This window comes from Indiicoccus explosivorum, from assembly GCF_002167005.1.
In the GTDB taxonomy this organism is placed as follows: Bacteria; Bacillota; Bacilli; order Bacillales_A; family Planococcaceae; genus Indiicoccus; species Indiicoccus explosivorum.
Window position 1 is genome coordinate 1 of the sequence record NZ_NHTN01000020.1, and the last position, 40,569, is coordinate 40,569.

The following is a 40,569-nucleotide window of genomic DNA, read 5'->3' on the forward strand; positions in this document are numbered from 1 at the left end:
AAGGGGTTTCTCAACACTCTGAAAACACCGGCCCTTTGAAGGGCCGGTGTTTCAGCGTTTTTCGATCAGCTCCAGATGGAAATCTCCGACTGAACCTTCTTCATATAAATTCGTGACGGATGTCGAGTAATTACGGATTTCCGCCCGGAACTGCAAACCGCGCTCCGGCGCTTCCACTTGAAAGTCATTCTGGTACAGCAATACCGTTACGTCATGGTATTCACTGTGTGTCACTTGGAAATCAAAGCGGATCAGTTTCCGATCTCCTGCTGAATCCACTCGCACATTCGATGCGGTGAACGGTTTTTTATTCAGTAAAACGATTTCGTCCAACCTGCTATTCCCCTTTCTCTTATCCTTTCATCGCACCGGCTGTGATGCCGGCGACGAAAAACCGCTGAAGGAACACATACGCGATCACCATCGGCAGCGATGCGATGATGACGCCGGTGAAAAGCATCGGATAGTTGGTGGAATACTGGCCTTGGAACTGCAGAAGCGCCAGCGGAAGTGTGACGTAAGTATCGTCCGTGACGAACAGGAGCGGATAAAGCAGATCGTTCCAGTGGATGACGGACAGGAAGATCGCGGCTGCTGACATGGATGGCAATGACAGCGGGACAACGACACGCGCAAACACTTTCCAATTGCCCGCTCCGTCGATGACGGCCGCTTCGATCAGCTCTTTCGGCAGGGTTTTCATGAATCCGGTCAAGATGAAGACCGCAATCGGAAGCGTCACGGATATATTGACGAGGATCAGCCCGAGGAGGCTGTTTGTCAGGCCGAGATCGAGTACAAGCGAATAGAGCGGAACCATGCTCACTTGGGCAGGCACCATCATTCCGAGAAGGAAGATGGCGAAAATCACGCTGCCGAGCCGGTTGTTCAGCATGGTGATGCCGAATGCGATCATCGCCGAGAACAGCAAAGTGAAAAACACCGAAAATAGCGTGACGATGACGCTGTTCATGAAATAGCCGGCCATGTTCGACTCTTCGAAGAGCGTCACATAGTTTTCAAATTGAAGCCCTTCTTCAGGTACGCCGAGCGGGTTTTGGAATGTCTGCTGAATCGTCTTCATGGATGTCAGGACAACAACAATCAATGGAATGATGATCAGCAGGGCATAAACGATGACTGGGAATCTACGCAGCACACGTTCTCCCTCCCTTCTTACTCTAAAAGAGCAAATTTAGTTATAACTTGTGCCATACCAGTTCAGCTCTTATACGAGCTGAAGAAATCGCTTTAAGCGGACGCTTTCCGAGGGCGGACCACGAGCCGCTTCGGCCGCAAGCGGTTTTGACTGCGACGAGCTTGCGCAGGAGCAAGCGAGCGTTTTCGCAGCGAACGCCATTCAATACGCGATGTGATTTTTTAAGTTCAACTTATATAGCAAAAATGCTCATGTAGAGCTTTTTAGTAAGATACGCGGTCGGACCGCAGCGCTTTGAACTGCAAATACGTAATGATGCCGATGATGATCATAAACAGGACGGAAATGGCCGAAGCGTAGCCGAACTCATAGCTCCGGAACGCCACTTCATATATGTAGGTCGCGATGATTTCCGTCGCGTTATTCGGTCCGCCGCCCGTCATCGCGAATACGAGATCGAACGCCTTGAACGACTGGATCGTCGTATAAGCGACGACGATTGTCGCGGATGGTGCCAGCAGCGGCCACGTAACGCTTTTGAACGTCTGCCACTTGCTCGCGCCTTCGATCCGCGCCACTTCATACAGGTCTTCAGGGATCGACTGCAGTCCAGCCACGAAAATGATCAGCATCTGGCCGGCATGGAACCATACTTGCGTGATGGCCAGGCAGTAAATGGCGATGCTCGCATCTCCCAGCCAGCCGAGTGTATACGCGCCGAGTCCGGCAGATTCCAGGAAACTGTTCAAGATGCCGAATGTGGGATCATAAATGAAAGCCCAAATGAAAGCGACAGAAACGGATGATAAAATGGTCGGAAAAAAATAGAGAGCCCGGAAGAAGACATTCGTTTTTGTGTTCTTTACGAGCAGAATCGCAAACGCGAGCGCGACAAGCGTCTGCAGCACCACGACCGTGAACATGAACTGGAGATTGTTCACGAACACTTTCGCGAAAACCGAATCACCTGTAAAAGCCCGCTCGTAGTTCTCAAAACCGACGTACCGGAAATTTTCGCTCAATCCGTCCCAGTCGGTGAATGAATAAAACAGCGCGCTGGCGGTCGGATAAATGAAAAAAATAAAATAAAGAAGAAAACCCGGGATGAAAAACAAGTACAGTGTTTTTGAAATGCGCATGGATTCCCTCCTTCGTGAAAAATCTGGAAAACAGCATGGGCCGCCACTCCTGACTCCGGGTGGCGGCCATTCTGCCTATTCGGTGACTTCTTCTACCACTTGCTGTGCTTCAGCCGCCGCTTCTTCAGGCGCAGCGCCGCCGAGCACACTTTCAATGGAACTCAGCACGGCGTCTTCCACCTGTGCGTTCGTAATCATGTAACGCGGCTGGAAGCGGGTTTCGCGTTCATCGATCCAGTATGCGGTATTCTGCAGCGCTTCCGATTCGTACTCCACACCTTTCACGGTCAGGTGCTGCCCGGTTTCATTGGCATAAGTGGACGCGACTTCCGGCTGCGAAAGGAAGCTGATGAATTCCTTCGCCGCCTCCTGGTCCTCTGAATTGCTGTTGGCCGCCAGCATGAACGTTGCCGTGTGAATCCCTTCGTAGCGGGCTTCATCTTCCGGCACAGTGATCGGCGCCAGCAGATCCAGCTCCAGGTCCGGATTCAGTTCAAGAAGGGAAGCCATATGGTAGGAGCCTGTCGCCAGCATCGCGGCTTCTCCGCTCGCGACAAGGGCCATGGCGGCATCCTGGTTCGTTCCGAGAGCGTTCTCCTGGAAGAATCCGTTTTCCTGCAAGTACTGGAACTGCTCCAGCGTCTTCACCCACCAGTCATCCGTCAGGGACGCCTCTCCTGCCAGCAGGTCCTCGAAAGCGCCATCCGGTGCATTGTTCATCACCATGGAATTCATGAACTGGTTCGGGCCGATATCCGCTCCGGGAAAAGCGATTGGAATGATCCCATTCTCCTTCAGTGTTTCACCCATCGCGATGAATTCTTCCCAACTTTGAGGAACTTCAAGCCCCAGTTCTTCGAAAATCGCTTTGTTGTAGACCGGCATATTGAAGACAAGCTGGTAAGGGAGCGCCAGCTGGCTTCCGTCCGCCTGTCCGACTTCAATTGCTCCTTCATCGAAATTAGAAACGAACTCCTCGTCCGACAGGTCCGCGAAGAAACCGGCTTCGTTGAGCGCTTCGAACTGCGCACCCGGGAATGAAGCAAAGACGTCACCGGCCGTGCCTTCCTGCAGCATACGCTGGGCGGTCGCCATGTATTGGTCGGAAGGATAGACATTCTGCTCGACATTGATGTCCGGGTGTTCTTCCTCGAACTGCGCGATGAGTTCTTCAAACACTTCCTGGTCTTCCCCGCGCCAATGCATGAAACTCAGATCCACAGCTTCTTCCCCTGCCACTTCCGCTTCATCATCGCCTGCACAGCCGGCGGCGAACAGCGGCATACCGAGAAGACCGGCAGCCAGCACCCATTTCTTTGACATTTTCATTCCCCTCTCTATTTTTACTGCTTTAATTGTAAAGTATTCTGTTTAATATTTCAAAATCCTGTATATCACAGAAAAAACCCGGAAAAGCTGACGCTTTTCCGGGTCTTGCGGTCATTCTGTTTCTTCGACTTCCACGGTCAGCACGAGCTGCCATTCTTCCGATTCCGCCAGTTCGGTGAGACCGATGCGTTCCCCGTGCCCTAAAACAGCTACGTTGCCGTCAATGGCGACAACCATCGCTCTCACGTCTGTGCGGCCGTTCGTGTAAATGTCCCCGATCGACGGGCCATAGCCGGAAGTGCCGCCGATGAGGGCTTCCAGATTTTCGTCTTCCATCATTTGCTGAGCGGTCACGATGGACTTGTCCTGATATACGATATCATTGCTGCCTTCTTCAGCTCCCGGCACCATGACGAGAAATTCCTCCATCCGGACAGAATTCCGCCGCGTCGTCACTACGTGATCGTCTTTCACCTGATCCACTTTTTCAAATTCATTCAGCGAATAGTGGTCCAAGTATTCCGGAGCCGGTTTCGTGATCAGGATGTAGCCGTTCTCCCGGGGAGGCACATCGCTGCGCAGTGTGTAGCGCTTTCCCCAGAAGATGAAGGAATCCATCGGTTTCGGTTTGTACTGTTCGACTTCGACCGCCCGGGCCAGCACCTGCTGCATATCCTTGATGCGGTACATATGCAGTGATTGCTTCAAAAGCGGCTTTACCGAATAAATCTTATGCAATTCGTTGTTGTAATAGACGAATTGCCCTTTTCTTGCCTGCAGCAGTTTCATGAAGATCCTCCATTCTCTTAAATCAAAGTCAGTTTCATCTTAGAGGAAAATTCCCGGGAAGGAAAGTGAAGCAAGCTAAAACTGTTTAAAGGGACCCGCGGAAGGGAAAAATGCATAATGGAAAGATGAACCGCAAAGGAGCTGAGAATGATGAACAGATACGTTGTCGAACCGAACAAAGACGCTTCCCGCTGGATCGTGACACTCGAAGGCGTGGCACCGGATGATTCCTATACATCCAAAGACGGGGCGATCGCAGCGGCGGAAGAACTTGCGAAAGCGAATTCCCCAAGCAAAGTCGTCATTCTGGATGACGACCATAATGAGGTGGAAGAACGGTCTTACTGACGGGTAAAACCGGCGTCAAAAAGGGCTTCCGATGCCGGAAGCCCTTTTCCTGTGTCCACCTTTTTCCTGTCAGCCGCCGATGTACGACATGCCGATTTTTTTGCGGTTTTTCGCTGTCTGTTCCGTCCGTTCATCGGAATAGCGGTCCGTCCGGTTCCCCCAGACACCGCTGATCGCATCCAGCAGTTCCGCATCGTCCGCTCCATTCCGGATCAGTTCACGGATATCGAAGCCGGACGAAGCGAACAGGCACGTATAGAACTTGCCGTCCGACGACAGGCGCGCGCGCGTGCAGGAAGAACAGAACGACTCGGAAACGGATGTAATGAATCCTACTTGGGAGTCCGTCCCTTTGAACCGATAGCGCTTTGCGACTTCGCCATAATAATCCTTATCCACCGGCTCCAAATCGTATGCCGCCTGCAGCCGGTCAAGAATCTCTTTTTTCGTGACGACTTTCTCGAAGCTCCAGCCGTTGTCATTTCCGACATCCATGAATTCGATAAAACGGAGGGTGATCCCCCGCTCTTTAAAATAAGCGGACATCGGCAAAATCTCCGATTCATTGACCCCTTTTTGAACGACCATGTTGATCTTGATTTCGAAACCGATCTTTTGTGCCAGATCGATCTGCTTCAGAATATGGTCCGGTTTGATACCGCGGCCGTTCAATCGTCCGAACAGTTCGGAATCCAGCGCATCCAGGCTGATATTCAACCGGCGCAGACCCGCGTCATACAGCGGCTGCGCATACTGCCCGAGCAGCACGCCGTTCGTCGTCAGCCCGACATCTTCTATCCCCTCAACAGACAAGATTTTAGCGACGAGTTCAGGAAGGCCCCTTCTCATGAGCGGTTCACCGCCGGTCAGCCGGATCTTTTTGACGCCGAGCGATGCGAACAGCTCCGTCAGCCGATGCATTTCCTCGAACGACAGCAGTTCCGACTTCGGAAGGAACGCATAATCGTCCCCGAACACCTCTTTCGGCATACAGTATGAACAGCGGAAATTGCAGCGGTCTGTCACCGAGATCCGCAGATCGCGGATCGGCCGGCCGAGCCGGTCTGTCAGCGCGTGTTCCGTCATGTTTGTCGCCCTCCCTTTCGTTGGTCATCCGGTGTGTTGATGTTGCAGAAAATGGTGCTGTCGGGATGGATTTTCCCGGATCCGATCCATTCCGTATGTGACTGTCCCAAAAATCCCATGACACTGAGCCGGTTTTGCCGCAGCGCTTCGCCGAGCCGGACTTCCACCCGGCCGCTCCAAATGCTGAACAGCGGCAGCGGCTCTTCTTCCGTCCGGACAGCGGACACATCTGCTTCGGGGGAAGCGAATGCAGCCAGGTTCCGGACGGCTCCACCCGTAACATAAGGCATATCGCACGGAAGCACGAAATACCGGTCGTCGCCCGCCGCGCGCATCGCCGAGTGGATTCCGGCCAGCGGTCCGGCCCCCGCGACATCCGCCGCATCCGTTATGATCCGGAGGCGAGCCGGGAAGCGGTCCGTCAGCTCCGGACGGGTCACGATAACCACTTCCCGGCAGACTGCCGAAAGCGCGTCACGTACGTGTTCATAGTAGTACTTCCCTTCCAGTTCGGCGAATGCTTTCGGTGAACCGTAGCGGCGCGACTGTCCTCCAGCAAGAAGAATCCCCGTTATGCCCATCAGCCTCCGCTGACCGGCGGAATGAACGCGGCCGTGTCGCCTTCCCCTAGCACATCGTCAGGAAGCGCATACTCTTCATTGATGGCAACCCGGACAGCACCGTTATCGATGCCGGGATATTTCGATTCCGCCCACTGCATCAGATCAGCGACAGTCTTTCCTGTGAATTCTGCCGTCTCTTCCGCTGTTCCGGTCAATTCCCGAAGCCCTGCAAAATAAAATATCCGAATCATGTCCTTGCTCCCTCAGGTTTTTTCTTTTGGCCGCCGATCCATTCTTCGCCATCTTCCCAAATCTCTTTTTTCCAGATCGGCACCATTTCCTTGATGCGTTCGATGGCGTACTCATTCGCTTCATAAGCGTCGCGCCGGTGCGGCGAAGACACTGCGATGACCACAGCAATATCGCCGATCTGCAGTTCGCCGATCCGATGGGCGATCGCGGCCCGCGTCCCCGGCCACTTTTCTTCGATTTCCTGTCCGATTTCCGCCAGTTTCTTTTCAGCCATCGGCACATAAGCTTCATATGCCAGGTAAAGTGTCCGCACACCGTTCGTCCATTCCCGGACGTGTCCGGTGAAGACCGTAACCGCACCCGCTTCCGGGCGCAATACGTAATCAGCATAAACCTGCGTATCAATCGGATGTGAGACCACTTCAAATGCTTTCATCATGTATCACCTTTCAGCCAGTCAGCGAACCAGGATTCAAGCTGACCGGTATCATTGCGTTCTACTACAGTTCGTCCATCAAGACGGATCGTCCCCTGTCCTGCAACCAGCGCGATTCCTTCCAGTTTTTGCAGTTCCAGCCAATCTTTCCCGGACCGCAGTAATACAATTTTATCATACTTAGCATCTTTATACCCTTCAACAAGCACCAGATCCGGCTGTGAATTCCGGGCAAGTGCGATCAATTCTTCCAGACCGGCGGACGGCTTTCTCATGTGCAGCTGAATGACGCCGTCTCCGAAAGCGACAGAGCTTTCAGCACCTGCTTCAAAAAATCGCGTGCTGTCCGTTTCGGCCGGTGGCATTCCGAGCGGACCGCCGTGTCCATGGTGCTTAATGACCGCAACTGACTTCCCGAGTCGCCCCGCAGCCTGGAGCAGTTTCAGGACAAGGGTCGTCTTTCCGCTGTCTTTGAATCCGACCACTTGCAGAACTTTCACAGCGTCCACCGTTCCGAGCCTTCCTCGACACCGAGGAGCAGCACATCGGCCTCGTCCCCCTCACGGAACCCTCTCGTCCCGCCCGGCAGGACGATGAGCGCGTTGCCTCTCGCAATCGAGGATACCGCATTCGATTTATTGAATCCGGCCGGACGCACTGAAAATCCGTCATAGATGGCGCGGATGAACCGGGTGAACGGGTTCGCTTTCGTGAAATCTTCCGCCAGCACTGCGCGCGTGTGCGGCAAATAGATTTTCTCCGCCCCCATCATTTTCAGGAGAGCCGGACGGGTGAACAGTTCGAATCCTGTGAAGCAGGCGGATGGATTGCCGGACAGCCCAAACAGGTACTTGCCTCTTGCGACGGCGACGGTCGTGACGCTTCCGGGCCGCATCGCGACTTTATTGAACAGCACTTCCGCACCGAGCCGCCGGTAGATTTCCGGCAGAAAATCGAAATCACCGACCGACACCCCGCCCGTCGTAATCAGGCAGTCCGTCTCTTTCGCCGCTTTCCGGACGGCTTCCAGGCTGTTCTCCAAATGATCGGCGGACAGCTCATACATTTTACAGCGGATTCCCATACGGGCGAGCTGGGCGGCAATCATCGGCCCGTTCGAGTTGCGGATTTTGCCTGGGGCGAGCGGCTCATCCACATTGAGCAGTTCCGTTCCTGTCGACAGGATGCCGACAACCGGCCGCGCCGCCACTTCCACTTCCGCATAACCGAACGTGGCGAGGACCGCCACCGTGCCCGGCTGGATGAACGTTCCGGCGGGGACGACTTGTTCACCTTCTTGAAGATCTTCCCCTTTCAGCGAGACATTTTCGAGCGGCTCGAACGGTTTGCGGATCGTGAACGCGCCTGCCTGTTCCGACGTCTGCTCGAACATGACGACCGCGTCCGCTCCTTCCGGCAGCTGAGCGCCTGTCATGAGGCGGACCGCTTCCCCCTGTCCGACCGTCCGCTTTGAAACTTCCCCCGCCCCGATGTGGTCGATGATGCGGAAGGACTTCCGGTTCTCTCCGGAAGCGCCTGCCGAATCCGAGGCGCGGATGGCGAACCCGTCATAAGGCGACCGGTCGAACGGCGGGACCGGGTGGGTCGCCTTAATCGGACGGGCCAAAATCCGTCCCATGCTTTCCCCGAGGGGGACGGTCTCCGTGCCGAGCGGTTTCGCTTCCCGGACCATCCGGGCGACCGCTTCACTGACCGGAATCGGTTTTCTGTGTTCCACCATTGCTATCTGCTCCTTCCGGCGGCGTGCTATACTGGACACAATCACGTGTGAAAGGATGAATCCAGTGTCAGAACTTACCCATTTCAACGAACAGGGCCGCGCAAAAATGGTTGATGTATCCGATAAAGATGAATCCGTCCGGACGGCGCGTGCCCGTTCATCCGTACTGATCAATGAAACGATCTACCGCCAGATCCGTGAAGGCGGCAATAAAAAAGGCGATGTGCTCGCGGTCGCCCAAGTCGCAGGGATCATGGCGGCCAAGAACACTTCCCAAATCATTCCGATGTGCCATCCGCTCGCACTCAGCGGCGTGGACATTGAATTCCAGTGGAACGTCGACGAAGAAGCCGCCCACTATGAGATCATCCTCCATGCCGCCGTCAAAACGAAAGGGCCGACAGGTGTCGAAATGGAGGCGCTAACCGCCGCAGCCGCAGCTGCGCTGACGATCTATGACATGTGCAAAGCTGCCGGCAAAGAGATGGTCATCGGGCCGACGATGCTGCTGGAGAAAACCGGCGGCAAATCCGGGGATTATGTCCGGGGCTGACGGTGTTTCGTCAGTTCCTTTGTGATATGCTCCGCTTCCGGAATGATCAGCTTTTCCATGGCCAGCCGGACGGCGCCGGGCGAGCCGGGCAGCACGAACACCGCTTTGTCGCCGATGGAGCCGCCGAGCGCCCGGCTGAGGATGGCGCGCGTTCCGATCTCTTCATAACTCAGAAAACGGAACAATTCGCCGAACCCGTCCAGCTCTTTGTTTAGCATGGGTCTGACCGCTTCAATCGTTACATCCCGGCGGGCGATTCCCGTACCGCCCGTCGTGATGATGATGTCGACCTCCTCATGCGTCATCCACTCCGCGACCGCTGAGCGGATCGCTTCCGGTTCATCCTTCACGATCACAGATGCGGTGATTTCCATACCCGCTTCCTGTGCAAGTTCCCGCACGAGCGGGCCGCCTTTATCTGTCACTTCCGTCCGCGTGTCGCTGACTGTGAGGACCGCGACACGGATTCCTCCTGCTGTCATCTGCATCTCCTCCGTTCAGCCGAAAAGCTGGTGATAAAGCCGCTGCCCTTCCTTGGCATTTCTGATGCCGTGGATGAGAAGCCGGCCGTTGCCGAATAAAATCATCCGATGGCCCAGGGCGGTCAGTTCTACAAAATAAGGGGTCCGCCGTGTTCTCGCGTCGAGCCGGCTTCCGATCCGCTCCGCATCATCCAATGTGATCGGACGTTTCGGGTCGGGCAGGATCTGGACGGCATCCCGGCCGCATAAAACGGCGGCGCCTTTTTTCTGTTCGCTCAGCGACGGGAACGCCGGTGAATCGCCGCATGTCTCGCATGAGGCGTTCCGGATGCGGGAAATTCCGATATCGAACTGGGACTGATCCCAAAGATTGAAGTGATGCACTTTCTTGCGCATGGCGTCCCGGTTGCCGGTGAGCCACTTCATCGCTTCCGCACACTGGAGTGCCGCTGTCACTTGGACAGCCGGCGCAATGATGCCAGCTGTATCGCATGTTTCATTCACAGCCGGCATCACCGGTAACAGGCAGCGGAAGCAGGCGGATTCCCCCGGAATAAACGGAAAAACGGAGCCCGAGCTGCCGACGCATGCACCATAGATCCAGGGAATGGAATACTTGACGGAAGCATCGCTGATCAGAAGCCGCGTTTCGAAGTTATCGGTCGCGTCCATAATCAAATCGCTGGATTTTGCGAGTTTTTCCGCCATCGCCGCATCGAAGTTATCCATATACGTATGGAGCCGGACATCGGACCGGATCGCCTTCAGCCGTTTTTCGGCCGCAGCCGTCTTCGGCAGCAGTGCTTTGGCATCTTCTTCGGTGAACAGCTGCTGGCGCTGCAGGTTCGACCACTCGACGTAATCCCGGTCGATCAGATGGATTTCCCCGATTCCTGCCCGCACAAGTGTCTCGGCGATGGCGGAACCGAGAGCGCCGCAGCCGACAATGGTCACTGCCGCTTCGCTCAAGCGCTGCTGTCCGTCCCGGCCGAACGGTTTGAATAGTATTTGTCTGGAATAGCGCTCGTTCAAAGTATGCCGCACCTTTCGAATAGATTAAGGGCGGCCGGCGAAACCGGCAGCCCCAGATTCATTCACTTTTTCGCTGAAGAGATGTCGCTGAATGTCCCGACGTATTCCACCGTTTCACCCGTCCCATCTTTTACAGCACTGATGTTCAGCCACTGAAGGTATTCTTCCCCGTTTTTCCTGCGGTTCCATATTTCCCCTTGCCAAACTTCTTTTTCCGTAATCTCTTTCCACATGTCAGCGTAGAAATCTCTCGGCTGCTTGCCGGATTGCAGGATCCGGGGATTCTGACCGATCACTTCATCTTCTTCAAAACCGGTCAATTTTGTGAAAGCCGGATTGACAGCTTTGATTTTCCCCGCCAAATCTGTGACAAGCACTCCTTGACCCATTGAATTGAACACCTCGGAAGCAAGTGAGAGCCGGTCTGAATAGTACAACCATACCACGAGCACGAGACTGGCCAAAGCGACTTGCGACAGGAGCATGAACCCGATGGCATACTGCCCGGTCATCGAATGGATCGCCGCGAGCATGAGCGGCGGGAAGAATCCGCCGAGACCGCCCATCATGGACACGATCCCGTTGGCGATCCCTGCCTGCTTGTTGAAGTAGAACGGCACCAGCTTGAAGATGACCCCGTTGCCGATTCCCGCACTGACCGCAATCGCCAGGACGCCGATCCGGTAAATCGGCAGTTCGGGCGAAAACGCGAGCAGAATCGCGGCGAACGTGTAGATGGTGAATGTTCCGGCCAGCAGGAACAGCGGCTGGAACTTGTCCGCGAGCCAACCCCCGACCGGCCGGAGGAATGTCGCGACCGCGATGAATCCGGCAGTCCGCAGACCGGCATCCACTTTTTCAAGACCGAAATTATCGACGAGAAAGTTCGGCAGGTAGACGGTAAACGCGACGAATGAACCGAACGTAATAAAGTAGAATAGCGAAAAAAGCCAAAGTTTTTCATTTCTGTAGACGCTCTTGATCTGGTTCAGGAGCGGGGCTTTCGTTTTTTGTTCATGACGGTCACCGAAAAAGAAGTTGAGCGCCGCGAAAGCGAGCAGCAGAATCAAGTACAGTTTGACAGTCGCCGACCAGCCGATCTGTGTGGCGATGAGCGGAGCGGAAAATGTCGTAATGGCCGTCCCGATATTCCCTGCTCCATAAATCCCGTTGACAAGTCCATGCTTTTCTTTCGGATAGTATTTCGGCAGGGATGTGACCCCTACGGAAAACACAGCGCCGCCGATTCCGAGGAACAGGCCGCCGATGATCAGATCCGTCATGGATGATGCTTCACTGATGTAGAAGACCGGGAACAGCAGCAGAACGAAGCTTACCAGGAAGATGATCCGCGCGCCGAAAGCGTTCGCCCAATAACCGAGCGGAATCCGGAGCACCGACCCGAGTATGACAGGAACTGCTGTGATGAGCGCCAGGCGCTCGGCCGGAATGCTGATGTCCTCTCGGATGAACGGCATTAAAGCGGAAATGATGACCCACACCATGAACCCGACGACGAGGTTCGCCGTCTGCAGCGGCAGCTGCATTTTCTTGACCATTTTCTTTCACCTTTTTTCCTATAGTGTTGGATTACGATTTCACTTAGCTTACGTCCTTAATTATAGAAAGCAGGAAGGGTTATTCCTATTAGGGGAGTCCCCTTAAGGGAGAGGCGGAAACCCTAAATGGAACACCGTCTGAAATGTGTGCGGCGAAGCTGCTTTTGCGGCTGGTCGCGGGAAGCAGAACAATTGCTATGAAATGTTTAAAACAAAAAAACCGCTTCCCGGAAGAAGCGGCGGCATCAGGTGATGAGTGTATTCAGTTTCTCGAACAGTGCGTCCTGGTCATCGGCACGCATTAGGTTCTCCGCCATCGGGAACAGCACGGTCTCTTCTTTCACGAAATGCACGGTCAGCACTTCGAAAGCTTCTCCCGCATCTTTGACAGCGGAGCGGAGCTGCGGGAGCGATAGCTCACTGAAATCGCCGCGCGTGTGGTGAAGGAAATGGCCGATGTAACCGTCGATTTCCTCATGCTCTTCCTGGATGCCGACGAGCGGCCCCTGTTCGAACCCGATATAGGAACCGAGCAGCGGAAAAAAATGTTCTTCCTCTTTTTCTGTATGATTCTTGAGCGGATCGAGAAAAGCGATGACGAGCCGGCGCAGTTCTTTCAGCAGCCGATGTCCTTCCTCTTCCGTTAAACCTTCGCGCTCGAACTGGAGGACGATGGCGTGCCATTCGTCCATCAGGAACGACAGGTAGCGGTGCTCGTTTTCAAGCACGCGCATGCACGGTTCTTTGAACCGCAGCTGTTCTTTTCCTGCCAAGTGAAACCCCTCCCGTGCCTGTCAGAAATTCAGCAGTTTTTTCTTCAATGCGTATTCCACCAATTCCGGACGGCTCTTCAAATTCAGTTTTTCCATGATTTTCGCCTTATGGGCTTCCACGGTCTTTACTGAAATAAACAGTTTTTCTGCGATTTCTTTATTGCCGTAGCCTTTCGCGACAAGCGGCAGCACTTCGAGTTCCCGCTTGGACAGCACCTCGAACGGGTTTTCATCATTCAGGCGCTGTTCCCCTTTCACGAACTCACGGACGAGTGACGTCGCCATCTTCGGGTGAATATACGTCTCTCCCCGTGAAACCGTCCGGATTGCGGTCAGGAGCTCGTCATCCGGCGCATTTTTCAGGATATAGCCTGAAGCGCCGTTTTTCAGGACATGGAACAAATACTCTTCGTCATCATGCATCGTCAGAATCAGGATTTTTGTGTCCGGAAAATCCTCCTTGATTTTTCCTGTCGCGATCAGTCCGCTTTCGCCCGGCGGCATGCTCAAGTCAAGCAGCAGCACATCCGGTTCGTGCTTGGCGACCATCGCATATGCTTCAATGCCATCCGCCGCTGTCGCAATGACTTCCATGTCCGGCTGGAAATTGAGGATCATCGAAAATCCGCTCCTGACAATGGCATGATCATCCGCAATGACTATTCTCATTTCGCCTTTCCTCCTGTCCGGTCCTGCCCGATCGGAATCGACAGCTGGACAGCCGTCCCTTTTCCGATCTTTGTCTGGACTGTCAAATCGCCGTGCACGAGTTCCGCGCGTTCCCTCATGCCGTGGAGGCCAAGTCCTGTTCCGATCGGATCGTCCCCTTTTTCGAATCCGGCGCCTTTGTCTTCCACTCTCAGCTTCAAAAACTGCGTTTCCACAGTCAGTGTCACTTTCACTGAATCGACCTGTGCATACTTGACCGCATTCAGCACCGCTTCCTGGCAGATCCGATAAACGACGGTTTCTATCTCATTTCCAAACCTTCTCGTCCCGATATCGGATTTGAATTCCACTTCCAGCCCGTAGCTTTGTTCCACCCGTTTGAAATGAGAGCGGAAGGCCGCTTCCAGGCCGAAATCATCCAGTGCTGCCGGACGGAGTTCCACGGATAGATTCCGGATATCATCCAACAGACGGGTCATCGTCGCTTCTGTCTGGCGGACTTTATCGAGGACATCCTGGTCCTGGGTCATATATTTTACGACCCGGAGATCGACGACGGCACTCAGCAGTTCCTGTGCCACGCTGTCATGAAGTTCCCGGGAGATGCGCTTCTGTTCGTTTTCCTGTGCTTCGATGACGTGCTTCATCATCTTGTTTTCATAAAGCCGTTCCTGGGTCTTGAACTGCTTAGTCAAATCACGCAGCATAAAGACCCGGACGCCGTTCTCCGGGTCGATCGTATGGAATGTGGCTGCGTAAGGAAGGACCCCTTTCCCTTCTGTTTCCAAATATACCTGGAACGAAGAGAAGTCTTCCGGATCCGAATTATGACTGAAATAGCAGCTGAGGCACGTCTGCAATTCCGTATCGCTCGTATAGCCTCTGCACGCCTGGCACATCGCCTGGAATTCGCCCTGCCTGAGCTGGGTGACAACATCTTTGTCGATAATCTGTTCCGCGGCGGGGTTCAGCGCAAGCGCTTTACCATTCGCATCGAAAAAGAAGATGGCATCTGTGCTGTTTTCAAACATCTTGATCAGCATATCGACCATTTTGCTTTCCTGCACCGTTCTCACAGAGCCATCAGTTCCTTCCCGTCCAAATTCCCGATGCCCTCTCCTGCTGTCTTCAGCATCATCTGCAGCAGTTCATCCGTTATCTCGTGCTCTTTTCTGCAGCCGCATAAGAGGACGCCGGCTACGCGGCCTTTATTCCATAGGGGGACTGCCGCAACGCTTTGGAGTTTCTCCGACATGATGATCGGGTAGCTGAATAGTCCGTCTTTCTTGATGAATTCCCCTACGCTCGGCAGCAGCAGCGGTTTACCGGTTTTAAAGACAAGGCCCGCAACCCCTCTTCCAGACTGGAGCACAATTCGCTTGAAGCGGTCGTTCAAGTTTCCGGAAGCATACTGCCACTTCAGGACAAACTGCTGCTCTGCTGTCTCAACGAGTGCAATTGCGACTAAATCACAGCCAAGTTTCTCACGCAGCCGATCGGCTTCATTCTGATAGTTGAATTTAATTTCCATCATAATTGTCTCCTATGAATGGAAAAGAAAGCCGGGCCTTCTCTTTCCACTCAGTTCGTTTTATGTCTTCTGTACAAGATATAGCTTCTGCCGACATAATTCAGCGGCACACTCCATACATGAACAAGACGGGTGAACGGCCACATCGCGAAAATCGCAAATCCGGCCAATGCATGAATTTTAAAGGATAACGGCACGGCTGTCATGTAAGACGGATCGGGACTCAGCAGGAACAGTCCGCGGAACCAGATGGAGATTGAATCCCGGTAATCGAATTCCGGCTGTACAGCATTCGTGACGAGAGTTGCATACATCCCCATGAAAACGATCAGCAGCAAAAGCGAATTGACCACCAGGTCAGATGCCGAGCTCAGCTGACGCACGTTTTTCTTCGTAAAGCGGCGGAATGTCAGGATGACCATGCCGGCGAGTGTAATGAACCCGAAGAATCCGCCGATGTAGATCGCGCCGAGGTGATACAAGTGATCGTCCACGCCGATTGCGTTCATCCATTCTTTCGGGATGCCCAATCCGGCGATGTGACCGAAAATGACCGGGATGATTCCGATATGGAACAGCAGGCTGCCGACCATCAGCTGCTTTTTCTCGATGAATTCACTCGACTTGGCAGTCCAGTGGAACTGGTCGGTGCGGTACCGGTAAATATGGCCGACGACGAAAATCGCCAGGCAAAGGTAAGGAAAAATAACCCACAAAAACTGATCAACCATGTTCACGGGATGAAGCCCCCTGTTCTACACATGCTTTGAAAGTCTCGCGCAGCCCTTTGATAAGATGGAAATACGGGCTCTCATTCTTTTCAAGCGTTTGAAGCAAATGATATGTGCCGTCTTCCAGCACAGCGATCAGCAGGCGGAAACTCTCCGGAGCGCGCGGATCGCCGAGCCATTCCGCCGCGTAGATGAATTCGCACATGAGCGGCAGAAAATCGGACAGTTCTTCATCAGGCATTTCCAGCCCGAACATTTCATACAGCACTTTCAGTTTCGCCAGCATCTGACCGCGCTCACGCGCATCTTCGAATTTGAAGTATGTCATATAAAGCGTGGCGTCTTTCTGGAAATCAAAGGTTTCCGTGTACATTTCCTTGATATCCATCAGGCTGTAATCCTGCATGAGCGACCAGTACTTCTGTACATGATCGTATGCAGGATCTCCAGGACTGAAGGATTCCTCAAGGAAAGCCGGATGGAAATCCAGCTTTTCCGGATAAGTCAGCTGATGGGCGAAGAAGCCGAATGAACGCTTATAGCCGTACAGCTTTTCAAGATTAATCACGCCAGATTCCTCCGTAGAAGTTCTCTTCGTAAATCTCTTTTCCGGATTTGCCGGCAGGAACTGCAGGGCCGCAGCCATCGCAGCCGGATCCCATATCTCCCATGACGTCGCCATAGCCTGCTGAACCTTGGGCGCGATACGGATTCATGGTTGTCTCTCTGTGCGATGTCGGGATGACGAAACGGTCTTCGTACTTCGCGATCGCCAGCAGGCGGTACATCTGCTCTGCCTGGTGGGCGGTCATGCCGACACGGTCGAGGCGGCTTTCATCGAATTCTTTTCCGGAAGATAATGCGCGCATATACTGGCGCATCATCGCCATCCGCTGGAGCGCTTCCTTGACCGTTTCCGTATCGCCCGCCGTCAGCATGTTGGCGAGGTACTGGACCGGCGTGCGCATTTCTTCGATCGCCGGGAAGATCATATCCGGGTTCTTGATCGAATCTTTCCCTTCGAAGTAGTTCATGATCGGGCTGAGCGGCGGCACATACCAGACCATCGGCAATGTGCGGTATTCCGGGTGGAGCGGGAACGCCAGCTTATGCTCGATCGCCAGTTTATAAACCGGCGAGTTCTGGGCGGCTTCGATCCAGTCTTCGGAAATGCCGTCCCGTTTCGCCTGCGCGATGACTTCCGGATCGCTCGGATCCATGAAGAGGTCGCACTGTGCGCGGTACAGTTCTTTTTCGTCCGGTGTCGAAGCGGCTTCGAGCACCCGGTCCGCGTCATACAGCAGGACGCCGAGGTAGCGGATCCGTCCTGTGCACGTTTCCGAGCAGACGGTCGGGAGACCCGCTTCCATTCTCGGGAAGCAGAATGTGCATTTCTCCGCTTTGTTCGTCTGCCAGTTGAAGTACACTTTTTTGTACGGGCAGCCGGTCATACAGTAGCGCCAGCCGCGGCATGCTTCCTGGTCGACGAGGACGATGCCGTCCTCATCCCGCTTGTAGAGGGCGCCTGACGGGCACGATGCGACACAGCTCGGGTTGAGGCAGTGCTCGCAAAGGCGCGGCAAGTAGACCATGAAGGACTTTTCGAAGTTGAATTTGATCTCTTCTTCAATTTTCTGGATGTTCGGATCCTGCGGGCCGGTGATGTGCGCGCCCGCCAGGTCATCCTCCCAGTTCGGTCCCCATTCGAGGTCCATTTTCTCGCCGGTGACTTGTGAGATCGGACGCGCCACCGGTGAATGCTCCTGTTCCCCCGCGGAAGTCAGGTGCTCGTAGTTGTACGTCCATGGCTCGTAGTAGTCCTTCATTTCCGGCATATCCGGGTTATAGAAGATTTTTCCGAGCGCCACTTTCGACAGTTTGTTGCCGGATTTCAGTTCCAGCTTGCCTTTGCGCAGCTGCCAGCCGCCCTTGTAGAGCTCCTGGTCCTCCCAGCGCTTCGGATAGCCGATGCCCGGTTTCGTTTCGACGTTATTGAACCAAATGTATTCGGCGCCTTTCCGGTTCGTCCAAGTCGTTTTACAGGTAACGCTGCACGTATGGCAGCCGATACACTTGTCGAGATTCATCACCATTGCAACTTGCGCTTTAATTTTCAAGCCAGTTGACCTCCTTCATTTTCCGGACCGCTACGTATTCGTCCCGCTGGTTTCCGATCGGTCCGTAGTAGTTGAATCCGTAGCTCAGCTGAGCGTAACCGCCGACCATTTGCGTCGGTTTCATGTGGATCCGCGTCGGCGCATTGTGGCTGCCTCCGCGTGTATCCGTGATTTCGGAACCCGGCACGTTCACGTGCTTGTCCTGGGCGTGGTACATGAACATCGTGCCTCTCGGCATCCGGTGGCTGACGACCGCGCGTGCAGCGACGACACCGTTCCGGTTGTACACTTCGAGCCAGTCGTTGTCATTGATGCCGTGCGCATCCGCGTCTTCATTGCTGAGCCAGACGGTCGGACCGCCGCGGAACAGCGTCAGCATGTGCTGGTTGTCCTGGTATGTCGAGTGGATGTTCCATTTGCCGTGCGGCGTCAGGTAGCGGAGCACTAATGAATCCACGCCGCCTTTGACTTCTTTATCCCCGCTGCCGAACACCATCGGCGGCAGTGTCGGTTTGAATACCGGGAGCGCTTCCCCGTACTGCAGGAAGATTTCGTGATCGATATAGAAATGTTGGCGGCCGGTCAGTGTCCGGAACGGCACGAGACGCTCGATGTTCGTTGTGAACGGCGAGTAGCGGCGTCCGGATTTGTTCGATCCGCTGAAGACCGGTGTCGGAATGACTTCACGCGGCTGTGCGGTGATGCTCTGGAATGTGATCTTCTCCGCTGCGCGTTCCGCTGAAATGTCTCTCAGTGGCACGCCCGAATCTTCTTCCGCCGAAATATAGGCTTTCTGGGAGAGCCGTCCGTTCGTCGCGGATGACAGATGCAGCATCGCGTCGGCCACCTGGCGCGCGCTTTGGATTTTCGGCAGTCCGCTTTTAATTGTTTCGTCGTAATAAACCCCGTTGATGCGCTTCAGTTCTTCGTACTCTTCTTTCGCCGAGAAGCTGACGCCGTGAGCGCCGATCTTGCTTACGCTGAGATTCGGACCGAGCGTGACGTACTTGTCGTAGATCTTCGTGTAATCCCGCTCCACGACGCTGAAGTTCGGCATCGTCTTGCCCGGAATCGCTTCGATTTCCCCTTTTGCCCAGTCTTTCACGAGACCCATCGGCTGTGAGATTTCACTCGCCGTGTCATGTGCGAGCGGTGACGTCACCACGTCTTTGTATACGCCCGGCAAGTGCGTCTTCGCCATCTCCGAGAACGTCTCGGAAAGTTTGCGGTAAATGTCCCAGTCCGAACGCGATTCCCACAGCGGGTTGACCGCCGGGTTGAACGGGTGGACGAACGGATGCATATCCGTCGAAGACAAGTCGTGTTTTTCGTACCAAGTCGCTGCCGGAAGGACGATGTCCGCGTAAAGCGGTGTCGATGTCATCCGGAAATCGAGCGCGACCATGAGGTCCAGTTTGCCTTCGACATCTTCCCGCCAGATGATCTCTTCCGGTTTCTGGTTCACGTTCGGCCGCGCCAGAAGCGCATCCGATGCGCCGAGCAGGTGCTTCATGAAATACTCCTGCCCTTTCGCTGAGCTTGAAATGAGGTTCGAACGCCAGATGAAGAGCGAACGCGGGAAGTTCTCCGGTGCGCCCGGATCTTCGATCGCGAACTTTGTTTCGCGTGATTTGATCTGCTCGTAAGCGTGCTGGATGATTTCCTCGTTTGTCTCTTTTCCTTCCTGTTTCGCTTCTTCCGCGAACAGGAGGCTGTTTTTATTGAACTGCGGATATGACGGAAGCCAGCCGAGACGGGCAGCGAGTACGTTGTAATCCGCCGGATGCTGATACTTCACATCGCCGCCGGTCGGCGATTTCAGTGAATCCGTGCCGCCCTCTTCATAACGCCACTGTTCAGTGGCGAAATAGAAGTAGGAAGTCCCGTTCTGGAGACGGGCAGGGCCTTGCCAGTCTTTTGCGAACGCCACTGTCGACCAGCCTTCGATCGGGCGGCATTTTTCCTGGCCGACATAGTGTGCCCAGCCGCCGCCGTTGACGCCCTGCGATGCCGTCAGGATGACGAGGTTCAGGATCGCGCGGTAAATCGTATCGCTGTTGAACCAGTGGTTGATGCCCGCACCCATGATGATCATGGAGCGGCCGTCCGTATCGAGTGAGTTCTGAGCGAATTCACGGGCGATCTGTGTGACGACGGACGCTTTCACGCTCGTCACTTTTTCCTGCCATGCAGGTGTATAGAAAGACGTTTCATCATCGTAGCCTTTCGCGTTGTACGGGCTGTCGGTACGCGCGATGCCGTATTGGCTCAGCATCAGGTCGTAGACCGTCGCTGCGTAGCGCTCTGTGCCGTCCGCGAGTGTCACTTTTGTGGCCGGGATGACCCGTTTGAAGACACCGTTGCCTTCGTTGTCGAAATAAGGGAAGACGATTTCTTTCCATTCTTCGCCGTGGCCTTCGACCGACATCGCCGGTTCCACTCTTGTGCCGTCTTCATTATCGAGAACCAGGTTCCATTTTTTGTCTTTTTCCCAGCGCTGGCCCATCGTGCCGTTCGGTACGATAAATTTACCGGCTGTCTCATCAAAGATGACCGGTTTCCAGTCAGCGTGCTCAGCAGTATCCCCGAAGTCGCTTGCGCGGAGGAAGCGGCCGCCTTTCAGGCTGCCTTCATGCTGATCAAGCAGGATCATAAACGGCATATCCGTGTACTGCTTCGCATAGTCGATGAACATCTGTTCTTTCCGTTTATGGTAGAACTCATCCAGAATGACATGGGTCATCGCTTGTGCGAGTGCCGCGTCCGTTCCAGGGTGCGGCGCAAGCCAGTTGTCGGCGAACTTCACGTTTTCCGCAAGGTCAGGTGCGACAGAAACGACTTTAGTGCCTTTATAGCGAACTTCTGTCATGAAGTGGGCATCCGGTGTACGCGTGAGCGGCACGTTCGAGCCCCACATCATCAAGTATCCGGCGTTGTACCAGTCGGATGATTCCGGAACATCCGTCTGCTCGCCCCAGATTTGCGGGGAAGCCGGCGGAAGATCCGCATACCAGTCATAAAAGCTCAGCATTTCACCGCCGAGGAGGGAAATGAACCGGGCGCCTGAAGCGTAGGAAATCATCGACATCGCCGGGATCGGTGTGAATCCGGCGATACGGTCAGGACCGTATTTGCGGATCGTGTAGATGAGCTGTGCTGAGATCAGGCGGAGCGCCTCGTCCCAGCCGACACGGACATGGCCGCCTTTGCCTCGTGCTTTTTTGTAGAGCCGGGCTTTTTCAGGGTCTTCCACAATGCTCGCCCATGCGTCAACAGGGTTTGCATGTTCTGTGATCGCCGCCTGCCAGAGACGCCACAGCTTGCCGCGCATATATGGATACTTTACGCGAAGCGGGCTGTACTCGTACCAGGAGAACGTCGCACCACGGGGACAGCCGCGCGGTTCGAATTCGGGCATGTCCGGACCGCAGGAAGGATAATCGATCTGCTGGTTTTCCCATGTGATGATCCCGTTTTTCACGAATACTTTCCAGCTGCAGGAACCGGTGCAGTTCACACCGTGCGTTGTCCGGACGACTTTGTCGTGCGACCAGCGCTGACGGTACATGTTCTCCCACTCTCTGCTTTTCTCTTCGAGAATGGACCAGCTGCCGGAATAGCTTTCGACCGGTTTGAAGAAATTGAGGCCGCGTTTATTTTTTCTCGTTGTGGTTTCCATTGCGTTGAAACACTCCTTTTTAGGTAAGAGCACTAGCCGACTTCACAAGTCACCAATTACTGTTTCTTATTATGCAGTCAGCAGCAAAATCTTCCCATTAGGGAATGTCCTATTGAAGCAGGGGAAAACCCTTGTTATTAAGAAAAGTGGAGTGAGCCATGATAGACCGATAGCGGATTGGAGCGGCCGACCCGGAAACCTGTTTCCGGCGGAGGGCGCGAAATCAGCGTACGGTCTGGCGAACGAACTGGACACCGAGAAAAGCTCAGGCGCCCTGCAAGCCCCGACGAGCGCTGGAGGGCCTGCCGGCAAAACCGGACAATAAAAAAAGCCCCCTTCGTTTAAAGGGAAGCTTCGATATTGATCAGATTGAGCCGGCCGCGGTCGACCTGCACGATACGGTGGGCGAGCTTTGCCGCTTCCTGGCGGCTGTGCGTCACGAATATGACCGGCACTTGCCACAGGTTGTGGATGCGCAGCAGTTCCTGCTGGCACCGGCTGCGCGTGTCGTCATCGAGCGCGGAGAACGGTTCATCGAGCAGCAGCAAGTCCGGCTTGGCGGCGAGCGCACGCGCGAGTGCGACCCGCTGCTTTTCGCCGCCGGAAATCTGGTGCGGGTAGCTGTCCAGAAGGCCGCCGATGCCGAGGAGTTCCGTCAGCTCCGCAATGTGCGCCGCGTCAGCTTCTTTGCCTGCGCCGAAGCGGATGTTCCGCCCCGCCGTCATGTGCGGGAACAGCGCGTAGTCCTGGAACAGGTAGCCGACCCGCCGGTCCTGGATTCGAAGCGGCCGCTCGCCTGTCTTATAGAACGTTTTTTCGTTCAGGCGGATCACGCCGCTGTCGGGCTGCGTGATGCCGGCGATGCAGTTCAGCAGCGTCGTCTTTCCTGAACCCGACGGACCGACGACTGCCATGATTTCCATTCCAAGTTCAAGTTCCGCCTGCAGATCGAATTGCTTCAGCCTCTTTCGGAAATCCAGCTCCAGCATTCCCATTACTCCCTTCCGGCACTTGCTGCCTGCCTTTTGCGCCAGTGGTTCAGCCAAGTGATGGCCGCAAGTCCAAGTGCGGAGACGGTGATGACCCAGAATGCCGCCTGTTCCATTTCCCCCGCTTCGTAAGAAAAGTAGATTGCCAGCGGAATCGTTTCCGTCTCGCCCGGTATGTAGCCGGCGATCATCAGCGTCGCGCCGAATTCACCGATCCCCCTCGCAAAGGCGAGTACGATTCCCGCCAAAATACCCGGCCACGCCAAAGGGAACGTGATGGTGCGGAAAATCCGCCATTCGGAGACGCCCATCGTCCGGGCCACGTTCTCCCAGCGCGGATCGACTTTATCGAACGCCGCCGCCGCGCTCTGGTACATGAGCGGCAGCGACACGATGAATGACGCGATAACGGCGCCATACCATGTAAAGACGACTTGGATGCCGAACCAATCTTCAAGCCACGCGCCAAGCGGACCGTTTCGGCCGAACAGGACGATGAGCCCGAATCCGACCACTGTCGGCGGCAGCACGAGCGGCAGCAGGATGAGCGCTTCCGCCGCGCTCTTGCCAAAAAAGTCCCGCCGGTTCATCAGCCGGGCGAGCGCCACGCCGGCAACGAATACCGCGAGCGTCGAAATCGAAGCCACTTTCAGCGACAGGACAAGCGGCGACAGATCAGCCGGCATCAGGAACCGTCACCGGACGCTGGCAGAAATCCGTGCTCTTCCAGGATCCGCTGCCCTTCTTCCCCTGTCAGGAACGACAGGAAGTCCTGCGCTGCTTCCGCCTGATCCGTCCCTCCGATGACAGCGCCCGGATAACGGATCGGCTCCGGACCTTCCGGCAATTCAGCCAGCACAGCTGCCTGATCTGAGGCGAACGCATCCGACGAATAAACGATGCCAAGGTCCGCGTTGCCGCTCTCCGTGTATGTCAGCACTTGCCGGGCATCTTTCGCATAGACGAAACGGTCCTCCAGTCCGTCCCAGATGCCGAGCTCGCTCAGCGCTTCTTTCGTGTACTTTCCGAGCGGCACGCTGCCGGGTTCGCCGACCGCGATGGTGCCGTCGGCCGCGGCTAGAATGTCTTCAGCGGCGCCGGATGCGGACACCTCACTGCCGGCAGCCAGGACGAGGCGGTTTGAAGCGAATGGCACGATTGTCGCTTCATCCGCGAGTCCCGCTTCCGCCAGCAGCTCCATGTCCGCCGCGCTTGCCGACAGGAAAAGGTCCGCCGGCGCCCCCTGCTCGATCTGGCTCCGCAGTTTGCTGGATGAACCGTAGCTGAAGACGAGCTCCGTTCCGGGATGTTCTTCTGTATATGTCCGCTGCACCGCTTCCATCGCTTCCATCAGACTGGAAGCCGCGGAAACGCGCAGCACCTGTTCTTCATGGTTCGCCGCCGCACTGCAAGAAGCGAGCATGGCAGCAGCGCCTGTCAGTAAAAGGATTCTTTTCATCACGTCGTCTTTCCTCTCCTTCTACAGACAAACGTAGAGGAGCCGCTTCCCATTGTCAATAACTTGACCCGGAAGCGGCTCCATTTTGCATTAAATGACTTGACGCGCCCGTTCGAACAGCACGTTGTTTTCAAGATGGATATGCTCGAATGTATCGCCTTCCAGTTCCTGCAGCCGGGCGATGACCAGCCGGTGGGTGCCGCAGGCGTCTTCAGGCGGCTGGAACCCATTCGTGATTGTCCGCAATTCCTTCAGCAGATCGCCCGCCGCTTCGTGCTCACTTTCGAGTTCTTCAAGATGCGGTTTCAGCGCTTCCCGGTTTTCTTCGGTCGGATTCGCGAAGAAGTTATTAATCAGCGGAAACACGTTATTGTCTTCGTCTTCCGTATGGTCAGTGAGTTCGCTCTTCAGCGCCAGGTAAATTTCCCGGACACGGTTGACGTACGGATAGCGTTCGCCGTGCACCCGCGCCAGTTTCGTCACATACGGCGCAAGAAGGGGCAGTTCTTCCCGGATCTTCGAGTGGTACTTGTCCTGAATGTGCAGGATCAGTTCCGCCGGTTCGAACGATGACGGTTTTTTCTGTTCATGCGCGCTCTGCTTATCTGCCACTTCATTCACTTGTACGAGAACAGCTTCTGCATCGAGCCCGCGGCCCGCCGCGGCTTCGCTGAGCGGAATTTTCCCTCCGCAGCAGAAGTCGATCCGCAGATTGCGGAACAGGTCTCCGGTCTGCGGCACATCTCTCACGATATCGGCGACGGTTGTATCCAATGTAAACTGGTTCATCTTATGATTCCTCCAGATATGGGATTTGTCTTGCCACTTACAGTCTATTCCTCCTCTGTCTTCCGACCAATGAGGGACTTCCCTCTTTCTGCCCGGAAAATGACCTATGCAGGGAATTCCCTGCCATCTCCATGTTATACTTTGGGCAAAAGAAAGGATGAGGAATTATGGCAGGATCAGGACCATCTCTGAAACAACTCCACGCCCACCACGCCATCCACGAAGGCGGCCGGTCGGGTGCGATCGATAAAACGGAAGAAGTGAAAGAATTGCTCGCCGCTAAAGAATTCGAAGTGGCGAAACAGGCGGCGGAACATTTAGTCGACTATTGGGAAACACGCATCCTAAGCCATGCGACATCGGAAGAAGAAGGGTTTTACGTGGAAATGGCCGAACAGCATCCGGAACTGAAAGAGTCTGTGGTCCAGCTGACCCGCGACCACGACCTGCTGCGCATCATTGTGGAAGACGTGAAGAAAATCCTTGAACAGGACGGACTGACGGCCGAAGTGCTCCACCGGTTTGATTCGCTGCTCATCATCAACGAAATCCACAGCCGCGATGAAGAACGGATTCTGTTGGAGGAGCCTTCGAAATGACACGACTTACCGCCGGCGATATCGGCCGCAACGATCCATGCCCTTGCGGCAGCGGCAAAAAATATAAAAAATGCTGCGGGAAAGACACGGCTGCCGATCTCGTAAACCAGGAATTGGACAAATCGCTCCGGGCGGTGCTTCAGGACTTTTTCGAAAATCACCCCCGGCCGGACCACCAGAAAGAATTGCTGGCTTTCAAGGACCGCATGGAAGATCTTCTCGTCCCGCTTTACGGCGAAGAAAAAGCGGCTTCCGTCATCGGCGACCTCTTCTTTTTCCATGAGAGGAAAGATGTCTGGAATTCGTTCATTGAAAAACAACTCACGCGGACGGACCGGCGCCAGCTCCGGCAGCTGCTTGAGGGCTGGCTGAATCCGCTGTTCGTTGCCGGAGAAGTTGCCGGCATAGTGAACTACCAGGCAACTGTACGGGACATCCCTTCCAGTGAGGAATACACCGTGCTCGTCAATGAAGCGTTTCCCGCCAGCGAGGGCAGTACAGTACTCGGGTTTTTCGTGAAGGACATCCGCTATGGCGATGATTTCATCATGCCGCTGAACAGTGTGGTCGTCGCGGAAAAGCCGACGGAAGACGCGCTCGACAAACTGCATCGCCTCGCTTCGCGCGGGCGGCAGCGGCTGGACCTGATTGCGGTCTATCAGCTGTTCGGAACCGGATCCCGTTCCCCGGAACAAGCGCCCCCTGATTTTCTTGAGACGGCGGAGACACTGGAACGGGTGCTGGTCGATGCGGACGTAAAAAGCGATGAACTGATGGAGACGTTCTTTCATTATCTGGAGCACGAAGGGAATGTGCCGGAAGCGGCTGTCGCCGGCGCCATGCAGTTCGGCATCGAAAGCGGCCTTCTCCCGCTTGACTGGACGGCGGACGAGACCGCCTCGCGCTTTTCCTCAGCCCCCGAAGACGTGGAACGGTTTGCGGAATCCTTGCGGAAATTCCACGCGGCGCACGTCGCGGACACGGAAAAAGAAGCCGTCTATGCTTTCGAAGTGGGCACCGACCCGAAAGCGGATGAATTCCGCAACTGGCAGCTGCTGATGCATTTGAAGGACTTGTCCATCACGAATGAAAGCGTGCTTCAGCGCCAGATCGACTATTACCGCACCGAACCGTATGAGCCGAAGACAGCGGCCGAGCATGCGCAAAAAATGGCTTATGAAGCGTATCGGGCGGAATCCGAAGAAGCCCGGGCAGAATTGGCAGCTGAAGTTCTCCGGCTCGATGCCGGAAATGCGGATGGCATCCTGCTGGCCGCCGAACAGGAGGCGGCGCCGGATGCCCGCCTTGCAAAACTGCAGGAAGCAGTGACGGCAGCGCATGACGGGTTCGATCCAGAAATGGACGTCGCCTGGCTGTATGTCACGAACCGGCCCTACTTGCGCGCGCTGTTCAATCTCGGCGTCTTTTATTGGGAAAACGGGCAGTTCGAAGAGGCTTTCCGGGAATTTTACCGGATCCTCCAGCTGAATCCAGGCGATCATCAGGGTGCCCGCTACCCGGCCATTTCCTCACTGATTGCGCTCGGCCGGTCCGAGGATGCCGAAAGCCTGATCGGCCATTACGATGAAGCGCACACCGACAATGCGTTCTACGCCTGGTTCCGCTGGGCGATCGAACGGAAGAAAGGCTTTTTTTCCCCTGAGACCCACGAGGCATATCAGGAGGCAGCGGACAAAAATCCGTACATGGAGAAATATGTGAAAACCCGCCGGGAAAGGGACCCGTATCCGAAATCGGCCGCGATCACGCCGCGATCACCTGAAGAGGCGAAGCTGATTTGGACGTACGTGCAGCCTGCCCTCTGACCGGCGTTTCAGCCGCTCTCTTAACGGGTAGCGAAACAGTAACAATGAATGGCCGAAAGGGGCAGTTTCCATGGAAAAAGGGAATAAAGATATCGCTCCTGAAATCGAGGAGCGGGCCGAACAAGAAGACTTGATCGAACCCGAGACAAGCGGGGACGAATCGAAGACGCAGGACGACCACCCTTGCGACGATGAATACGGCCTCGAGAACCAGCAGACAAGCGATATCGAAAAACGGGCGCGCATCCATGCGCGCGGACGCCGCTGACAGGCTTTTTTCAGAACGACCGGTCGCCACAGCGAAAACAGGCAGCTGATGCATCACGCATCGGCTGCCTGTTTCTTTATCCTTATTACGCCGGAACAGCCGCTTTTTTCAGCTGTTCACCGAGCAGAGTCGCCAGCTCGAGCATGCCGTACTTCCCTGCTTTCGCTTCCGCTTCGGCGTTGTAATTCGTGTTCGTATTGACGTCGTACGTATAGATTTTACCAGCCGCATTGCGAATGAATTCGATTCCCGCTACTTGGATATCATTCTGACGGAGGAATTCCTCGTACTTCTCGATGATCGGGTCATCGAACCCTTCAACGACCTGGAATTTCGGTTTTTCCTCCGGCTGCTCGCCTGCCGGGCAGAAAAGGTCTTCGATCCGGCACGCATCCGCCGGGCACAATTCGAAGCCTTCCGATGTATCGACGCGCACTGCATAGACGAACTTGCCGCCGATGAATTCGCAGCGCGTGATATACGGTTCAGGCGCCTGGATATACTCCTGGATGAGCGTGATGCCGTCGACCGAGTCGCCGAACGCCGGGCTGTCCACAAATTCCTCAAGCGCTTCGATCGAATGGAACAGTTGGACGCCGAGCCCTTTCCCTGCGCGGTTGTGCTTTGTGATGAACGACGGGGCACCGAGGCGCTTCGCCGCTTCGACCACTTGCTCCTTGCCGCTCGCCGCGACGGTTTTCGGCGTACGGATGCCGGCTGCGTTCAATGCCATGTACTGATTCACTTTGCTTACTTCGAGACGAAGTGCGCGGCTGCCGTTGAATACGGGCCGGCCGTGGTTTTCAAGCCACGCAAGCAGTGCTTCCGTCATTTCGGGCGCATAGCGGTGGCCGCGTGTGTGCGATGACGCGCTCATCCGGCTGTAAAATACCCCTTCCGGCGGCGCTTCCGTCAAATCGACGAGACTTTCATTGACGAACCAGTCCTCATACGGCAGCCCGAGTTCTTCAAGCCGCTTGAACAGGTGCACTGTCCACTCTTCGTTTTCATGAATGACATAAATTTTTCCAGTCAATGCGTTTCTCTCCTTTACGCGTCCGCCTGAAGCGCTTCGCGTTTTTGTTCGACCAGTGGCATGACCTGTTCTGAAAAACGTTTCATTTCTTCGAGCTGCGGCGAGAACTGCAGCAGCAGCATATCGAGTCCTGCTTTTTCATAAGCGAGGATGCGGTCGGCGATTTGTTCCGGCGTGCCGACCAGGTTCGGCCGGAGCCCACGGTTCGATACCGAGTAGTCATTCAGCTTCACTTGCTGCTCGAGCTGTGATTTGCTGATGAAGTCCTGGTAGCCGGCATAGCCCGCCGATTCTTTCACATCCGTGATGCGTTTCCATTCTTCAAGCGCCTCATCTTCCGTATCCCGGCAGATGACGAACGCTGCCATACCAAATGACTGAAGGGGCTCTTTCCCGGCGTCCGCACGCAGTTTCTTCATGCCGTTCACTTTTTCTTCGATCTCTTCGAGTGTACCGCCATGCATGACGTATGCGTCACAGTTTTCGACGATCGATTTTTTGCCGCGCGGGCTTTCGCCGCCGGCATACAGCACCGGATTCGGCTTCTGAACCGGTTTCGGCGCAAGGCGTGTATTTTGGACTTCGTAAAAATCGCCTTTATAGGAGAACTCTTCTTCTGTCCATAGACCTTTGACAATTGTCAAAAATTCGTCCGTCCGGTCGTAGCGTTCATCATGCTCGGTGAAAGCGCCGCCGTACTGCTTGGCCTCTTCTGCCCACCAGGCAGAAACGACGTTCAGCGTGAACCGTCCGCCGGAGATCCGGTCGATGTTCGCCGCCATCTTTGCCGTTACGGCAGGGTTGTGGAATGCCGGCCGTACAGCCGTCATGATTTCCAGTTTATCGGTCACAGCAGCGAGCGCCGCGGCTGTCGACCAAGCCTCAAGCGAATCCGCTTCTGTTCCTTTTATATCGTTCAAGTTCAATTCCGCAATCAGTGTGAGGTCGTAGCCCCACTGTTCTGCTGACTGGGCCACTTCTTTTGCGTAGTCGAATGTGGCCGGCATGTTTTCATCTTCCACGTTGCGCAGCCAGCCGCCGAAAATCGGCATCCAAAAACCGTATCTCATCTATGCTGTCACCCTTCCCTCTGCTTGCTCTTCTGTAATTGCACTTAATCATACTAAGAAACTAGGGATTAAATCAACCCGTTTATTTTTTGAACTTTCAGTCGATGCCGACCGACCGTCTTCTCCTAAACGACAGAAAAGCATGGCCCAGGTATCGGACCATGCTTTCTGTCCCCCATCTTACGGGGCGCACGCGGAAAATTTGCGTTTTCTTGCTACAAAAAGATGTTTCATGTTTCAGTTGCACTTTCACAAAAAACTTACCTTCGTGACGCATAAAACTTGGTACTTCACTTTCGTGGTACGTCTGTTTCCGTCAATCAAGCAAATTTTCCGCCAAGGCTGTGCAGTTCATCTTGCGATATTCCGCCTTGTGCTGATTCATTTCCCGATTTTTTCAGCCTTAAACCTCTTTATATAAAAAATAATTATAAATTTCAAAACGTTCCGGGATCCGATATACTGGAATAGGTTTGATTACATGAAGTTAAGGAGTGTTTACATGGTTCAGCAACTGCCGGGTCGTTCCGAAGTGGCGACGGAAGAAACATGGAATTTACACGATTTATTCGAAACAGAGGAGCAGTTCGACGCAGCTCTGAAACAAGTGAAGGAAGAGGCGGCGGCATTCGCTTCGAAATTCAGAGGAAACATTACGGATGCCGATTCCGCGGTCGAGGCGATTGCCGGCTACGTGAAAATCCGCGAACAGCTCGTGCCGGTCGGCACCTACGCCAGCCTTGCCGCTGCAACGGACCAGACAGACACAGAAGCGCAAATGCGGACTGCGCGCGTCGGCGCTTCAGGCGCGCAGATCGGCAGCCAGCTGTCGTTCCTGCAGAGCGAGCTGCTCGAACTGCCTGAAAAGACGCTGGAGGAAGCCGCTTCGCGTTCAGCGGAATACGCGCACTATGTGGGTGAACTTATCCGCTGGAAACCTTTCCAGCTGCATGCGGAAGCCGAAAAAACATTGGCTGCTTTTTCGTCGGTATTCAATGCGCCGTATGAGTTGTACAACACGACGAAACTCGTCGATCTGTCGTTCGAGGATTTCACGGTGGACGGCAAGGATTACCCGCTCAGCTACATCTCGTTCGAAGGCGACTGGGAAGGCGAAGCGGATACAAGCATCCGCCGGGCGGCTTTTGACGCTTTCTCTTCGAAGCTCCGCGATTACCGGTACACGACAGCAAAAACGTACGACGCTCACTTGCAGGCGGAAAAAATCACTTCGGATCTCCGCGGCTTCGATACCATTTTTGATTACCTCCTGTTCGATCAGGAAGTGGATCGGGAGCTGTATGACCGTCAGATCGATCTGATTATGTCGGAACTGGCACCGCATATGCGGAAGTATGCGAAGCTGCTGCAGAACGCATACGGCTTGGACAAAATGACGTTCGCCGACCTGAAAGTGTCGCTCGATCCGACGTATGAACCGTCGATCACCGTGGAAGAATCAAAGAAATATATGCATGACGCGCTGTCGGTCATAGGCGGCGAATATCAGCAGATGGTGGACCGTTCATACAGCGAGCGCTGGATCGACTTCCCGCAAAATAAGGGGAAATCGACGGGCGCATTCTGTTCGAGTCCGTACGGCTACCACCCGTATATCCTCATCTCGTGGACCGGCCGGATGAATGAAGTATTCGTTCTCGCTCATGAGCTGGGACACGCGGGCCATTTCTTTTTCGCGAACCGGGAGCAGAACATCCTCAATGCCCGCCCGTCGCTGTACTTTATCGAAGCGCCATCTACGATGAATGAGATGCTGATGGCGAATCATCTGCTGGAGAATTCGGATGATCCGAAGTTCAAGCGCTGGGTCATTTCATCAATCGTGGCTCGCACGTATTACCATAATTTTGTGACGCATCTCCTCGAAGCCGCTTATCAGCGGAAAGTGTATCAGCATGTCGATGAAGGGCACAGCGTGAATGCCGACCTGCTCAGTAAGATGAAGCGGGAAGTGCTCGAGCAGTTCTGGGGGGAAGAAGTGGAGATCAACGAAGGTGCGGAACTCACCTGGATGCGCCAGCCCCATTATTATATGGGCCTCTATCCGTATACGTACTCGGCAGGACTGACGATCTCGACGCAAGTCTCCAAACGCATCCTGAACGAAGGGCAGCCGGCTGTTGATGAATGGCTGGAAGTGCTGAAAGCGGGCGGCACGAAAACGCCGGCCGAACTGTCGAAAATGGCGGGTGTCGATATCACGACCGAACAGCCGCTGCGCGATACGATCGCTTACATCGGCGAATTGATCGACGAATTGGAATCACTCACTGCAGAAATCGAAGGGAACTAAAACGCAGCACGGCCGGTGGATTCCATGAATCCGCCGGCCGTTTTTTATTTAAGATTTCTGCCTCCCTGTGTTTATTCTCGAAAAGGAGGCGGTTATTCTCGAAAAATGCTCGTTTATTCTCGAAAAACACTCGTTTATTCTCGAAAACCCCAACGTTATTCTCGAAAAGCAAAAATTCATCAGAGAACGCGGTTTATCAGCACTCCCCTGCCCACCCACTTGTGTATGAATTTCATTTTACTGTTGATTATTTTGCAAGTGTCCCATAAACCCTCACGAATACCCCGTCACGCTCTTCTGCCGCTTCTGATTTATTCCCGCCCCGCCAGGAACGTCTCCGGCATGACGACCGCCACCACTTCGCCATTCGCGACTTTCTCATCTCCCGCGAACACGTCCACAGCAACGCGCCACTTTTTCGGATGGATTTCCTGAACACGGCCCACAGCTTTCAGCGGCACTCCCTGCGGCGTCGGTTTCAAGTAATCGACGTGCAGCGACCCGGTCACAAAGCGCGGCGGCTCTTCCCCGCTTCCAGGCTCGAAGCCGTTTTTCCGGTGCAGCGCGAGCGAAGCCGAACCGGTTCCGTGGCAATCGACGAGCGATGCGATCAGTCCGCCGTAGACGAATCCCGGGATCGCCGTATGTTCACTCTTCGGCTCATAAATCGTCACCGTCTCATCACCGTCCCACCCCGTCCGGAGCTTCAGACCGTTTTCATTCAGCCGGCCGCAGCCATAACAATGCGCGAAAGCTTCCCCATACTCGTCCTGAATCGCATGTTCCACTTGTTCCATTTCTTCAGCCCCTCCATCCCTTTATCACCTGCCATTCCATGATACCATGGGGAAAAGGCTTTGAAAGGAGCAAACACGATGGATGAGCAGATTATCCGGAAGTACCGGGAAGAAGAGGAAGTGATGATCCGTCTCTTTGTCCAGTGGTGCCGGAGCCGCGACATCGACCCGGCTGCGCTGTACACGGAAGCCTATCCCCAGCAGCCGGCCAATCCCATCCTTCAGGCGGCGATGGAACACGAGGATGAGGAGATCGACGTCAGTACCGATACGATGCTTGAAGTGCTCCAGCTTTTCGGCAATGATGATCTCGCTTTCGCGGTAGCCGAGGCAGATCACCGAGGTCAATAAAGGAAGGCGGATCGGAAGCAGGCTAAACCCAGCCAAAAAAGCGCGGGTGCCGAAGCCCGCGCTTTGTTCATTTATCGGCGTTTATTCAGAAGTGAACGGGTCACCCCGGACGCCGATTCATTCTTTTCGGACCGGACAACTACAGGATCGCCACAACAGCGAGTCCGGCTGCCACCGCGATGATCATGAGTACCAGCCCTACGGCTATTTCCCATTTCTCCAGCATTTCTTACCCTCTCCTTTATTAAAATATCCAGACGTGTTACTGATCCTACAGTTTATAGGCCTTTCCTGCTTCGGCCAGCTCGACCGGCCCATCAAACGCTTTTTCGGCATCCGTCCGGATGCGTTCCAGCTCTCCGTATTGGGGCAAGTGTGTCAGCAGAAGGGTTTTCGCCGAGGCCTTGGCGGCAAGTTCCCCCGCCTGTCTGCCGCTCATGTGGCCTTCCACACGGCCGACGTGCTCTTCGAATAAATTCGATTCCGCCACGAGGAGATCAGCATCCGCCGCGAATTCCGCCAGTTCTTTCCGCCAGCCGGTATCCGCTGTGAACACTACGCTTTTTTCTCCGTCACTGAATCTCATCGCCAGGCAATAAACCGGATGCGCCGTCTTACAGAATGTCACTTCCCATGGGCCGATCCGGACCGCCTGATCTTCTTTGATTTCATAGCCCTTTGTTACCTCTTTATACGATAGCTTTTCAAACTGCTCCGGGTCTTCTGTGTGGCCGTAAACCGGGAGCAGCCGGTCATTTCCGCCGAGCTGTTTATCGATCATGCGGGCAAACTGCAGCGGGCCGATATCCGCGATATGATCGGCGTGATAATGACTGATGACGACGGCATCCAGCTCGCTGAGCCCCAAGTGCTTCTGAACAGACGACAGCACGCCGCTGCCGCAATCGATGAGGCAGCGGAAGCCGGCCTGTTCGAGCAGGAATGAGGACGTCGCCCCGCCCGCGGCTGGGTAGCCGCCCCAAATTCCGACGGGTGTCAATGTTAAGTCCTGAGAGGCCATTACTTTTCTCCCTTCTCCGGACCCGGCCAAGTCGCAACGCGGTCATCTTCATCGAACTCGATGATGACATCCGTCACGCCCTTCACTTCACGGATGCGGCCTTCCAGGTAATCCCGGAGATCATCGGCTTCGGCGATGGTCATTTCCGGATCCACTTCGATCTTCAGCTCCACGTGCCGGTGATCCCCTTCAGTCACAATATCGAGATCTGCAATGTCCTGTACGTCCGGATGAGTCAGGACCCGGTCACCGACACGCTTCTGCATTTCCAAATCCGCAGCGCCGAGCGCGCCCGCTGCGTTGTCGAGGAAAATCCGGCCGACCACGATCAGCAGCATGATACCGATCACGATGGATGCATAGCCTGTGGCGCTGTCAAAAGAAGTATAAGCCGCGATGACGACCGCGATGAGTGCCAATAAAGCACCGGAAACAGCAACAGAGTCCTCGAGGAATACGAGTTTCGTCGCCGGCTTTGCGTGTTTCAGGTTTTTGAAACTTGCCGGGATGATGCCGAGGCCGCTCGCTTTGACATCCGGCACTTCATGCATGACTTCCTTCATCGCTTTCCACAGCACGACAGCTTCGAGCACGACCGCAAGGCCAAGAACCCCGACATTCAGCCAAAACCACTCGTCTGAAGCGGCCGGATGCAGGATGTGATGGTACCCTTCCACAATCGTTTCATATGCCAGCACGCCCACCACGATGACGGCGCCAAGCAGCACGAGGTTCACCAGCCGTCCGAACCCACCGGGGAATCGTTCTGTCGGCTCTTTTTTACTGAGCGCTGAACCGATGAAGACAAAAAATTGGTTTGCGGCATCGCCGTAGCTGTGAAGCATTTCAGCGAACATCGCGACATTTCCGCTGATCAGGTAGGCAATGGTCTTAATGATGCCGAGTGTCGTATTTACAACTGCCGCCCAAAGAGCAGACGTCGCCCCGCCTTTCAGCAGACCGAAGTATTCTTTCATCTCGTCCTCTCCCTTCCTCTCTATGTATCGGCTTATTTCCCTACTTTCCCTCATCAGCGGGAAGAAAAACGGGGAACTGAAATTCTGCGGCTCTTAAGAGAAAGAGGAAGGCAGCCGGACATGGAACAGCAGGATGATTTCCGCCCAAAGCCACGCATAGAGGAACGAAAACACGCCGAGGCCGAGGAACAGCGGCACACTCGCTGCGGTATCCGTCCCGAAAAGCGGAAAACGGATGACTGTGAGCAGAAGCATGATTCCGGAAAACAGCGCGGTCCCTCCCGCCAGCACGGTGCTGATCCGGCGCAGGGAACGTGACAGGGCATATCCGAGCGCCAGTCCGAGCAGTCCGGTCGTAAACGGAAAAATGAATAATTCCGCCGGCTGCAGTAAAACCAGCAGCCCGGCAGCAATGACATACGTGAAAACACCGCTCTTGAGGGAAGAGAGCGCAGCCAGACCGACCGGCAAAGTAGCGAAAGGGCTGACCAAGTAACCGATCCCAGGCAACAACCCCCCGGCCGACTGCAGCAGGGCAGCCAGGCAGGCCAAAAGGGCGGACATGGTCAGTTCCCTCACCTTCCCCCGCCGCTGCCCGCGATTCCTTTCCTCTTGAAGGACCGGTGCCTGCCAATAACTTATAATCCGACTCATCGCAGCCGCCCCTTTCCCTTTGGCCTTGTCAGCCGAAATCCCTGCCGTACAGGACTGCGACAGCTCCGAGTTCCAACGAATACTCCTGCAGCAGCAAGTGGTTCATCTGCTTATCACTCATGATCGGAAAAACGGTTTCCGCCACTTCTGTCAGTCCGAGGGCAAGTCCGAGCTGCTCGGCCATGCCGAAAGCGCTCATCGCGTTCATATTCAGAAGAAGCAATTGGTGCAGGTCCTGCCAATAACCCCCCGCTTCGCCGAACAGGCTTTTCATCGATGCAAGCGAGCTGCTCAGCGTGCCGGCCGCCTTGCCGGTCAGTCCGGAAGCTTCCGGCGCTTTCCGGCCGATCAGTTCATAGAGGCGCAATATTTGCTGTTCGTGTTGCTGCGCGCGTTCCGCCATTTTTAGTATGGCCGTCTTAATGTGCTCTTCCCCGATTTTATCAGCCGTCTTTTCCGCCGCTTCCCTGAAAGCCGACTGGACGAGCAGCAGCCGGCCAAACCACTGCTCCGTACTGTCCAGCTGTTTTTCCCAGCTCTGTTCATCGATTCCGATCAAAATCGGTGTCGTCTCATCCGCCATTCCGGCACCTCCATTCATCGTTTAACCACTCTCCATAAGACTCCGGTATGCGCGTAGGCGAGCATATGCCCTTCGGCTACCTTTACAGCGCCGAAGTCGAGAATATAGAGACTCTTGCCGTCCGGACTGAACTTGCAGTCAACTGGCCTTGCCAGTCCGGCCGCCGGCGGCCCTGTCTTTAGTACGCGGTTGTAAACGAACGGCTCACCTTCCCCCGTCTCCGTATCGATTTTCATGACGCGGAAGCCGTGGCTCAGGTCTTCTTCCCGCGGTGAATTGAACGGAGCCATCGTCCCCCATTCACAGGCGAACAGCTTACCCTTGTGGCCGAACTGTCCACTCGTACAAAAATCCATTTTCGTCATACAGGAGTGAGGTTTTTCCAAGTAAGCCGGTGGTCCGGCCCATGCCGGCGGATTCTCGAGGAGCGGTTCGGCAGGCTTTCCTTTTTTCGGAAGGTGATTCTCATGCCAGACCGGGAGCCCGGTTGCCGCGATATCCGGAAACCCGTACCAGTCCGGCACTTCCACGGTTCCGTGCGGCTTCTTCGCATTCCGGATGTGCCAGATCCGGTCCGGATCTTTCGCGACTGCCCGCTCCCCTTTTTCTTCCATATCGTTATCAGAAATATAAAGTTCCCCGTCTTCATTGAAAGCCATCCCATATGGATTCCGGATTCCCCAGGCAATCAATTCCGGGTCACTTCCATCCGGTCTGGAACGCCACACTCCGGTGGTGCACCACAGTTCTCCTTTGATGCGTTCCCCCTTTTCAGCCGGCGTACCGAACGGTTTGTAAGGACCGGTTTTTGTCAAGTACGGATACGGCATAAGCGGATTCCGGCTGAATACATTGTTTCCCGTCAATGTCACATCCTGGCCGGGGATGTCATGGGCATAAGGGTTCTTGGCCAGGTCGACTGTGTAGCCCTGTGGCAGATTGACGCCGTTCTGTGAAACAGAACCGTGCGCGAAATACATCAGCCCGTCCTTCGGATTGAATACCGGACCGCCCGGCTCATGCCAGCCCCCTGATGGAATCTGGTCGTGGATCACTTCCCTGCTCCCTGTTTCCAGGTCATATCTGACGACCCGGGCCCGGTAACCGCCTTTCAATGTCACGTACAAATGCCCTTCGTGCACCGCCAGACCGGTGGACCTCCCAAATTCTCCTCCGCGAAGACACTGAGCTCTCCGGACGCCGTCAGTTTCAGTATGCGCGGAATCATCGCTGGCCGTGTCGGCCATGTGCTCCCGCCTTCATTGATGTAAAGAGTGCCGCTTTCGTCAAAAGCCATTCCGGTCGGAAACGACAGACCGGCTGCGACTGCTTCCGCCCTGTATCCTTCCGGCACTTCCAACTGTGCAGCATCCACGGCCGGCCGCGCTGTCGTCGGCAAGGACAAGAGCGCTTCCGTTGTCGTTTGTACTCCGATTTGCATGGACTTCGCCTCCCTTGTTCGGATGGCTTGACTATACCACAATTTTCTAATAATTCTAAACAATATCCCATCCCTTCTCCCCCGTTTAAAGATGGCTGATCCGGGTAAATTAGGAATACGGACAAAATAAAGACTGACAATAACTGGAGGGATTTCAAGTGGCTACAGTATTAACAGTTGAAAATGCAGTCCATGCAAAACGCGAAATCGAAGGTCTTGAAGCGCAAGGATTCAGCCGTGACAACATTTACGTGTTCGCGCACGGAAAAGAACGGGAAAAAGATATTGCGGATGCACTCGATGCCGAAGTGGTCGGCGCTGGTGAAAAAGGGCTCTTCAAAAGCATGAAGCATGTCGCCAGCAAACGCGGGGATGAACTCCGCGACGAAATGCAGTCGATCGGCCTTTCCAAAACGGAAGCCGACGAGTATGAAGAAGTTCTCGATACCGGGAAACTGGTCATCGTCGCAAAAAAATAAAAGCCGTTCTTTAATTTAAGGCAGACCCTCAGCGGTCTGTCTTTTTGTTTGGAAAATCGGTTTCATCCGGTAAAATGGGAAATAAGGTGTAAAGACAGGAGGAATCGAAATGAAGAAAGCCCTTATCAATATTGATTACACATATGATTTCGTAGCTGACGACGGCAAGCTGACGTGCGGCAAGCCCGGGCAGGCAATCGAAGAGGAAATTGTCCGGCTGACAGCAGAATTCCGGCAAAACGGTGATTACGTCGTGTTTGCGGTGGACGGCCACGACGAGGAAGATCATTTCCATCCCGAACATTCCCTTTTTCCGCCCCACAACATAAACGGCACTGCCGGCAGGGAACTTTATGGCTCTTTGAAAGATTGGTTTAAACAGCACGAAGAGAATCCGGATGTCTATTGGATGGATAAGACGCGCTACAGCGCGTTCGCTGGAACAGACCTTGAAATGCGGCTCCGCGAGCGCGGAATCGAAGAACTTTGGCTAGTCGGCGTCTGTACGGATATCTGCATTTTGCATACCGCAGTCGATGCGTACAATAAGGGCTTCAAAATCGTGATTCCTGAAGATGCTGTGGCGAGCTTTAATCCTGATGGCCACACGGTCGCCTTGAACCATTTCAGAACATCTTTGGGGGCAGAAGTGCGATGACTTCTGAAAGGCGGACCGTAGTGGTCTGCCTTTTTCTTTTTGCACACGGGGGCTGCAGCTGGCTGGTCCCCTTGAAGGCGCCTTCCTTTTTTGCTATATTGAAATAAGTTTGATTTTTTGATTAGCATCCAAGGATCGACAAGGGGGACAACATGAAAAAAAGTCTGCAAATAGGAAGCGCTTTTATCGGCATCATCGTAGGAGCCGGTTTCGCTTCCGGCCAGGAAGTTCTGCAATACTTTACAAGTTTCGGGATGATGGGGATTGCCGGGGCGCTGCTTTCGACCGCCCTGTTCGCTTACCTCGGGATGAACCTGACACGGCTTGGCAGCCGGATGCGCACGGATTCCCACAAGGAAGTCATATACGGCATCAGCGGCAAGACCATCGGGCGGATCGTCGACGGAATTATCATCTTCACGCTGTTCGGCGTCGGAGTGGTCATGATCGCCGGAGCGGGTTCTCTTTTTTCGCAGCAGTTTGGACTCCCGGCTGTGCTGGGCAGTACACTGATGGCGCTTCTCGTAGCCGGGACAATCATGCTGAATGTCCAAAAAGTCATTGCGATCATCGGCGGCGTGACGCCTTTTTTGATATTAGCTGTCGTGCTGATTTCGGTATACAGCCTGCTGACGATGGATTCGTCTTTTCAGGCATTGAATCCAATCGCTTCTGAGCAGCCTTCGACGCTTCCGAACTGGTTCATTTCCGCCATCAATTACGTTTCGTTCAATATCGCAGTCGGCGCTTCCATGGCGATCGTCATGGGAGGAGCAGAACCGGATGAGAAAATCGCTGCGCGCGGCGGCCTCATCGGCGGACTCGGGCTTGGCCTGCTGATCCTGCTCAGCCACTTGGCGATCTTTTCAAAAATCACCACAGTGGCCGCAGTCGATATGCCGATGCTCGGGATTGTGAACGAAGTATCACCGGCGCTCGGGGTCGCGATGTCGTTTGTGCTGTTCGGCATGATCTTCAACACAGCCGCCAGCATGTTCTATTCGTTTTCAGCCCGGTTCACGGCGATGGATTCTCCTAAATCCAAGCTTTTCATCTCGGTTGCCGTCCTTGTCGGCTACATCGCCAGCTTCGTCGGTTTCACGGATCTCGTCAGCCTGTTCTATCCGCTGATCGGCTATCTCGGCCTGTTCCTTGTCGGCGCAATCGTTTATGCGTCTTTCCGGAAAAGCCCGCGGACACAGACAGCGGAATCGCAAACCCCGGCTTGAACCGGCGGCCATGGACAAGAAAATACCAGCCGGATGCCCGGCCGGCACTGAACACACAAAA

At 54.8% G+C, this 40,569-nt stretch carries 45 protein-coding genes; 10 read left to right on the forward strand and 35 right to left on the reverse strand.

Annotation, left to right across the window (positions count from 1 at the left end; genetic code table 11):
• Positions 1–51: 51 nt before the first annotated feature.
• From CCE92_RS06870 to CCE92_RS06890, 5 genes are all read right to left on the reverse strand, one after another.
• A complete protein-coding gene (locus CCE92_RS06870) occupies positions 52–333 on the reverse strand; it encodes a DUF3219 family protein (protein ID WP_277621517.1) in 282 nt (93 codons plus the stop codon).
• A 19-nt stretch (positions 334–352) separates the two neighbouring features.
• Positions 353–1,159: a carbohydrate ABC transporter permease gene (locus tag CCE92_RS06875; RefSeq protein WP_241535905.1), complete on the reverse strand. Its 807-nt coding sequence runs from the start codon at positions 1,157–1,159 to the stop codon at positions 353–355.
• Between the two features lie 263 nt (positions 1,160–1,422).
• The gene (locus tag CCE92_RS06880; RefSeq protein ID WP_175578076.1) at positions 1,423–2,298 is read right to left on the reverse strand and encodes a carbohydrate ABC transporter permease; all 876 of its coding nucleotides are present in this window, start codon (positions 2,296–2,298) and stop codon (positions 1,423–1,425) included.
• 75 nt (positions 2,299–2,373) lie between these two features.
• Entirely contained in the window at positions 2,374–3,627 is a 1,254-nt protein-coding gene (locus CCE92_RS06885; protein WP_088006782.1) for an ABC transporter substrate-binding protein, read from the reverse strand.
• A gap of 111 nt (positions 3,628–3,738) precedes the next feature.
• Positions 3,739–4,416 carry a hypothetical protein gene (locus tag CCE92_RS06890; RefSeq protein WP_088006783.1) on the reverse strand — a complete coding sequence of 226 codons (678 nt, stop codon included), beginning with the start codon at positions 4,414–4,416 and terminating at the stop codon, positions 3,739–3,741.
• Positions 4,417–4,566: 150 nt separating this feature from the next.
• Between CCE92_RS06890 and CCE92_RS06895 the strand changes: the two genes are divergently transcribed.
• Entirely contained in the window at positions 4,567–4,764 is a 198-nt protein-coding gene (locus tag CCE92_RS06895) for a DUF2188 domain-containing protein (protein WP_088006784.1), read from the forward strand.
• 69 nt (positions 4,765–4,833) lie between these two features.
• Here the strand turns inward: CCE92_RS06895 and moaA are convergent, their stop codons facing one another.
• From moaA to CCE92_RS06925, 6 genes are read right to left on the reverse strand one after another with little or no spacing between them, the layout of a single operon-like run.
• Entirely contained in the window at positions 4,834–5,850 is a 1,017-nt protein-coding gene (gene moaA, locus CCE92_RS06900; protein WP_088006785.1) for a GTP 3',8-cyclase MoaA, read from the reverse strand.
• The gene (locus CCE92_RS06905) at positions 5,847–6,431 is read right to left on the reverse strand and encodes a molybdenum cofactor guanylyltransferase (RefSeq protein WP_088006786.1); all 585 of its coding nucleotides are present in this window, start codon (positions 6,429–6,431) and stop codon (positions 5,847–5,849) included. The genes moaA and CCE92_RS06905 overlap by 4 nt, the downstream gene beginning before the upstream one ends.
• Positions 6,431–6,664, reverse strand: a complete 234-nt coding sequence (moaD, locus tag CCE92_RS06910; RefSeq protein WP_088006787.1) for a molybdopterin converting factor subunit 1 — start codon at positions 6,662–6,664, stop codon at positions 6,431–6,433. The genes CCE92_RS06905 and moaD overlap by 1 nt, the downstream gene beginning before the upstream one ends.
• Positions 6,661–7,101, reverse strand: coding sequence for a molybdenum cofactor biosynthesis protein MoaE (locus CCE92_RS06915; RefSeq protein WP_088006788.1), 441 nt, complete (start codon positions 7,099–7,101; stop codon positions 6,661–6,663). The genes moaD and CCE92_RS06915 overlap by 4 nt, the downstream gene beginning before the upstream one ends.
• The gene (mobB, locus tag CCE92_RS06920; protein ID WP_088006789.1) at positions 7,101–7,610 is read right to left on the reverse strand and encodes a molybdopterin-guanine dinucleotide biosynthesis protein B; all 510 of its coding nucleotides are present in this window, start codon (positions 7,608–7,610) and stop codon (positions 7,101–7,103) included. The genes CCE92_RS06915 and mobB overlap by 1 nt, the downstream gene beginning before the upstream one ends.
• Positions 7,598–8,842 carry a molybdopterin molybdotransferase MoeA gene (locus tag CCE92_RS06925; protein ID WP_088006790.1) on the reverse strand — a complete coding sequence of 415 codons (1,245 nt, stop codon included), beginning with the start codon at positions 8,840–8,842 and terminating at the stop codon, positions 7,598–7,600. Before CCE92_RS06925 ends, mobB begins: the two co-directional genes overlap by 13 nt.
• Positions 8,843–8,906: 64 nt before the next feature.
• Here CCE92_RS06925 and moaC point away from each other — a divergent pair, with 64 nt between their 5' ends.
• Positions 8,907–9,395 carry a cyclic pyranopterin monophosphate synthase MoaC gene (gene moaC / locus CCE92_RS06930; RefSeq protein ID WP_088006791.1) on the forward strand — a complete coding sequence of 163 codons (489 nt, stop codon included), beginning with the start codon at positions 8,907–8,909 and terminating at the stop codon, positions 9,393–9,395.
• On the opposite strand, the gene CCE92_RS06935 is transcribed toward moaC, so the two are convergent.
• The 15 genes from CCE92_RS06935 to ric form a co-directional block, all read right to left on the reverse strand.
• Positions 9,380–9,883, reverse strand: a complete 504-nt coding sequence (locus CCE92_RS06935) for a MogA/MoaB family molybdenum cofactor biosynthesis protein (protein ID WP_088006792.1) — start codon at positions 9,881–9,883, stop codon at positions 9,380–9,382. The two genes, moaC and CCE92_RS06935, sit on opposite strands and share 16 nt — an antisense overlap.
• Before the next feature lie 9 nt (positions 9,884–9,892).
• Entirely contained in the window at positions 9,893–10,909 is a 1,017-nt protein-coding gene (locus tag CCE92_RS06940; protein ID WP_088006793.1) for a ThiF family adenylyltransferase, read from the reverse strand.
• A gap of 62 nt (positions 10,910–10,971) precedes the next feature.
• Positions 10,972–12,468: a nitrate/nitrite transporter gene (locus CCE92_RS06945; RefSeq protein ID WP_088006794.1), complete on the reverse strand. Its 1,497-nt coding sequence runs from the start codon at positions 12,466–12,468 to the stop codon at positions 10,972–10,974.
• A gap of 245 nt (positions 12,469–12,713) precedes the next feature.
• Positions 12,714–13,241, reverse strand: a complete 528-nt coding sequence (locus CCE92_RS06950; RefSeq protein WP_088006795.1) for a hemerythrin domain-containing protein — start codon at positions 13,239–13,241, stop codon at positions 12,714–12,716.
• A 21-nt stretch (positions 13,242–13,262) separates the two neighbouring features.
• Positions 13,263–13,910, reverse strand: coding sequence for a response regulator (locus CCE92_RS06955; protein ID WP_088006796.1), 648 nt, complete (start codon positions 13,908–13,910; stop codon positions 13,263–13,265).
• A complete protein-coding gene (locus CCE92_RS06960; protein WP_088006823.1) occupies positions 13,907–14,962 on the reverse strand; it encodes a sensor histidine kinase in 1,056 nt (351 codons plus the stop codon). The genes CCE92_RS06955 and CCE92_RS06960 overlap by 4 nt, the downstream gene beginning before the upstream one ends.
• A 20-nt stretch (positions 14,963–14,982) precedes the next feature.
• Entirely contained in the window at positions 14,983–15,441 is a 459-nt protein-coding gene (locus tag CCE92_RS06965) for a GAF domain-containing protein (RefSeq protein ID WP_088006797.1), read from the reverse strand.
• Positions 15,442–15,491: 50 nt separating this feature from the next.
• Entirely contained in the window at positions 15,492–16,172 is a 681-nt protein-coding gene (narI, locus tag CCE92_RS06970) for a respiratory nitrate reductase subunit gamma (protein WP_088006824.1), read from the reverse strand.
• Complete coding sequence (gene narJ, locus CCE92_RS06975; protein ID WP_088006798.1) at positions 16,165–16,740, reverse strand: nitrate reductase molybdenum cofactor assembly chaperone; 576 nt, start codon at positions 16,738–16,740, stop codon at positions 16,165–16,167. Before narJ ends, narI begins: the two co-directional genes overlap by 8 nt.
• Positions 16,733–18,289, reverse strand: a complete 1,557-nt coding sequence (gene narH / locus CCE92_RS06980) for a nitrate reductase subunit beta (protein ID WP_088006799.1) — start codon at positions 18,287–18,289, stop codon at positions 16,733–16,735. Before narH ends, narJ begins: the two co-directional genes overlap by 8 nt.
• Entirely contained in the window at positions 18,279–21,968 is a 3,690-nt protein-coding gene (locus tag CCE92_RS06985; protein ID WP_088006800.1) for a nitrate reductase subunit alpha, read from the reverse strand. The genes narH and CCE92_RS06985 overlap by 11 nt, the downstream gene beginning before the upstream one ends.
• A 341-nt stretch (positions 21,969–22,309) precedes the next feature.
• Positions 22,310–22,957, reverse strand: coding sequence for an ATP-binding cassette domain-containing protein (locus CCE92_RS06995; protein ID WP_088006825.1), 648 nt, complete (start codon positions 22,955–22,957; stop codon positions 22,310–22,312).
• A gap of 5 nt (positions 22,958–22,962) precedes the next feature.
• Positions 22,963–23,643 (reverse strand): molybdate ABC transporter permease subunit, encoded by a 681-nt coding sequence (modB, locus tag CCE92_RS07000; protein WP_175578077.1) that lies wholly within the window; start codon positions 23,641–23,643, stop codon positions 22,963–22,965.
• Positions 23,643–24,416 carry a molybdate ABC transporter substrate-binding protein gene (modA, locus tag CCE92_RS07005; RefSeq protein ID WP_088006803.1) on the reverse strand — a complete coding sequence of 258 codons (774 nt, stop codon included), beginning with the start codon at positions 24,414–24,416 and terminating at the stop codon, positions 23,643–23,645. The genes modB and modA overlap by 1 nt, the downstream gene beginning before the upstream one ends.
• Positions 24,417–24,506: 90 nt before the next feature.
• The gene (gene ric, locus CCE92_RS07010; protein WP_088006804.1) at positions 24,507–25,205 is read right to left on the reverse strand and encodes an iron-sulfur cluster repair di-iron protein; all 699 of its coding nucleotides are present in this window, start codon (positions 25,203–25,205) and stop codon (positions 24,507–24,509) included.
• A gap of 167 nt (positions 25,206–25,372) precedes the next feature.
• Here ric and CCE92_RS07015 point away from each other — a divergent pair, with 167 nt between their 5' ends.
• From CCE92_RS07015 to CCE92_RS07025, 3 genes are all read left to right on the forward strand, one after another.
• Complete coding sequence (locus tag CCE92_RS07015; protein WP_088006805.1) at positions 25,373–25,804, forward strand: hemerythrin domain-containing protein; 432 nt, start codon at positions 25,373–25,375, stop codon at positions 25,802–25,804.
• Positions 25,801–27,630: a tetratricopeptide repeat protein gene (locus CCE92_RS07020; RefSeq protein ID WP_088006806.1), complete on the forward strand. Its 1,830-nt coding sequence runs from the start codon at positions 25,801–25,803 to the stop codon at positions 27,628–27,630. The genes CCE92_RS07015 and CCE92_RS07020 overlap by 4 nt, the downstream gene beginning before the upstream one ends.
• 70 nt (positions 27,631–27,700) lie before the next feature.
• Positions 27,701–27,898 (forward strand): hypothetical protein, encoded by a 198-nt coding sequence (locus tag CCE92_RS07025; RefSeq protein ID WP_088006807.1) that lies wholly within the window; start codon positions 27,701–27,703, stop codon positions 27,896–27,898.
• 85 nt (positions 27,899–27,983) lie between these two features.
• On the opposite strand, the gene CCE92_RS07030 is transcribed toward CCE92_RS07025, so the two are convergent.
• Positions 27,984–28,934 carry an ATP-grasp domain-containing protein gene (locus CCE92_RS07030; protein ID WP_088006808.1) on the reverse strand — a complete coding sequence of 317 codons (951 nt, stop codon included), beginning with the start codon at positions 28,932–28,934 and terminating at the stop codon, positions 27,984–27,986.
• Positions 28,935–28,948: 14 nt separating this feature from the next.
• A complete protein-coding gene (locus CCE92_RS07035; RefSeq protein ID WP_088006809.1) occupies positions 28,949–30,004 on the reverse strand; it encodes an LLM class flavin-dependent oxidoreductase in 1,056 nt (351 codons plus the stop codon).
• A 502-nt stretch (positions 30,005–30,506) separates the two neighbouring features.
• Between CCE92_RS07035 and pepF the strand changes: the two genes are divergently transcribed.
• Positions 30,507–32,318 carry an oligoendopeptidase F gene (pepF, locus tag CCE92_RS07040; RefSeq protein ID WP_088006810.1) on the forward strand — a complete coding sequence of 604 codons (1,812 nt, stop codon included), beginning with the start codon at positions 30,507–30,509 and terminating at the stop codon, positions 32,316–32,318.
• Positions 32,319–32,629: 311 nt separating this feature from the next.
• Here the strand turns inward: pepF and CCE92_RS07045 are convergent, their stop codons facing one another.
• Positions 32,630–33,115: a PaaI family thioesterase gene (locus CCE92_RS07045; RefSeq protein WP_088006811.1), complete on the reverse strand. Its 486-nt coding sequence runs from the start codon at positions 33,113–33,115 to the stop codon at positions 32,630–32,632.
• Between the two features lie 78 nt (positions 33,116–33,193).
• On the opposite strand from CCE92_RS07045, the gene yxiS reads away from it, so the two are divergent.
• Positions 33,194–33,466, forward strand: coding sequence for a protein YxiS (gene yxiS, locus CCE92_RS07050; protein ID WP_088006812.1), 273 nt, complete (start codon positions 33,194–33,196; stop codon positions 33,464–33,466).
• A gap of 271 nt (positions 33,467–33,737) precedes the next feature.
• On the opposite strand, the gene CCE92_RS07055 is transcribed toward yxiS, so the two are convergent.
• From CCE92_RS07055 to CCE92_RS16185, 6 genes are all read right to left on the reverse strand, one after another.
• Positions 33,738–34,487, reverse strand: coding sequence for an MBL fold metallo-hydrolase (locus CCE92_RS07055; RefSeq protein WP_088006813.1), 750 nt, complete (start codon positions 34,485–34,487; stop codon positions 33,738–33,740).
• Positions 34,487–35,464 (reverse strand): cation diffusion facilitator family transporter, encoded by a 978-nt coding sequence (locus CCE92_RS07060; RefSeq protein ID WP_088006814.1) that lies wholly within the window; start codon positions 35,462–35,464, stop codon positions 34,487–34,489. Before CCE92_RS07060 ends, CCE92_RS07055 begins: the two co-directional genes overlap by 1 nt.
• 93 nt (positions 35,465–35,557) lie before the next feature.
• Positions 35,558–36,118, reverse strand: a complete 561-nt coding sequence (locus tag CCE92_RS07065) for a hypothetical protein (RefSeq protein WP_144390984.1) — start codon at positions 36,116–36,118, stop codon at positions 35,558–35,560.
• A 28-nt stretch (positions 36,119–36,146) separates the two neighbouring features.
• Positions 36,147–36,701, reverse strand: coding sequence for a hypothetical protein (locus tag CCE92_RS07070; RefSeq protein WP_088006816.1), 555 nt, complete (start codon positions 36,699–36,701; stop codon positions 36,147–36,149).
• A 14-nt stretch (positions 36,702–36,715) separates the two neighbouring features.
• Positions 36,716–37,822 (reverse strand): PQQ-dependent sugar dehydrogenase, encoded by a 1,107-nt coding sequence (locus CCE92_RS07075; RefSeq protein ID WP_241535908.1) that lies wholly within the window; start codon positions 37,820–37,822, stop codon positions 36,716–36,718.
• On the reverse strand, positions 37,819–38,142 hold the full coding sequence (locus tag CCE92_RS16185; RefSeq protein ID WP_241535909.1) for a hypothetical protein: 324 nt from the start codon (positions 38,140–38,142) through the stop codon (positions 37,819–37,821). Before CCE92_RS16185 ends, CCE92_RS07075 begins: the two co-directional genes overlap by 4 nt.
• A gap of 158 nt (positions 38,143–38,300) precedes the next feature.
• On the opposite strand from CCE92_RS16185, the gene CCE92_RS07080 reads away from it, so the two are divergent.
• The 3 genes from CCE92_RS07080 to CCE92_RS07090 all read left to right on the forward strand — a co-directional run bounded on the left by CCE92_RS07080 (position 38,301) and on the right by CCE92_RS07090 (position 40,508).
• Positions 38,301–38,621, forward strand: coding sequence for a YflT domain-containing protein (locus CCE92_RS07080; RefSeq protein ID WP_088006817.1), 321 nt, complete (start codon positions 38,301–38,303; stop codon positions 38,619–38,621).
• Between the two features lie 109 nt (positions 38,622–38,730).
• A complete protein-coding gene (locus CCE92_RS07085) occupies positions 38,731–39,279 on the forward strand; it encodes a cysteine hydrolase family protein (RefSeq protein WP_088006818.1) in 549 nt (182 codons plus the stop codon).
• Positions 39,280–39,431: 152 nt separating this feature from the next.
• Complete coding sequence (locus CCE92_RS07090; protein ID WP_088006819.1) at positions 39,432–40,508, forward strand: YkvI family membrane protein; 1,077 nt, start codon at positions 39,432–39,434, stop codon at positions 40,506–40,508.
• Positions 40,509–40,569: the final 61 nt, after the last annotated feature.

Coding starts and splice junctions, on each gene's coding strand:
- CCE92_RS06880 (WP_175578076.1), bottom strand. CDS start 2,298: ATGCGCATTTCAAAAACACTGTACTTGTTTTTCATCCCGGGTTTTCTT.
- CCE92_RS06885 (WP_088006782.1), bottom strand. CDS start 3,627: ATGAAAATGTCAAAGAAATGGGTGCTGGCTGCCGGTCTTCTCGGTATG.
- CCE92_RS06890 (WP_088006783.1), bottom strand. CDS start 4,416: ATGAAACTGCTGCAGGCAAGAAAAGGGCAATTCGTCTATTACAACAAC.
- CCE92_RS06895 (WP_088006784.1), top strand. CDS start 4,567: ATGAACAGATACGTTGTCGAACCGAACAAAGACGCTTCCCGCTGGATC.
- moaA (WP_088006785.1), bottom strand. CDS start 5,850: ATGACGGAACACGCGCTGACAGACCGGCTCGGCCGGCCGATCCGCGAT.
- CCE92_RS06905 (WP_088006786.1), bottom strand. CDS start 6,431: ATGGGCATAACGGGGATTCTTCTTGCTGGAGGACAGTCGCGCCGCTAC.
- moaD (WP_088006787.1), bottom strand. CDS start 6,664: ATGATTCGGATATTTTATTTTGCAGGGCTTCGGGAATTGACCGGAACA.
- CCE92_RS06915 (WP_088006788.1), bottom strand. CDS start 7,101: ATGAAAGCATTTGAAGTGGTCTCACATCCGATTGATACGCAGGTTTAT.
- CCE92_RS06925 (WP_088006790.1), bottom strand. CDS start 8,842: ATGGTGGAACACAGAAAACCGATTCCGGTCAGTGAAGCGGTCGCCCGG.
- CCE92_RS06935 (WP_088006792.1), bottom strand. CDS start 9,883: ATGCAGATGACAGCAGGAGGAATCCGTGTCGCGGTCCTCACAGTCAGC.
- CCE92_RS06945 (WP_088006794.1), bottom strand. CDS start 12,468: ATGGTCAAGAAAATGCAGCTGCCGCTGCAGACGGCGAACCTCGTCGTC.
- CCE92_RS06955 (WP_088006796.1), bottom strand. CDS start 13,910: ATGAGAATAGTCATTGCGGATGATCATGCCATTGTCAGGAGCGGATTT.
- CCE92_RS06960 (WP_088006823.1), bottom strand. CDS start 14,962: ATGGTCGATATGCTGATCAAGATGTTTGAAAACAGCACAGATGCCATC.
- CCE92_RS06965 (WP_088006797.1), bottom strand. CDS start 15,441: ATGGAAATTAAATTCAACTATCAGAATGAAGCCGATCGGCTGCGTGAG.
- narI (WP_088006824.1), bottom strand. CDS start 16,172: ATGGTTGATCAGTTTTTGTGGGTTATTTTTCCTTACCTTTGCCTGGCG.
- CCE92_RS06985 (WP_088006800.1), bottom strand. CDS start 21,968: ATGGAAACCACAACGAGAAAAAATAAACGCGGCCTCAATTTCTTCAAA.
- CCE92_RS06995 (WP_088006825.1), bottom strand. CDS start 22,957: ATGCTGGAGCTGGATTTCCGAAAGAGGCTGAAGCAATTCGATCTGCAG.
- modB (WP_175578077.1), bottom strand. CDS start 23,643: ATGCCGGCTGATCTGTCGCCGCTTGTCCTGTCGCTGAAAGTGGCTTCG.
- modA (WP_088006803.1), bottom strand. CDS start 24,416: ATGAAAAGAATCCTTTTACTGACAGGCGCTGCTGCCATGCTCGCTTCT.
- ric (WP_088006804.1), bottom strand. CDS start 25,205: ATGAACCAGTTTACATTGGATACAACCGTCGCCGATATCGTGAGAGAT.
- CCE92_RS07015 (WP_088006805.1), top strand. CDS start 25,373: ATGGCAGGATCAGGACCATCTCTGAAACAACTCCACGCCCACCACGCC.
- CCE92_RS07020 (WP_088006806.1), top strand. CDS start 25,801: ATGACACGACTTACCGCCGGCGATATCGGCCGCAACGATCCATGCCCT.
- CCE92_RS07025 (WP_088006807.1), top strand. CDS start 27,701: ATGGAAAAAGGGAATAAAGATATCGCTCCTGAAATCGAGGAGCGGGCC.
- CCE92_RS07035 (WP_088006809.1), bottom strand. CDS start 30,004: ATGAGATACGGTTTTTGGATGCCGATTTTCGGCGGCTGGCTGCGCAAC.
- pepF (WP_088006810.1), top strand. CDS start 30,507: ATGGTTCAGCAACTGCCGGGTCGTTCCGAAGTGGCGACGGAAGAAACA.
- CCE92_RS07045 (WP_088006811.1), bottom strand. CDS start 33,115: ATGGAACAAGTGGAACATGCGATTCAGGACGAGTATGGGGAAGCTTTC.
- yxiS (WP_088006812.1), top strand. CDS start 33,194: ATGGATGAGCAGATTATCCGGAAGTACCGGGAAGAAGAGGAAGTGATG.
- CCE92_RS07055 (WP_088006813.1), bottom strand. CDS start 34,487: ATGGCCTCTCAGGACTTAACATTGACACCCGTCGGAATTTGGGGCGGC.
- CCE92_RS07060 (WP_088006814.1), bottom strand. CDS start 35,464: ATGAAAGAATACTTCGGTCTGCTGAAAGGCGGGGCGACGTCTGCTCTT.
- CCE92_RS07065 (WP_144390984.1), bottom strand. CDS start 36,118: ATGAGTCGGATTATAAGTTATTGGCAGGCACCGGTCCTTCAAGAGGAA.
- CCE92_RS07070 (WP_088006816.1), bottom strand. CDS start 36,701: ATGGCGGATGAGACGACACCGATTTTGATCGGAATCGATGAACAGAGC.
- CCE92_RS16185 (WP_241535909.1), bottom strand. CDS start 38,142: ATGCAAATCGGAGTACAAACGACAACGGAAGCGCTCTTGTCCTTGCCG.
- CCE92_RS07085 (WP_088006818.1), top strand. CDS start 38,731: ATGAAGAAAGCCCTTATCAATATTGATTACACATATGATTTCGTAGCT.
- CCE92_RS07090 (WP_088006819.1), top strand. CDS start 39,432: ATGAAAAAAAGTCTGCAAATAGGAAGCGCTTTTATCGGCATCATCGTA.